The sequence below is a fragment of the Ruegeria sp. BHSB056 genome, assembly GCF_059613305.1.
The window spans coordinates 1-54,264 of record NZ_JBXWSG010000019.1; the positions used below are offsets into that span (position 1 = coordinate 1).

The following is a 54,264-nucleotide window of genomic DNA, read 5'->3' on the forward strand; positions in this document are numbered from 1 at the left end:
CAGCTCTTCGTCGTCAACCTGGTCAACTTTGTTCATGAACACGACCATCTTCGGGATGCCAACCTGGCGGCCCAGCAGGATGTGCTCGCGGGTTTGCGGCATCGGGCCGTCTGCTGCGTTCACAACCAGGATCGCGCCGTCCATCTGAGCAGCACCGGTGATCATGTTCTTGACGTAGTCGGCGTGGCCGGGGCAGTCGACATGCGCATAGTGGCGCGCGTCGGTCTCGTATTCCACGTGCGCGGTCGAGATGGTGATGCCGCGGGCTTTCTCTTCCGGCGCACCGTCAATCTGGTCATACGCCTTGAAGTCACCGAAATACTTGGTGATCGCTGCGGTCAGCGTCGTCTTGCCGTGGTCAACGTGCCCAATCGTGCCGATGTTGACGTGCGGCTTATTACGCTCAAACTTTTCCTTTGCCATTCCTCAGGCGCCCTTTTGCGATTTGGGGGACCCTTGGTCCCGGGTTACTATCTGCGCGCGCGAGATATTTGGTTCAAAGGGGAAAATCAAGCACATCCTGAGGGAAATGCGCTTATCCCGCCGGATTTTGCGTAACCTCGGTGGAATCGAGGGGCTGGATCAGGTCTGGCCGTTTTTCGAACCAACCATTCTCTTCATGTTCTTCAGCCAGCCATTCTTCGACCCGGTCGGCAACTTTCAATGACAGACCGGCCATCTGTTCCTCTTTGGTACGCTCATGTCCCGACCCTTTCAGCGCACTGCCTCCGGTCGTGTCTTCCAGCACCTGGAATTGCTTTCCCTTGGCCAGGAACTTTTCTTTCTTCACGTCATAGATGTTGACCAACACAATCGCGGTGCTTTTGGGATTGTAGATGATCGGGATTCCCGGAGGCGCCAGCATGTAGCCTTCCAGGCTGATCCCGATGTCATATTCCTGCGTTCCTTCATAACGGCCCAGACGAATATCGACCGCATTCTGGATGGCCTTCGTCCATTCGTCGGGCGTTGCATCGCGCGACACTGGCCCTTGCACGGCCTTGTCTGCGAAGGCGTAGTTGACCCGCAGCTTGAATTCCCCCAACGACTCGGGTGGTTCATAAACCTGTGTCTGAGTGCAAGCGCCCAGCAGGGCCAGTCCGGTGATCAGCGTCACAATGCGCAACATGTCTCGTCTCGATAGGCCTGTTTTTCTTTGGTCTAGCGCACCGATACGGGTTGTGCCAAGCCGTATCGGTGGATTTCTACCGCAACCGGGGCCGGATCACGAAAACTTATAGTCCTTCGGGAAACCATAGGGTGGCTTTTTCCCTACGCTGGCGCGCTTGGACAGCCATTGAGACATATCTGCCTCATGCCGGGTTTTGTCGCCCCCCATGGACCATTTCAGGCCCTCCTCCCAGTTGAAGGTGGTGATGTCTGACAGACCGCCATCCAGCTCCAGCGTCCCCTGCCGCCCGCGAGCCATATTGTATTTTTGCAAACGCACACCCTTGCCGCGGGTCATTTCGGGCAATTCCTCGGTCGGGAAGACAAGGAACTTGCCGTTCTGCGACACGATTGCAACGTGATCGCCCTCGACCGGTTTGCAGATCACTGCTGTTTCGTCGTCCTTGACGTTCAGCACCTGCTTGCCGTTTCGCGTCTGGGCCAGCACGTCATCTTCGGGCACCATGAACCCGTTGCCCGCATCCGAGGCCACCAGCAGCTTGCGCCCTGGTTTGTGAATCAGGATATCGATGATCCGTGCTTCGTTCGGCAGGTCGACCATGAGGCGCAGCGGCTCGCCCATACCCCGCCCGCCGGGCAGGTTGGCCGCGCTGACAGTGTAGAACCGCCCGTTCGAAGCGAAGACCAGCAACCGGTCGGTCGTTTCCGCATGGAAGATAAAGCGCGGCCCGTCGCCATCCTTGAACTTCAATTCACGGGTCAGGTCGATATGACCGGTCATGGCGCGAATCCAGCCCATCTGAGAACAGACGACCGTGATCGGTTCGCGGTCGATCATCGCCTCAAGCGGCACCTCTTCGACCTCGCCCGCTTCGGCGAACCGCGTGCGGCGCGCGCCGCCTTCGTAATCTTTGCCGAAGGTCTTTTTCGTCTCTTTCAACTGCTCGGCAATCCTGGCCCATTGCAGGCCTTCGTCGGCCAGCAGGTCTTCGAGGTTGGCACGTTCCAGCATCAACTCATCGCGTTCGCGGACCAGCTCCATCTCTTCCAGACGACGCAGGCTGCGTAGGCGCATGTTGAGGATCGCGTCAACCTGAACCTCAGACAACTCGCCCTCACCCGGTCTGGGTGAGACATAGTCGGCCTCGCTGGTGGCGCGGATATGGTCAATCCCCCAATCCTCGCGCATCAGCGCGGCTTTGGGGTCGTCGTCATAGCGGATGATGTCGATCACACGGTCGAGGTTCAGGAAGGCAACGATAAAGCCCTCCAACACTTCCAGCCTGTGGTCGATCTTGGCCATGCGGTGGCGCGAGCGGCGGATCAGCACCTCTTGCCGGTGGTCCAGGAACGCGCGCAGCACTTCCTTCATCGAGCAGACCTTGGGCGTCACCCCGTCGATCAGCACGTTCATGTTCAGGCTGAACCGCACCTCGAGGTCCGAGTTGCGATACAGCATGCCCATCAGCACCTCAGGGTCCACATTCTTGGAGCGCGGCTCGAGGATCAGACGGATGTCATCGGCGGATTCGTCGCGCACGTCTGCCAAGATCGGGATTTTCTTGGTCTGGATCAGCTCGGCGATCTTCTCGATCAGCTTGGACTTCTGAACCTGATAGGGAATCTCGGTGACGATGATCTGCCACTGACCGCGCCCCAGATCCTCGACCTCGTACTTGCAGCGCAAACGGAACGAACCGCGTCCGGTGCGATAGGCTTGCGCGATATTCTCGGGCGGCTCGACAATCACGCCACCCGTCGGAAAGTCAGGGCCGGGCACATAGTTCAGCAACGTGTCATCGCGCGCGTCCGGTGTCTTGACCAGGTGCAGACATGCATCGCAGAGTTCCGAGATGTTGTGCGGTGGGATATTCGTCGCCATCCCCACCGCGATACCACTTGCGCCATTGGCCAGCAGATTCGGGAACTGTGCGGGCAGCACGACCGGTTCGGTCAGCGTGCCATCATAGTTGTCGCGGAAATCAACGGCGTCTTCGTTCAACCCTTCCAACAGCGCTTCGGCCACGATGGTCATCCGCGCCTCAGTATAGCGCGAGGCTGCCGGGTTATCGCCGTCGATATTGCCAAAGTTCCCCTGCCCGTCGACCAGCGGATAGCGGACGTTGAAATCCTGCGCCAGACGCGCCATCGCGTCATAGATCGCGGCGTCGCCATGCGGGTGATAGTTACCCATCACATCGCCCGAGATCTTCGCGGACTTCCGGAACCCACCCGTTGCGCTCAGCCGCAGCTCGCGCATCGCATAGAGGATTCGGCGGTGAACCGGCTTCAACCCGTCCCGCGCATCGGGTAGCGCCCGGTGCATGATGGTGGACAGCGCATAGGTCAGATACCGCTCACCAATCGCGCGGCGCAGCGGTTCCGCCACCTCGCCCCCACCTGCAGGGGCCTCCATGTTGGGGTCATCGATCGTATCGTTCATATATGATGTGATACGACGCAAGTGCGCCTTGGTAAAGCGAGCAGCACATAAATTGCTGGGGAAAAGTCGCGCTTTTTGCAACAGGGGGAGACACCATGTTGTTTTCCCCCATTTTTCGACTCGCCCCCCGAAATATGCTAAGCTTTCATCAATTGAGATACTGCCATTTGTTGATGTTACGATTGCCTTGGGGGATGCGCCATGACGCGCCTGATACTTGTTACCTTTGCCGCGCTCGGCTGGACCTTTTACGTGATGAGCGGCGGCCCTGATTTTGAACCGCGCGGCGTGCGCCCTGCCAAACCAGAACGCGTGGCTGTCGTGGCCGAACCGGTTGCCCCGGTCGTTGAACCTGCACCTGTCGAAGATTTGGTCACCCGTGCTGCGGTCAAACCCGCTCTGGTGGCTCCACCTGTTGCCGAGGCGGTAACCCAGTTGGGTAAGACCGAAACAAAGGCCCTCCTCTCGCAGGTCGCGGCTGGCTTGAAGGCCAATCCCTCGCTGTTCCAGGACGAAAGCGTGACCCTGACCCTGGCATCATTGGAACAGGGCGTAAGCGCGCTGGAGCAGGTGGTCACCGACGCCGAGCTGCCCACAGTCGAACTGCCCACGCCTGCCGAGGCCCCGAAGGACATCCGCGAAATCTCGGGCACCCGGGTTAATCTGCGCGATGGGCCCGGTACAATCTATCCCATCATTGGCAAGGCCGCGCTTGGCCAACAGGTCGAGGTCCTGAGCGATTCCGGCACTGGCTGGTTACGCCTGCGCGTGTTGCCCGCGCAACAGGTCGGGTGGATTTCAGCATCACTTGTCCGGAAAACATCAAACTGACGCCCGGACGTCATTGCCCTGCCGCAAACCCCACCCTAGCTTTTGGTGGGGTTCAGCTTCGGAAGGCACATGCAGAAATCGATTCTTATTACGGGATGCTCGTCGGGCATTGGTCTGGACGCAGCACACGGAATGCGTGCGCGAGGCTGGCGTGTGTTTGCATCCTGCCGACAGCAGCGCGACTGTGACCGCCTGCGCGCGCAGGGGTTTGAAAGCCCAAGAATCGACTATACCGACAGCGACAGCATTTCCTCGGGATTGTCATATGTACTTGAGGAAACGGGCGGAACTTTGGACGCGCTGTTCAACAACGGTGCGCACGGGCTGCCCGGTGCGGTTGAAGACGTCCCGACAGACGCTCTGCGTCATATCTTTGAAACCAATGTCTTTGGATGGCACGAGCTGACCAGACAGGTTATTCCCGTCATGCGCGAGCAGGGCCACGGCCGGATCGTGCAATGTTCCTCGGTACTTGGTCTTGTCGCCTTCCCCTGGCGCGGCGCATATGTCGCCACCAAATACGCCATCGAAGGACTGACCGACACCTTGCGGCTGGAGCTGCGGGATACAGACATTCAGGTCGTTTTGATCGAGCCCGGCCCGATCACCTCAAAGCTCAGGGAAAAGGCAATCCCCGTGTTCGAAAAATACATCGACTGGGAAAACTCGGCCCTGCGGGAAAAATACGAAGGTTCGCTGCTGAAGCGGCTATATGAAAACAGCGCGCCCGACCGGTTCGAACTGCCAGCCTCTGCCGTCACCGACAAGCTGGCCCATGCGGTCGAGGCGCGACGCCCAAAACCACGCTACTATGTGACCACCCCGACATATGTCGCTGGGGTTCTGCGCCGAATTCTGCCCACAAAAGCCACGGACCGCATCCTTTCGGATATCTGAGACGTTATTTCCCGTTCGCTTTTCGACGCCTTGACGCTAGATGGTTGATAATCGAAAAAACCGGACGGTGACTTTAAATGGACCCTTTAATGGTCATTCTGCTTCTGGCCATGGCGGCGGTTGTCGTTGTGTTAGCCCTGGGCATCGCGAATTTCGGCAAGAGCGGCATGGAAGCAGCAAAGAAAAGCAACAAGATGATGCGTCTGCGTATCCTCTTTCAGTTCATCGCCGTTATTTTGATCGTGCTATACGTCTATCTACGCGGGCAAGGGGTGCAGTAATGGTTGTCCTGAACAAAATCTACACGCGCACGGGCGACGATGGCAAAACCGCTCTGGGCAATGGCGAGCGTGTGGCAAAGTATTCGGGTCGCGTTGCCGCCTATGGAACAGTGGACGAGCTGAACTCTTTTGTTGGCGTGGCCCGCACCGAGGCTGAAGGCGAAGTCGATGCCGCCTTGTCGCGGATTCAGAACGACCTGTTTGATCTTGGCGCAGATTTCTGCCGCCCTGAAATGGAGAAGGATGCCGAAGCGGACTATCCACCGCTGCGAATCGTATCCGCTCAGATCGACCGGCTGGAAGCCGAAATTGACACCATGAACGAAACACTGGAACCGCTGCGCAGCTTCATCCTGCCGGGCGGTTCGCGGCTGGCCGCGCATTTGCACGTGTGCCGCACTGTATCTCGTCGCGCCGAGCGGTTGGCGGTCGAGTTGACAAATATGGAACCGGTTAACGACGTGGCCGTCAAATACCTCAACCGGCTAAGTGATTGGTTTTTCGTCGCGGCCCGGTGCGCAAATAACGATGGCAAGGACGACGTGCTGTGGGTTCCTGGCGCAAACCGCTGAATTTTTCCCTGAAAACAGGCCCAGTTCGGGCAACAATCTTGCGTGCCTCAAGGTAAAAAACTGCAAAACGCGACGTCCCGACGCGACGACGTGACGATTTTGCTCTGTTTTGCGGGTGCAGCAGACGTTATCAAGTCCGACGAGAGCATTGGTGGAGTCGCCTTCGCGGCTTGCCGTTTTTTGAGGAGAAAGCGCTACAATGAAGGTACTGGTACCTGTCAAACGCGTGATTGACTACAATGTGAAGGTCCGCGTGAAAGCGGACGGTAGCGGTGTTGATCTCGCCAATGTCAAAATGTCGATGAACCCGTTCGACGAGATTGCGGTTGAAGAGGCCATTCGCCTGAAAGAGGCTGGCAAGGCAGACGAAGTTGTTGCCGTTTCAATTGGTGTGAAGCAGGCGCAAGAGACGCTGCGGACCGCTCTGGCCATGGGTGCCGACCGCGCGATTCTGGTTGTTGCGACGGATGATGTGCACACCGATATCGAGCCGCTGGCAGTTGCCAAGATCCTGGCCAAAGTGGTCGAGGAAGAGCAGCCGGGCATCGTTCTGGCGGGCAAGCAGGCGATCGACAACGACATGAACGCCACCGGTCAGATGCTGTCGGCCCTGTTGGGCTGGTCGCAGGGCACCTTTGCCTCGGAACTGGATATCGAAGGCGACAGTGCCAAGATCACCCGCGAGGTGGATGGCGGGTTGCAGACCATCAGCGTCAAGATGCCGACCATCGTGACCGTTGACCTGCGCCTGAACGAGCCGCGCTATGCGTCGCTGCCCAACATCATGAAGGCGAAGAAAAAGCCGCTGGATGAGAAAACCGCCGCCGATTACGGCGTCGACGTCACGCCGCGCCTGGAAATCGTCAAGACAGAAGAACCGCCGGCACGTGCCGCAGGTATCATCGTTGGCTCGGTGGATGAGCTGGTCGAGAAACTCAAAGAAGTGGGGGCTGTGTAATGGCTGTACTTCTGCTTGCCGAAGTCAACAATGGCGAACTGGCGCTGGACGCCACTGCCAAGGCAGTAAACGCTGCCAAGGTGCTGGGTGACGTGACCGTTCTGGCCGCAGGTGGCTCGGCCGCCGCTGCCGGCGAGGCTGCCGCCAAGATCGACGGCGTGTCCAAGGTGCTGGTTGCCGAAGACGCATCGCTGGGTCATCGCCTGGCGGAATCGACCGCCGCGCTGATCGTGGGTCTGGCCGATGGGTACGAGCATATCGTGGCCCCCGCGACCACCGACGCCAAGAACGTGATGCCGCGCGTCGCAGCCCTGCTGGACGTGATGGTGATCTCGGATGCCTCGGGCGTGGTCGATGGCTCGACGTTTGAGCGCCCGATCTATGCGGGCAACGCGATCCAGACCGTGAAGTCGAACGACGCCAAGAAGGTCGTCACCATCCGCACAGCGTCCTTCGACGCGGCGGGGACCGGCGGCTCGGCTGCGGTCGAGACCGTCTCGGTCGGCGACAATCCCGGCCTTTCGTCGTGGGTCGAAGACAAGGTGGCCGCAAGTGACCGTCCGGAACTGACCTCGGCTGGCGTTGTTGTCTCGGGCGGCCGTGGTGTCGGCTCGGAAGAAGACTTCAAGCTGATTGAAGCTCTGGCTGACAAGCTGGGTGCTGCGGTTGGCGCGTCGCGCGCCGCTGTGGACTCGGGCTATGCCCCGAACGACTGGCAAGTGGGTCAGACCGGCAAGGTTGTTGCCCCCGATCTTTATGTCGCCGTCGGCATCTCGGGCGCGATCCAGCACCTTGCGGGCATGAAGGACTCAAAGGTCATCGTTGCGATCAACAAGGACGAAGAAGCACCGATCTTCCAGGTCGCCGACTTCGGACTGGTCGCCGACCTGTTCCAGGCGGTCCCGGAACTGACCGAAAAGCTCGGCTGAACGCAGCCCGGGGCCTTAGCCCCACAATCACCAAAGGCTCGCCAACCGGCGGGCCTTTTTAATTCAATTCTCTCAAAGCCGCCTCAAGCTTCAAAGCAATCTCCCTGTGCGCGGAGGGGCCGAGCATATGCTCGGCCACAGGCTGTTGCAGCGTCCCGAACAACACGTCCTCGATCTCGTCTGACAAGGAGGACACACTGACCGTGCATTCCACTACATCGGCACACAACGGTCGAACCTGTTCGATCATGTCAGCATCGGGCAGGACAAGGTCGCGATGCCGGTCCTCCTGTCGCTGTATGTGCAACCAGAGAAGAACAACCCGTGGCTTGATCCGTCGCACCAGCTCGGATGTGTTGCGCAACCAAGTCACTCGCAACTCCTGCGCCACAACCTCAAAACGCGCGTCCTTTATGGCCCGCAACCTCTCCAGTAAATGCCTGACAAAGTGGATTTCCGTGAAATCGACCTCAGGATAAAGGTCCTGCAAGTCGCACGAGGGTTCAAGAAACCGATCATTCCGACGCGAATGCACGCGATAAAACCTGTTCGACTGGTACGGCACGTCCAGCACTTGCAGCACACAAAGGTCTGATCCATTGACATGATTTAAGACCCCCGGATCAGCAAGCAACGCATCAGCCCCACAAAAAAGACTGCCAAAATTGATACAAGGTTGCGGCAATCTTTTGGCAAGCAATGCCGGGTACGGATAATCCACGAATCGGCCAAACGTCTCTTCTCCACCCAGACAGGCCACATAAGGCGTCTCAAGATTTCCGTGCGGCGCCCGAAACCAAAGGTTTGATCCTGCATATTGGCACGCGGCCTCTGTGCCGTCGCTTACCCGATGAAAGCTCATACCAAGCCCCCCAAATTTTTCACCCAATTGCCAATTTGCGGCCTTAGGTATTGAGATTCTCCTAATGCGCGCATTTGAAGCAAAATTGACCGGTTCGATCCCCTTGCCGCCCGCCCCGGTCTGCCGATACTGTCCCGGTATCCTCCAGGGCAAAGGCAGCTGAACATGGAAGTTAAATCGGTCGGGGTGATTGGTGCGGGTCAGATGGGCAACGGCATTGCTCATGTTCTGGCTTTGGCGGAATACGATGTCTTGCTGAATGATGTCAGTCAGGATGCGTTGAACAGCGCAATGGCCACGATCGAAGGCAACATGGCGCGTCAGGCGTCGCGCGGCAAGATCACTGAAGATGCGATGCAGGCAGCCCTGAAGCGTATTACAACCACCCTTGAATTGCCGCAGCTGGGGCAGACAGATCTGGTGATCGAGGCCGCGACCGAGCGGGAAACGGTCAAACAGGCCATTTTCGAAGATCTGCAACCTCACCTTCTGCCGCATACGATCCTGACGTCGAATACGTCGTCCATTTCCATCACGCGTCTGGCCAGCCGCACGGACCGGCCCGAACGTTTTATGGGTTTCCACTTCATGAACCCGGTTCCAATCATGCAATTGGTGGAACTGATCCGCGGTATCGCAACGGATGAGGAAACCTTCAAAGCCTGTAAGGCAGTAGTGGACCGGTTGGGCAAAACAGCTGCCAGCGCCGAAGATTTCCCGGCTTTCATCGTTAACCGCATCCTGATGCCGATGATCAACGAAGCCGTTTATACGCTGTATGAAGGTGTCGGAAGCGTCCAATCCATTGATCAATCGATGAAGCTGGGCGCGAATCATCCAATGGGGCCGCTGGAATTGGCGGATTTCATCGGGCTGGACACATGTCTTGCCATCATGAACGTCTTGCATGATGGTCTGGCTGATACCAAGTATCGCCCCTGCCCGCTTTTGACCAAATACGTCGAGGCAGGATGGCTGGGGCGCAAGACGCAACGCGGTTTCTATGACTATCGCGGCGAGGTGCCAGTTCCGACCCGCTAACAAAACCGACCTTGCCAAGCACGGTGTCGGTCAGATGAAGACACGGGTCAGGATTGGCCTGACTTGCCCAGCGACATTGTATGGTTTCTGAGCCACGTCATGAAACCACGCGGGTCACGCTCCAACTGTTCCATGTCCTGATCCGAGATCGGATTGCCAATGACCGGCGATTGCGGTTTTTTGCACGAGCGGACGATTTCATGCAGCAACAACCCTTGCCGGAGGATCGGCGACAGCTTGTTTGCAATCTGATACCAGCGCGAGTTGCTGCCGGGAAAGAATATAGGCAGCACGCGCGCACCCGAACGGCGGATCATCTTTGCAGTGAACACATTCCACTCGCGCTCGACCGCGGGGCCGAACCAGTCATCCGAGGACATGACGACGCCGGACGGGAACAGCGCCACGACGCCGCCGTCTTTCAGATGGTCCATCGCCTTGCCACGCATTTCCAGCATCTTGGCCTGCGCCTCGGGGTCATGCGGAAACGGAACCGGGATCATGAAAGACGTCGCTGCCTCATCAAGACCCGTCAGGACCGAGCGGGTCAGAATGCGATAATCACTGCGGACCCGCCCGATCAACTCGGCCAGAATCATACCGTCCACCATCCCGTGAGGGTGGTTGGCAACGACAACCACGGGGCCGGTTTTTGGGATACGGGCGATCTGTTCTTGCGGTGTGGTCAGGTCAATCCCCATCACCTCAAGCGCGCCACCCCAGAACCGCTGCCCCCGGTAAAGTTCGTTCTTTTTCTCGAATTTATTAACCATCCGCAGAATGGTCAGCTTGCCCGTACACCATTCGATTGCGCGAATGGCCGTCGAAGTCCAGGCATCGTCGAAAGAGTTCGCATAGGTCAGAGTTCTACGATCGTAGATCTCGCCCTGATCTGCGGTCCCATCCACCACCGGGCTTGTCTTGGTCTCGTGCGTCGTTTCCGCCAATTCCTGGCCTTCCCGTTCTTTCTGTCCTGGCGAGGGCGGCTTAGAACCCCTCTCCGAACTTGTCGTTCACAAGCGCTTCCAGAGCTTCTGCCAATGCTTCAGCATCCGGTCCGGAGGTCTCGACGTCAATAGTTGTTCCGCGTGATGCTGCCAACATCAAAAGGCCCATAATACTGTCGCCTGACGCAGAAATCCCGTCCTTCGACACCTCGGCATGCGCATCGAAACCTTCCACTACCTCAACCAGCTTCGCCGAAGCGCGGGCATGCAGACCTTTTTCATTTATTATTTTCAGGCTTCGAGTGGTCATATTCATCAATCCGATTTTAGTCCAATGTCACATTTTGCGCATTGATGTATTTCCGTCCAGCTTCCATTGCCTGACGAACAGCATCACCAACGGGTAAGTGGCGGCTTTTGGCCAATTTAATGAGCATTGGCAGGTTTGCCCCATACAATATCCGCCGATCCTGAGGGGCGCAGGCCCGCAGGCTCAGATTTGAAGGGCTGCCGCCGAACAGGTCGGTTACAACAACAACACCGTCGCCCATATCCACTTCGTCAGCCGCACGACAGATTTCCGCCTGTTTTTCATCCCTGTCGTGGTCGGGTTCGATCGCAATGGCCACAAGGCCGGGCTGCGGTCCGACCACATGCTGTGTGGCGGCCAGGTATTCCTGGGCCAAACCGCCATGCGCAACGATCACTATTCCGATCAATCCGACCTCACACTCAACGACCGACGTTCCATCTCGCGATGCCTAATTGCCACCTGCTGCCCGTCCTCTGCAAGGGCCTTTGCAACAGCTTCCGCCATTGCGACGGATCTGTGTTGCCCACCCGTGCATCCGAAAGCTACCGACAGATGTGCTTTTCCTTCGGCCCGAAAGGCCGGCAGCAACAAGGTTAGCAAATCCATCACCCGTCCAAGAAAGGGTTCGTAATTCTTATCCGATTGGACATAGCGCGCAACGTCCGAGTGTCGCCCATCCGCCGCCCGCAACTCGGGGCGCCAATAGGGGTTTGCCAGAAACCGGCAATCAAAGACCATGTCCAACCCGCGGGGAAGGCCCCGCTTGTACGAAAACGACTCGATTGAAACTGCCAGATGTCGCCCCCCTTGAGGCGCAAACCAGTTTTCAACTTCTTCCCGCAGCTGATGCACGTTCAGTTGGCTTGTATCGATCAGGGTATCTGCAATTTCGCGTATGGGGGCCAACAGCTCTTTTTCGCGCTGAACACCGGTCTCAGGGCTGGCATCTTTGGCGACGGGATGCCGCCTGCGGGTTTCCGAGAACCGGCGCACCAATACGTCGTCGCTGCAATCCAGATACAGAACGGTCAAATCCACCCACGCCATGCGGCCCAGGCTTTCGGCCAGTTCGATAAACCCTATTGTCGAGAAATCGCGATTGCGGGCGTCAATGCCCAGTGCCATTGGGCGGTCGCTGTCCGCGCTGTCCAGCAGGCGCAGCAGCAGGCCCATCGGCAGATTGTCGATGGCCTCAAAACCCAAGTCTTCCAGTACATGAATGGCTGTGGATCTTCCGGCCCCTGAAGGGCCTGTTACCAGCACGATCCGCCGTTGCTCTGTCATTTGTTCGGCCATTCCGGGTGTACACGCCCATTCTTCAGAAGCTGCATCAACGCTGCGGCCAAGTTGGGCACGCCCGCCCCACGAAGCAAGGGAACAGTTTGCCCCAGCAACATGATTGTCGCCTCGGCGGGCAATCTCTGTGGTTCATTTTGATCCAGATCCACAACATAGTCCAACGAAACCGGCGCGAATACATCCGCTTTGATCAAACCAATGTGACGGGCCTCAATCAAACCCTGTATCTGCGGCACGGCAGCGGCAATGACCTGATTGTCCCGCCTTGACAGGTCGACCTGATCATCCGCGACCAGACCCGCCCCATAGGCCATCATCTGCAATGCTAGAGCCGATTTTCCCGCGCCCGAAGCACCGACAATCAACAGCCCGCGCCCGGCCACTGTTACGCATGAAGCGTGCACACAAGCGATGTCCCGGTCTTTGGCGTCTGACAGAGAACCTGCTTGCATGAGTTATACAGGTAACCCCACTACAAAGCGTGCCCCTAGCGGGTCTGATGTAATATCCGCTTCGGTCGGGCGGATATTCTCAGCCCAGATTACGCCGCCATGGGCTTCGACAATCTGTTTCGAGATGGCCAGACCAAGCCCCGAATTGTTACCGAAGTGCTCTGCCGGGCGTTGCGAATAGAAACGCTTGAACACTTTGGTCAACGCCTGTTCCGGAATACCCGGCCCGGTGTCTTCGACCACGACAAGAACACGGTTGTCTCGCTGACGTACCCAGACGCGGATGGCATCACTTTCTTCACAGAAGGAAATGGCATTGGTGATCAGATTGACGAACACCTGCGCCAGCCGTGCCTCAAGCCCGTTGATGACAATCGGTTCGGATGGCAGATCGGTGATATAGTCGACCCCCTTGGACCGCGCGTCTTCACCCAGATATTGACCGATATTGCCAATCAGCTTGAGCAGATCAAAGGGTTGTTCTTCTTCCTTAACCAGTTCCGCATCAAGACGTGACGCGTTCGAGATGTCGCTGACCAGCCGATCCAGGCGCCGAACGTCATGTTCGATTACACCCAGCAGCTTGTCGCGCTGATCATCGCGCTTGACCATGCGAAGTGTGCCAACAGCAGATTGCAGGCTGGCCAGGGGGTTCTTGATTTCATGGGCGACATCAGCGGCGAACTGTTCGTTTGCGTCAATCCGATTATACAGAGCAGTCACCATGCCCCGCAGAGCGCGGCTGAGGCGACCGATTTCATCCGGACGGGCGCTAAGATCAGGTATGCGAATGCGCCCCGGATTGACCCCTGTGCCCCGATCCTTACCCATTTCCGCCGCTGCGGCCAGGTCTGCCAACGGGTTGGCGATGGTCGAAGCCAGCACAAGGCTCAGGCCCACCGAAACCAGCAAAGCCACCACGAACATTTGCAGAATGCGCTCCTGCTCGCGGCGGGCCAGTGCGTCGATCTCACCGGCAGGGCCTGTGATGGCAACTGCTCCGGCAGGGGTATCCTGGTAAAGGATCGGCGCAGCCGCAACTATAACGGTCTCACCTGCGGCGTCCTGAACTGCCTGAACCTGCCTACGGCCTGCAAGCGCCTGCGGAATAATTCCCTGTACCCGCTGCGCCAGCGTTGGCGCCTCGACCTCGGTCGACCAGTTGAGCAGGTTCGACACACCGATCCACACCGCGTTCAGCGTGTCGCTGATCACTGTGCTGCCGGTTTGCAGCTCGGAATTGGTTTGCAGAAGAACCGGCATGGCCGATGCCTGGGGGGCGCCGCGTGTCCAGCCAATCAGGGTGCCACTGGCGTCATAAACAAAGACTTCCCCGCCTTCAGGAAGTGTCAATCCAGACAGCGTATCTCTGACGTCGAGGTTACCGGCATCCTGCGCCGTGTGCGCCGCACCCTGCCGCAGTTGGGTTTCAAAGACGTTGCTGACCAGCTGCGCATCGCCAAGCAGATTGCGCGCCGTTTGCTGAACCGTCTCTTTCCGCGAATCGTCCAGATACAGCAACCCCGTAACCAGGATCACCAGTGCGATCAGGTTAAAGGTGATGATCTTGCGCGCCAAAGGCGAGCCTCGCAGAGAAAACAGGTTTCTCTGGGACCGCTTTTCCCTCAGTTCCGCTGACTCGGAATCGTCGGGAATGACCCAGTCATCCCCTAGAACGACGTCACCGTCACGTAGTTCGCTGGCTGCTTCGGTGTCGCGCACGAGAGCCCATTACCCCTTGTTGGCGTCGCGCCTATTCTTCGTTGTACCTATAACCGATACCATAAAGGGTTTCGATCGCCGAAAACTCGGGATCAGCCGCGCGCATCTTCTTGCGCAGACGCTTGATGTGGCTGTCGATCGTCCGGTCATCCACATAAACCTGATCATCATAGGCCACATCCATCAGCTGGTCGCGGCTTTTGACGAAACCCGGACGCTGGGCCAGTGCCTGAAGAAGCAGGAATTCGGTCACGGTCAGGGATACATCATTCCCTTTCCAGCTGACCGCATGGCGCAGCGGGTCCATCCGCAAGTCGCCGCGTTCCATAACCTTTGTGTCGTTGCTATTGGCCGTAATCGCGTCGCCGCTTGTTGCCTCTTGCCGGCGCAGCAGGGCGCGGATGCGCTCAACCAGCAACCGTTGCGAAAAGGGCTTTTTCACATAGTCATCTGCACCCATGCGCAGACCCAGAACCTCGTCTATTTCATCATCTTTCGAGGTCAGAAAGATCACCGGCATCTGCGTTTTCTGACGCAGCCGCTGCAGCAGATCCATGCCATCCATACGCGGCATCTTTATATCGAGCACGGCCATATCCGGCAGCTTTTTGTTGAACGCATCCAACGCGGCCTGGCCATCATTATAAGTTTCAACCTCGAAACCTTCGGCTTCGAGTGTCATGGATACAGACGTCAGAATGTTTCTATCGTCATCCACAAGTGCAATCTTTGACATCGGGCTCACCCCTATTCCTGCTCACTCGCGCAATAATTCGCTTATTTGTAAGGCATTGTTGGCGGTTTTAAGACGCCGAATCAATCCGTAACTGCGAATCGTGCCTTTGTTGCGGCAGGTCTGCGGCAAATTTGCCTTTATGCCCGCAAAAATATGCCCGGTTCTCGGTCATTGAATTTGTGATGGCGCTAAACCCGAACTTGGTTGCGCTAACTGCGTCAAACCCGCCTGTTCATGTCCTGAACGACCGTGGTAAGACGCGCCCAACCGCCGGTTTTCCCGGTACACTGCCCCAAAGGCGCCTCAGGCCCAAAGCCCCGCGCCGCCACAGGAGAAGACACACATGACATCTGGACGGGTTAACCCGCAATTCCGCCTCGAGGATCAGGGCATCGAGGGTCTGGGCAATGTCTATTATAACTTCATGGAACCGGCGCTGATCGAAGAAGCGCTGAAGCGCGGCGAAGGTACACTTGGAAATGGCGGTGCCTTTCTGGTCACCACTGGCAAGTTCACCGGTCGCTCGCCCAAGGACAAGCATGTCGTCAAAACCAGCAGCGTGGCAGACACTATCTGGTGGGAAAACAATGCCGAGATGAGCTCCGAGGGATTTGACGCCCTCTACCAAGACATGCTGGCCCATATGAAAGGCCGCGACTATTTCGTGCAGGACCTCGTCGGTGGTGCCGACCCGACCTACGCGATTAACGTGCGCATGGTGACCGAGCTTGCCTGGCACAGCCTTTTCATCCGTCACCTGCTGCGCCGCCCCGACCGCGAAGATCTGGATGATTTCACGGCTGACTTCACCATCATCAACTGCCCCAGCTTCAAGGCTGACCCGGCCAAGCATAACTGCCGCAGCGAAACAGTGATCGCATTGAACTTCGACCGCAAGCTGATCCTGATCGGCGGCACCGAATATGCGGGCGAGAACAAAAAATCCGTATTCACCCTACTGAACTACATGCTGCCAGAAAAAGGCGTGATGCCGATGCACTGCTCGGCCAATCATGCAGTCGGCAACGCGGTCGACACCGCCGTTTTCTTTGGCTTGTCCGGCACTGGCAAGACAACCCTGTCCGCCGATCCGTCGCGCACGCTGATCGGAGATGACGAGCACGGCTGGTCGGATCGGGGCACCTTCAACTTCGAAGGCGGCTGCTATGCCAAGACCATAAACCTGAACGCCGAGGCCGAGCCGGAGATTTACGCGACCACCTCGAAATTCGGCACCGTGATCGAAAACATGGTCTTTGACCCCGAGACCAAGGAACTGGATTTCGACGACGACTCGCTGACAGCGAACATGCGTTGCGCCTATCCGCTTGAATATATCTCGAACGCCTCGAAAAGCGCGCTGGGTGGGCATCCGAAGAACATCATCATGCTGACCTGCGATGCCTTTGGGGTTCTGCCGCCGATCGCGCGGCTGACGCCTGCACAGGCAATGTATCACTTCCTGTCGGGCTTCACGTCAAAGGTGGCCGGGACCGAGCGTGGCGTAACCGAACCGCAACCCACCTTCTCGACCTGCTTTGGTGCGCCGTTCATGCCGCGTCGCCCGGAAGTCTACGGAAACTTGCTGCGCGACAAGATCGCCCAGCACGGCGCGACCTGCTGGCTGGTCAATACAGGCTGGACCGGTGGCGCCTATGGTGTCGGCAGCCGGATGCCGATCAAGGCCACCCGCGCCTTGCTGACCGCAGCGCTGGATGGTTCGCTGCGCGACGCCGAGTTCCGCAAAGACGCCAATTTCGGCTTTGACGTTCCCGTATCTGTCCCGGGCGTCCCCGAAGTTCTGCTTGACCCGCGTCGGACCTGGGATGATCAGGCCGCATTCGACAAGCAGGCCGAGAAACTGGTGCAGATGTTTGCCGAGAATTTTGAGCAGTATCTGCCGTTCATTGACGACGACATCAAAGCCGTCGCAATCGGATAAACGAAAAAGGGGCCGTCAGGCCCCTTTCTTTTTGCCGATCCGTAGCTTTTTTAGCTGTCCGCCGAATACTCATCTTATAGTTGTATGTCGTTAAAAGCACATACAAGTGCGTTGTTTCAAAGTGCGATCTGCGCTAGGCATATTTACTGTTGAGACGAAAAAGCCCGGCACATTCGCGCCGGGCACTGACTGAAAGGACTTTATGGAAGCTCATATGCGCACACTCACAACGCTGGATTGAGCAACCTAATCAGGCTTCTAGTCTAAGTAAACGGGGATGAGTGTCAACATGGGACTGGCTGGTTGGTATTGCTATCAGTGTGGTTCAAATGGTCGCGGACAGGCGGCGGTTGGCACAGAAAACTACAGGTAACACCATGACGGAAATCTCGAAACTCACCGAACTACGCAAATTGATGCAAAGCATGGAGCGGACGCTTGGGCTGGAAAAACTATCTCCGGTTGAGCGCGACATCTATTACGCTGCGGAAGAGCTTTCAAAATCCACTCAGGAAGTGCGTACGTTCGGTTTGATCGAGCATACTTTGGTCCAAAGCATTTCACGCCCAACTTTTTTCCGCGCGCTGAAATCGCTGGTCGAAAAAGGCTATCTTTCGCAAAGCGGCAGCGCCAACCGCGGGCGGTACATCGTTCATGCCCCCAGATGACGCGCCCCGTGCGCGCACGGTGATGTGATCGCAATGCGCGGCTGGGCGACTGACACCCTTGCGGCTTCACTGGCTTATGTGCTGGCGTCGATACTGACCTTCGCCGTGCTTATGCCAATGCAGAACGTGTTTTTTCCGGAATACCCAAGCCGGGCGAGCCTGCTGTTTTTGCCGCATGGCGTGCGGGTTCTGTCGGCCTGGCTGCTGGGGTGGCGCGCGGTATTTGCGTTGCTGCCGGGTGTGTTCATCGTCTTTGCTTATCTGGCGGGAACGGATGTTTTCCTACCCACCCGCCTGCTGGCAATTGCTGTCGCGGTTCTGACAGTTCCTGCGGTTTTCTATCTGCTCAAGGCTGTCGGATGGGACCTGTTCCCCAACCCGAACCGCAAACCCTGCTGGATTTGCGTTATGGGCGTGGGCATAGCCACATCCATTCTGGTCTCTGGCCTGACCAATCTGGTCTTTGGCAGTGCAACGGTTGAATACATCGCGTTCCTGATCGGCGACATCTCGGGCCTGTTCTTTCTGATGCTGGGTCTCTACTTCGCGTTCCGGTTTGCAGACAGGCGACCGGGCTAGCGCCTTAGCCCAACAGGCCACGCCGCAGCAGGTTCAATCCCGCCACCAGTAAAACGAACAGCGTGGCCTTGCGAAAGCTGGCCTGATCGATGCGATCCTGCGATTTCAAACCAACCCACATACCAAGCATGGCAGGAAAGATCAGTATTACTGAAAACGGAACCGTTTGCACCCGCAGAAAACCGGACCAGACATGCGCGGCCAGTAACATGACCGCCCCCAATCCATAGATGACCCCTTGAATTCGGATCTGCTCGGCCTTCGGGGTATTCAAAGCCGTCAGATAAGCAACTGTGGGGGGACCCCAGATGCCCGACATGCCACCCACGAACCCGGCGACGCCGCCAACAATAGCCTCAACACCGGTTGATGGATGATGTAGCACCAGCCTGACGCCCAGAACCTGCACAAGGGCGAAGAAGGACACGAATGCGCCGATCAGCAGCAGGAAGACCGAGCCGGGCACCAGCGTAACCAGCTGTGCGCTCAGCACCAGAAAAATACCTCCAACGACCAGGAAAACCCGAAACCGGCGAATGGAGCTGAGTGCGGCGCTGGCGCCCCCGCGAAAAGCCTGAACGCCATTGGTGACAAGGGTCGGCAGAATGAGCCCCGCCAGGGTCAGATCCGGCGGCAGAAACGAATTCAGGCCAGATACAAACACCATGGGCATGGCAAATCCAACCATGCCCTTGACCCATCCGGCGGCAAAGGCAACGGCGATGGCAAGTAACAGCTCTTGCGGCGACAGAAGGGAAAACAGGTCCATGCCTTCTAGATATCATCTGGATTTTCTTCTGCATTGCAAAAATGATAAGGTAATTTTTGAACTTTCTAGCAGTAAAATGAGTATTTTTGTTGCGCTGCACGTGCAGCATGATATGACCAGACGACCGAGGAAAGGACGCGATTCATGGCCCATGACGGACAGGATATGACCCAAATGACAACTGATGCAGTTTTGCCCGATCTTCTGGACTTAACGCGGGCCGCCGTGCCTGCTGTGGACGCCGTTTTTGAAAAAGCCCGCGCATCCGTGCGTGGCATGGTGACCGCCGAGGGCCGGGTTTCTGGCGCACTGATCGAAGCAAATCAGACTGCTGCGCATGGTCTGGCCTGGCTGGCGACATATTCTCAGTCGCTGCAACAGATGCAGCGCTGGGCCGAAGCGCTGCAAGCCGAAGGCAAATTTGGCGAGATCGAGCAGTTGCTGCACCAGATCGCGTTCGGCGAATATCTGCACCAGGTCGCGGGCGGTATTCCGATGAACCAGGGCGAGGTGGTGCGTCTTCAGGATATGGGACTTGGCTGGGACGCGCTGTCGGGCTTTCAGTCGACCCAAGTGCAGACCCTGATGGCGCGGGCCAATTCTCAGGCTGCGCGCAGCCGTCTGGTTGCACTGATGCAGGATCAGGCCGGAGCTACGATGTTCGGCGCGTCCGGTCTGGATGAAGAGCTTGAGATGATCCGGGACCAGTTCCGCCGCTACGCGCAGGAAAAGGTCGAACCAAACGCGCATGACTGGCACCTGAAGGATGAACTGATTCCGCTGGAAATCATTGAAGAACTGGCGGAAATGGGCGTTTTCGGCCTGACCATCCCCGAGGAGTTCGGTGGATTCGGCCTATCCAAAGCGTCGATGTGCGTGGTGTCCGAGGAACTGTCGCGCGGCTATATCGGCGTGGGTTCGCTGGGGACCCGATCCGAGATTGCGGCCGAGTTGATCATCGCAGGCGGCACCGACGCGCAAAAGGCACAGTGGTTGCCAAAGATTGCCAGTGCCGAGATCCTGCCGACCGCCGTTTTCACGGAACCCAACACCGGTTCGGACCTTGGCAGCCTGCGCACGCGCGCGGTCAAGGATGAGAATGGCGATTACAAGATTACCGGCAACAAGACCTGGATCACCCACGCCGCGCGAACCCATGTGATGACCCTGCTGGCGCGGACCAACCCCGACAGCACCGACCACCGCGGCCTGTCCATGTTCCTGGCGGAAAAGACACCGGGCACTAACGAGAACCCCTTTCCCACCCCCGGCATGACCGGTGGCGAGATCGAGGTGCTGGGCTATCGCGGCATGAAGGAATACGAGCTGGGTTTTGACGGCTTCCATGTCAAGGGTGAGAACCTGTTGGGCGGCGAAGAAGGTAAAGGTTTCAAGCAGTTGATGGAAACCTTCGAAAGCGCGCGCATCCAGACCGCCGCCCGGGCCATCGGTGTGGCACAGTGTGCGCTGGACATCGCCATGCAATATGCGATCGACCGCAAGCAGTTCGGAAAATCTCTGATCAACTTCCCGCGCGTGTCCGGCAAGCTGGCGATGATGGCGGTCGAGATCATGATCGCGCGTCAGCTGACCTATTTCAGCGCATGGGAAAAAGATCACGGCCAGCGCTGTGACCTTGAGGCCGGTATGGCCAAGCTGCTTGGTGCACGTGTGGCCTGGGCTGCGGCGGATAACGGGTTGCAGATTCATGGCGGCAACGGCTTTGCGCTGGAATACAAGATCAGCCGCGTTCTGTGTGACGCGCGTATCCTTAACATTTTTGAAGGGGCTGCCGAAATTCAGGCACAGGTCATCGCACGACGTCTGCTCGGGTGACCCATTTCCGCAGTCCTGTTTCCCCGACTGGCCCGGCGCTTGCGCCGGGTCTTTTTCCTGTATTGTACAATCTGTAAGCGGTCCGAACCATGCAGAGTACGTTTTGTACAAAACATTCCAATGCCCCTCGTGGCCCGCGTGACGGTCACAAAGGACCCACGTGTTTCAAAACTTCCCCCTTTGATCCCGCCCCTTTCACCGGTAGAGCATCAGCCGGACACGAGACGGAAAAATAACTTTTGGGAAACCGCATGACCCGACCTTTCCTTGCCATGTGGGCCGTTCTTGCGGCTCTTGCTCTGTCGGCTTGCACCACCCCGCAGCCGACGGTGAGCCGGAACGATATTGATGCGCTGGCGCAGTCGATCCAGGCGCTTGGGCCCGATGTTAATCCGGCCGAGGCACAGCAAGCGGCCACGATTGCCTATGCCTATTCGCAGCAGCTGAAGCAGGACTGGAACGTCACCGACCCGGCGATCATCCACAATGCCAAGATCATCAACGGGTTCCGCGAAAAGGGTCTGTGCAATGACTGGGCCGAAGCCATGACCAAACGCCTGCGGCAGGAAAATTTCCGGACGCTGGATTTGCATTGGGCCACGTCGCCGCCGACCCCGCTGCGCATCATCCACCATTCGGCGTCGATCAGCGCCAAGGGGGACACGATGTATGACGGTATCATCCTCGACCCCTGGCGCAACAGCGGTGCCTTGTTCTGGGCGCCGGTGCGCGAGGATACGCGATACAACTGGGCACCCCGGCTGGAAGTGCGCGAGCGGCTTCTGAACGGGTCATTGCCCTACTGACCCGGTTTCGCCGACAGGGCTGATACGCTAGAACCCTGCCATGACACGCCTGATCCTGACCCTGCCTTTGATGGCCCTGTTTCAATGCGACAGGGATGAAACCGTCGCCGCCTATGGCGCGGCAGACCGGACATGGGCGTTGCAGGAGATCGACGGACAGCCCTTTGCCGCCAGCGCCCTGCTGCGGTTCCCCGAAGAGGGCAGGATCGCCGGAAATGCCCCCTGCAACAGCTATGACGGCACGCTGAACGCGCCCTACCCGTGGTTCGAAATTCAGGACCTGAGAGCAACGCGGGCCGCCTGCGCCGGGCTTGAGGCCGAAGGGGTCTATTTCGCCGCCCTTTTGGCCATGACCCAGTCCGAAGTGTCGGGCGATGTGCTCATCCTGCGCAATGAGGACGGGCACGAGATGGTGTTCACAGCCGCCGAGTGACCTGATCCACGAACCGCGCGCGCGCCTCGGGCAGTGGGTTATGCCCCAGCGCGGGGGCGACGCGATGGTTCAGGAAATATCCGGTTGTGCGCAAAGCCTCGGCAATCTCGGCATCCGGCGCGGTGCCTTCACCCCGCAGGCAGGGCGGCAGCGGCAACAGCTTGTCTGCCCATTCCCCCGCCCCTTTGACACTGACGGCGCGCCCGGTCTTGGGCGACACATAGACCAGCCCCTCGGTCGTGCCGGTCGCGGCGCAGGCGGTCAGATCAAGGCCAAAGCCAAGCTCGTCCAGCAGCGCCAGCTCCCATCGCAGGTAGGCCAGCGGCCATATCTCATCCTGTCCCAACAGGTCCATCAACCGCTCGGTCCGGGTATAGAGCGCCGGGTGCGCCTCTCGTTCGGGCAGGCAGAAGGACAAAAGCGACACGACGGCGTTCAGCCCGGACAGGGCCAGCCGCCCGGAAAACGCCGCCGCCGCGCGCGAGCGCAGGGGTTCGACCTGAAAGGTGCCGATATGTTCCTCCAGCCGCGCACGCCACAGCACATCCAGCTGTGCGCCGGGTTGCAGGATCGGTGCGATCTTGCGGCTGGTCCCGCCCCGCACCACACCGGCATGACGCCCGTGGGATTCGGTAAAGACCTCGATAATCGCCGAGGTTTCGCCGTGGCGGCGAGAGGTCAGTAGGATGCCGTGATCGCGCCAGTCCAATTCGGGGTCCTGTCGGTGATTAAGTTGTGGTGTTCCCAGAAAATCGTGAAGGGTTCCGTTCTGCAATGGTTTTGCACATCAAGCGCGGAAAGATACGTGAATCGCTTGGTCCGACGGCAGGGGGCTAGTGATCTAAGTGGGACGAAGTGCCAATTCGCTGCGGATGCGCCGAGGTCTACTATTCCCGCTTAGTCGTCCATACCGAGGGTGAAATCGCAGAATTGCGTATATTGCAGGGTCACGTTGCCGTTCGATATTTCAAGCACTCCGTATTGTGGTGCTTCTTTAGGAGGCTTGAAGCTATCCCAATCCCAAGGAGGACGCGGTGCTGGCGCTTGAAACGACAACGCACCCAATGTCGCGAAAGGGATACCACGAACTGTCCCACAGGTAGGCCTATGAACATGCCCCATGAATAAGTGCTTCACGTTTGTATGGCGGCAAACGACATTCAAAAAAGCTTCTTCGTCCTCAAGTCTGATTTCATCTTGTTTAGGCAATCCAAGCGCGAACGGCGGGTGATGCATGAAGATGTAAGCGGGGCGATCGTCATTCCTGCGCAACAGGCTATCCAACCAGCCTCGCCGCACTTCGCAAAATTGGCCTGCGTGGGAGCCAACCTTATGGGTGTCCAAGCAAACCACTGTACCGACAGCGGTCTCTAGGGCGAATTGGATAAAATCAGGCATCGTGTCTTCGGGCAAAGGAAGATGGGATCTAAATCCACCCCTGTCATCGTTGTTTCCCATCATCGGATAGATATGCAACTTAGACTTGGCGAGGTATCCCGCCAATGCGGTATAGTCACCCTCGATATCATCCCCAACCAAATCTCCGGACAGTATCGCGAAATCAGCGTCAGCGTGATGGGTGTTTGCATGATTGATGGCAGCAGCGAGCCGCGCTCGTGGGTTTAGCCCGTCGATTGTACCTTCATTCTGGAAATGAGGATCGGACATCCAAATGATTTTGGTCATTCTAATCCCTTAAACTTAGATTAAACAATTGTCGCCAGCTTCGGGTACGCTAACTGCAATAGCGAGTAGCTGCCAGTCTTGTATGGAGATTCCAGCCATTCCGCGACGACGGCAGCTTCGCGCGGAACTGGTACAGTTTGCTCTGTATGCAGCATCAGCGACTTGGCCTCAAAGCCGACATGCGTCTGGCCCGCTACTCCAGCCCCTCTTCGCCCAGCAGGTGTCGGCCTTGCCGGTCTTCGACCTCAATCACCCAGAGGTCGGGGTCAAAGCTGCGCTGGCGCTGGATGGCGTGATCCACGTCGCCCTCGGGGCCAGAGGACAGTTCGACCCATGTGCGTTCGCCGCTCATCAGATCAAAGCTGCGTTGAAAGGCGGTGGCCTGCCCGTCGAGCGTGTTGAGCTTGACCAGAACCGCGCCCGCGGTGTCATCGCCATGGGCCACAACAAAGGCGGGGATTTCCTGAAACCGGAGCCGCGCCAGATAGGCGTGCACCCAGAAATCAGCGGTCAGGCGGGTCATGCGTTGCCGTCTTTGAAATCCAGACCCATTTCCGAATAGCGCTCGGATTCCTCAAGCCAGTTGGGCCGGACTTTCACTTGCAGGAACAGGTGGATCTTGCGATCGAGGAACTCTTCCAGTTCCGCCCGCGCGGCCTGACTGACGGCCTTTATCGTCTCGCCCTTCTTGCCCAGAACGATGCCCTTGTGGCCGTCGCGCATGACATAGATGACCTGATCGATTCTGGCCGAGCCGTCCTTGCGTTCTTCCCAGTTTTCGGTCTCGACCGTCAGTTGGTAGGGCAGTTCCTGATGCAGGCGCAGGGTCAGCTTCTCGCGCGTCATTTCCGCCGCGATCATGCGCAGGGGCAGATCGGCGATCTGATCTTCGGGATACAACCACGGGCCTTCGGGCAATTCGCCCGCCAGCCATTTACGCAGGTCATCGACGCCGTGGCCTTTTTCGGCCGAGATCATGAAGGTTTCGGCAAAGGGGTAGCGCGCGTTCAGGTCGCTGGTCAGCGCCAGCAGTTTCTCGGACGGCACCTTGTCGATCTTGTTGATGGCCAGCGCGATGGTGCGGCCCTGCCCGATCTCGGCCAGCCCTTCGAGGATGCGTTCGACCCCTTCGGTGATGCCGCGATGCGCCTCGACCATCAGCACGACGATATCGGCATCGGCGGCCCCGCCCCAGGCGGCAGCGACCATGGCACGGTCCAGACGGCGGCGCGGTTTGAACAGGCCGGGCGTGTCGACAAAGACCAGTTGCGCATCGCCTTCCATCGCGACGCCCCGGATACGCGCACGCGTGGTCTGCACCTTATGGGTCACGATCGAGACTTTGGCCCCGACCATGCGGTTCAGGAGGGTGGATTTGCCTGCGTTGGGCTCTCCGATCAGGGCAATAAATCCGGCGCGTGTGGTCATGTGTCTGGCAATCCTGTCTGCAACTGCGCCCCCCTATAGCAGAAAGGTCCGGCGGGCCAGAGGGATTTGTCGCATTGCGGCCCTGCGTTTGCGGTGGCAGGACAGGCATAGATGCCCAGCCAGTTCCAGCCCGGCAGCAAATTCTTTCAATGAGGTTTTCATGAAACGTCGCGAGTTTCTTCTTGGAAGCGGTGCCGCCGCTGGCGCGTTTGGGTTGGGCGGATGGTCGTTGGCGGCAGGTGATGCGGCGCAGGAGCTGGTGCTGCAACCCGCCAGTTACCGGCTGCGCGAAGGGCTGACCACAGGGATGGTCAGCCTGTCGCCCGATGCGCCGCCGCCGGTTCTGTACGGGCGGCAGGGCGAGCCTATGCGGCTGAGCGTGCGCAACACCTTGCCGGACTATACCTCGATGCACTGGCACGGGCTGCGCATCCGAAACGAGATGGATGGGGTGCCCTATCTGACCCAGATGCCCATCGGCGAGGGCGAAAATTTTACCTATGAATTCACGCCACCGGATGCGGGGACCTACTGGTATCACCCCCATTGCATGACGATGGAGCAGATGGCGCGCGGGCTGACCGGTGTGATGGTGATTGCCGAGCCGGAAGAGCCGGGGTTCGACAGCGAACAGGTGATCAATCTGCGGGATTTCCGTCTGGACGAGAGTGACGCGTTCCTGCCTGCCTATACGGCGCGGGGTGCGGCGCGAGCGGGCACGTTTGGCACGGTGCAGACCGCCAACTGGCAGGGCGCGGCGGTCTATGAGCACACGGCGGGCAGTCTGGTACGGCTGCGGGTGGTCAACACGGACACGACCCGCATCTACAAGCTGCATCCCGAGGGGGCCGAGACCCGGATCATCGCGTGGGACGGGCATCCGGTCGAGATCGATCTGCCGGTGCCAACGGCGGATGAACCGCTGTTGCTGGGCCCCGGTCAACGGGTGGATTTTGCCGTCCGGATGCCCGCGAACGAAGGGCAGTCAGCGGACCTGATGGCCAAGTTTCCCGGCCAGCCGCATCGCGCCATGGCTCGCTTGCGGGCGACTGGCACATCAGCGGCGCGCGATCTGAGAGAGCTGCGCCCGTTGCGTGCAAACCCCGTTGCGCGCCCGGATCCGAACCGTGCGGAATTGCATGAGTTCGTCTTTGGCTGGACACCGGAAGGCGGTGCCCCAAATGACGGGTTCTGCGGCACGCTGGGGTATAGTTTCTGGTCGATCAACCGCAAACCATGGCCGGGTGATGCGGCGCAAGGCACCGGACCGCTGGCGGTTCTGGAACAGGGCAAAAGTTATGTCCTGCGGTTGCGCAACGAGTCGCCCAACCTGCATCCGATCCACCTGCACGGGCTGGCCTTCGTGCCGCTGCGATCCAACCTGCGCACCCTGCCACCGCTGATGACCGACACGATGCTGCTGTTGAAGGATGAGGTGGCGGATATCGCACTGGTGGCCGACAACCCCGGCGACTGGGCCTTTCATTGTCACGTGATCGAACACCAGAAAACCGGGCTGACCGGGTTCATCCGGGTGGAGTGATCTTAACGACGCTCTGGCATATTCAGCGCCAAAACATAGTTGGGATAGGCTTGGTCCCCAATGCGGAAATCTGTGACACCGACTTGTCGGAACCCCTTGGCCAGATAGAAATCGATCGCGGGCTTATTCTCGGAGTTGGTCGTCAGCCAGATCGCGTTCCGGCCTTTGTCCCGGGTATAATCGACCGCAACATCCAATAGTGCTGAACCGATGCCTTTTCCGTGATGGCGAGGCTGGACGTAAAACGTCACAATCTCTAGGTCGGACAGCCCATCAAGAGGTGCAACGCGTTCTTCAGCCAGCCGAATGTAACCGTCGATCCCATCTTCGTTCTCAGAGACCATCAAAAGGTCTTTCCCATCTTCCAGAAGGGATTCGAACCGGGCCGCTGTGAACTCGGACAGGGCAAACTCGGCAAAGAAGGAGTTCACGCCACGCTGCAAATAGGTACCGACCCAGACTTCGATCGAGAGTGCCGCAAGGCTGGCGGCGTCCGACTTTTGTGCCGGTCTGATCTTCATGTGCCGGGATTCGCGCTACAGATCAAACCACTTGCTCCAGCAACGCCTTGGCAGCCGCCTGTTCGGCCTGGCGCTTGGAGCCTGCGGTGGCTTGCGCCTCGGTTCCGTCCTGAAGGCGGGCGGCGATGGTGAAGACGGGGGCGTGGTCGGGGCCGCTGCGTTTGACCTCGACATAGCTGGGCGGTTTCTGGCCGCGCGCCTGTGCCCATTCCTGAAGCGCGGTTTTGGCGTCGCGGGCGTCGGCCTCGACCTTGTGGATGCGGTCGCCCCAGAGGGCGAGGATGACATCGCGGGCGGCTTCGAACCCGGCGTCGCGGTAGATGGCGGCAATCACCGCCTCCATCGCGTCGCCCAGCAGCGCCTGTTTGCGGCGCCCCCCCGAGAGCATCTCGGACCGGCCCAGTTTCAGCACCGCGCCCAGATCGATCTGGCGGGCGACGTCTGCACAGGCCTCTTTCCGGACCAGCGCGTTGAACCGGGGCGCAAGCTGGCCTTCGGAGGCTTTCTTGTCGGCCTCAAGCAGCGCGGTGGCCATGACAAGGCCCAGTACGCGGTCGCCCAGAAACTCCAACCGCTGATTGTCGGGCCGGGTCGACGATGAGACCGAGCCGTGGGTCAGCGCACGCACCAGCAACTCGGGGTTGGCAAACTCATACCCCAAACGTTGCTGAAACGCCTTTATCTCGGCTGAGAGCTTCAATTGACCGCCTTGAAGAAGCGATCCCCGCGCCAGGTCCAGAAGAACAGCATCGACCGGCCAGCGGACGAGAACATGATCCGGTCGGCGCGACCGATCAGGTTTTCGTAGGGCACATAGCCAACCCCGCCAGCGGATTGCGGCAGGCGGCTGTCAGCCGAATTGTCGCGGTTGTCGCCCATGAAGAAATAATGGCCCTCGGGCACGGTATAGATGCCGGTGTTGTCCGAGCCCTGATTGCCGATATTCAGCACGTCATAGGTGACGCCGTTGGGCAGGGTTTCAATCAGGCGCGACTTTTCACAGGCGCCGCCAACGCCAACGGGGCCGTTTTCGCAGCGTGGGCGCAGGCGTTGCGGGCCCTGCGGTTCGGCGATTTCGGTGAATATGCCGTCAGGCTGCTGCGGAACCGGTGTGCCGTTGAGGATGATCTGCCCCTCGCGGACCTGAATGCGGTCGCCCGGCAGGCCGATCAGGCGCTTGATATAATCGCGCCCGCTGACCGGGTGGCGGAAGACGATGACATCGCCGCGCACGGGGTCGCCGCCCCAGATGCGGCTGCCGTCATCACCCTGCATCCAGCCGCAGAGATCTTCGGCGTCGATGTTCAGGCCGACACTGGGGATGATCAGGCTGGGGCATGAGGCGTAGGAATAGCCGTAGGCCATCTTGTTGACGAAGAGGAAATCGCCGATCAGCAGCGTCTGTTTCATCGAACCGGAGGGAATCCAGAACGGTTGAAAGAAGAGGGTCCGGAACACGCCCGCGATCAGCAGGGCATAGACGATGGTCTTGATCGTTTCCCAGACGCCGCTTCCGGTCTTGGCTTCGTCGGCCATACTGCTCTCTCCAGTTCTCTGTGCTTGGCTTCGCTGCTACATGCGGGGGGGATGGGGTCAAGTCAAGGCTGTGTGACGTGATCTTGCAGAGGACGCGCCTCGATCACGACAAAGGCCTGTGCCCAGGGGTGGTCATCGGTCAGCGTGACGTGGATGATCGCCTCGTACCCTGCGGGGGTCAGTTCGTTCAGGCGTTCGGCGGCCCAGCCTGTGACATGCATCACCGGCTGACCGGTGCGCAGGTTGGTGACGGCCATGTCCTTCCACGAAATACCCATGCGCAGGCCGGTGCCGAGTGCCTTGGAGCAGGCCTCTTTCGCGGCCCAGCGTTTGGCATAGGTACCTGCGGTATCCGCGCGGCGTTCGGCCTTGCGCTGTTCGGTGTCAGTAAAGACACGGTTGCGGAACCGGTCGCCGAACCGGTCGAGCGTACCCTGAATGCGGTCTATGTTTGCAAGGTCTGTGCCGATGCCGAGGATCATGTTTTTCGCTCGTTTTTACTTAAGTGCATGCTGAACCCTCTGCCAACACCAAAGACAAATGCGTAACGACACAAAATCCAGGAAACACCCAAACTGACCAAGAGCTCAAGGCACATCAGTGCAGTGTGTTCTGGCCGGTGCCAGTGTCGGGCTGGGTCTGTCAGAACGTCAAGCAAAGCGAAAGTAAGCACAGCAAGAAAAGTGGTCAGAACCATTTTTCGCGCGAGTATCCAACTTTTTACTGACGGGCCGCATTGGAAACCTCTGCGACCGGTATCAAAACCGTACAGCAAAGCGGCCACCACAAGCGAAAGGGTCAGCGGGGAAAACCTTGTCGGCCATTCAAACCAAAGAAATGTCCTTGCCATACTCAGAAAAACATAGGTCATGAGCACAATGCTCAGAAACAAAGGGCGATGCAACCCAACCCTTTTATCTTGTGAAAACAAATAGTTCAACAAACAGGCCTCAGTCTGAATCGCTCACCCCAACCGCACCGTCAGGATCTTGTAACTCGCCACCCCGAAGAACCCGGCAAAGGCGAAATCGAACCAGCGGCGGGCACGGCGGTAGGTTCGGACCATGCGCTCGGATGAAAACAGAAACGCATAGCCGATAAAGATCATCAACGATCCCGCATAGAGCATGGCGAAATAGCTCAGCAGCATCGACAGGCCGGCATCGCTGGGAGCGACGATGGCGTAGATCGAGCCCCAGCTGAGGATCGCCTTGGGGTTCGTCAGGTGGATGGCGGCACCTTTGGCGAAGATCGTCGGCAGTGCGCCCGTGGCCGGTTTGCCCAAAGCAACCTCATCCGCGGTCATCGCGCGGCGCAGGGCCTTGAGGGCCAGCCAACCCAGATAGGCCACGCCGACATAGCGGATCACTTCGAACACCCAGACATTGGCCAGCATGATCGCCGACAGGCCAAGTGCTGCGGCAATGCCCCAGGCGGCGGACCCGGCACAGATGCCCAGTGCAAAGGCCAGCCCAGCGGTGCGGCCTTCGTTCATGGCGGTTCCGGCAATGCCCATCGTCGCTGGCCCCGGAGAGCCGCCCGCCATCAGCCAGGCCAGCCAGATGGCGACAAAGCCGGGCGTGATCACGCGCGCGCCTCGTCCATCAGGCGGCGCATCTCGGCAATGGCCGGGGTGAGGCCCAGAAAAATCGCCTCGCCAATCAGGAAATGACCGATATTCAGCTCTTTCACCTCGGGGAAAGCGGCAACCGGTTTTACGGTGTCGTAGGTCAGGCCATGGCCCGCATGGACCTCGAGCCCCAGCGAATGGGCGAAGGTGGACATCTGGCGCAGCGACTCAAGCTCGCGTTCGGCATCTTCCATGCGACCTTCGGCATGGGCGTCGCAATAGGCGCCGGTGTGCAGCTCGATCACTTCGGCACCGATGCGGTGGGCGGCTTCGATCTGACGCTGATCGGCGGCAATGAAGATCGACACACGGCAGCCAGCCTCACGCAGAGGCGCGATGAAATGCGCCAGCTTATTTTCCTCGCGCGCGACTTCAAGCCCGCCTTCGGTGGTGCGCTCTTCGCGCTTTTCGGGCACGATGCAGACCGCGTGCGGTTTGTGGCGCAGGGCGATTTTCTGCATCTCGGGCGTCGCGGCCATCTCAAAATTCAACGGCACCGACAGAACCTCCATCAGCCCGTCGATATCGGCGTCCGAGATATGGCGGCGGTCTTCGCGCAGATGCGCGGTGATGCCGTCGGCGCCAGCCTCTTCTGCCAGCTTGGCGGCGCGCAGCGGGTCAGGATAGGCCCCGCCGCGCGCGTTGCGCACGGTGGCGACATGATCGATATTCACACCCAGACGCAGACGGCTTTCGGTCATCATTTGGTTCCTTTTGCAGATTTTCGCCCCGACCTTAGCGATCTTGGCGCGGGACCGGCAGTTGTTTCTCCGGCCAGACGTTTGATTTCTTCAAACTTTGCCTTGATCTTGGCGCGGCGGCGCAGCTGGTAGGTCAGGATCAGCGGCAGGCTGAGGTAGTAGCAGATAATGCCCGCCACGATGCCGGGGATGATGCCGCCAATCATGTAGGGATAGAAAACATCATCATAGAACTGCCCCAGCCCGTGCCAGTCGGCCACGCGGTCCGTGAACAGGGCAAGAAGATTGTTCTTGAGGTCACCGATGGCGTCGGCAAATTTGCCCATCAGCCCCTGCGTGTCGCCTTCTTCATATTCAGTGCCCAGCAGGAAATGCCCGGTTTGCAGGCAGATCACCCCAATCGGGACATAGGTCAGGGGGTTGCCGAAGAACGTGCCGCTGAGGGCGGCCAGAATATTTCCCTTGATCAGCCGCGCACCAATTGCCGCAACCAGAAAGTGCAGCCCGTAAAACGGCGTGAAGGATGCGAAAACGCCCGCCCCTATGCCACGGGCGATCCGGTCAGGGGAATCCGGAAGGCGGCGGACACGGTGTTTGACATAGTGGAAGGCGCGGGTCCATCCGCCACGCGGATAGACGAGTTCCGATGCGACCTGAACAGGAGAGCGTCGGTCTCGGCGCTTGAATACCACCCGTGATCACCCCTTCTCAGCCAGCCGCAGTCGCGGTCTTGGTCCGGTCCCGATAACGCTCGACCGCTGCAACGTCGCTTTCAGCCTCAAGCATCAGCATCAGCGAATGCAACTGTTCAAGGTCGCGCAGTTCGACATTGATCAGCAGGCGGTAAAAATCCGGTTTGCGGTCCACAAATTCCAGGTTCGAGATATTGGCCTTTTTCTCGCCGATCAATGTGCAAATGCGCCCCAGAACCCCGGCATCGTTGCCGATGGTCAGATCCAGTGTCGCCCCATAGACGGCTGGGTGCGTGCCCGAATGCCAGTGCAGATCGACCCAGCGTTCCGGTTCGCTTTCATATTGGCTGAGCTTGTCGCAGTCGATGGCGTGCACCACAACGCCCTTGCCCCGGTAGGTAATACCCACGATCCGTTCGCCCGGCAGCGGCTGGCAGCAGGGCGCGCGGTCGAATTTCTGGCCGGGCTCAAGACCGATCACGGCACGCCGCAGCGGGATGGCGTCGCCTTCATCCTTGGCCAGTTCGGGATAGACGGCCTCGACCACCTCATGGGCAGTCAGTTCGGCACTGCCCAGACGGGCTAGCAATTCATGCCGGTCTTTGAGGCGCAGGTGCTTGGCGGCGGTATCAAGCGCCTTGTCGGTGGCTTTGCGCCCCACATGGTCAAAACCCGAGCGCGCCAGTTCCTTGCCCAGCTTGATGAACCGTTCGCGATCCACCTCGCGCAGGGCGCGGCGGATGGCGGTGCGGGCCTTGCCGGTGACGGCGATCTCAAGCCATGTGACCTGCGGTGTCTGCCCGTCAGCGGTGATGATATCCACCGACTGGCCGTTCTTCATCCGCGTCCAGAGCGGCACGCGAATGCCATCGACCTTGGCCCCCACGCAGGCATGGCCGATCCGGGTGTGGATGGCATAGGCGAAATCGATCGGGGTCGCGCCCCGCGGCAGTTTCACCACGTCGCCCTTCGGGGTGAAGCAGAAAACCTGATCCGAATACATCTCGAGCTTGACGGCTTCGAGGAAATCCTCGTGATCATCCTCGTTGTCAAACTGTTCAGTCAGGTTGGATATCCATTTCGCCGGGTCGACGGCAAAGGGGTTTTCCGTGCGCACCCCGTCCCGGTAGGACCAGTGCGCCGCAACGCCGGTTTCGGCCACATCGTGCATCTGGCGGGTGCGGATCTGAACCTCGACCCGTTTGCCATCACGGCCTGAAACGGTGGTGTGAATCGAGCGGTAGCCGTTCGATTTCGGCTGGCTGATATAGTCCTTGAACCGCCCCGGCACCGCGCGCCAGCGTTGATGGATGGCCCCAAGCGTGCGATAGCAGTCTTCTTCCGTCTGGGTAATGATGCGGAACCCGTAGATATCGGACAGGCGCGAAAAGCCCTGATCCTTTTCCTGCATCTTGCGCCAGATCGAATAGGGTTTCTTGGCGCGGCCAAAGACTTCGGCTTCGATGCCCGCCTTTTCCAGCTCGTGGCGCATGTCGCCGGTGATGCGGTGGATCACATCGCCGGTTTCACGTTGCAGCGTGATAAAGCGACGGATGATCGACTGGCGGCCTTCGGGGTTCAGGACGCGGAACGCGAGGTCTTCGAGCTCCTCGCGCATCCATTGCATCCCCATGCGGCCCGCAAGCGGCGCGTAGATATCCATCGTCTCGCGCGCTTTCTGAACTTGCTTTTCGGGCCGCATCGCCTTGATGGTGCGCATGTTGTGCAGACGGTCGGCCAGCTTGACCAGAATGACCCGCAGGTCCTTGGACATGGCCATGAACAGCTTGCGGAAATTCTCGGCCTGTTTGGTTTCGCGGCTGGACAGTTGCAGGTTGGTCAGCTTGGTGACGCCATCGACCAGTTTGGCGACCTCATCCCCGAACAGATCGGACACCTTGCCGTAATTGGCCTTGGTGTCTTCGATCGTGTCGTGCAGCAAAGCCGTAATGATCGTCGCATCATCCAGACGCTGTTCGGTCAGGATGGCGGCAACGGCAACGGGGTGGGTAAAATAGGGCTCGCCAGAGTGGCGGAATTGCCCTTCGTGCATCTTCTGGCCAAACTCATAGGCCAGCGCGATACGTTCAGCATTCGTCTTGGGATTGTAGTTGCGGACCAGCGCAATCAGATCGTCAGCAGAAATCATCCGGTCCGCACCTTCGTCTTTGGAGCTTACCCCTGCCCTTGAGCCTCCATCAGAGCGCGCAGGAGTTTTTCTTCGGACATGTCGTCCATCGCAGGCTTGTCCGTCTCGGCACCCATCAGCAGCGCCATCTGATCTTCTTCCGGCTCATCAACCTCGATCTGGGTCTGGTTGGCCTCGATCAGGCGTTCGCGCAGGGCGTCCGCGCCTTGGGTTTCGTCGGCGATTTCACGCAGGGACACGACAGGGTTCTTGTCGTTGTCGCGGTCAACGGTAATCGCGGCACCGGCAGAAATCTCGCGCGCCCGATGGGCGGCCAGCATCACCAGTTCGAACCGGTTTGGAACCTTGTCTACGCAATCTTCTACCGTCACGCGGGCCATTGGGCGCTCTCCGTTTCTGAGTCCATGTCAGGAAGGGGTTTATCTAAGCGCGATTCCGCGCCTTGACAAGCAGGAAATGCTGCATTTGCAGGGATCACAGCGGCGTAACCGCCGCAACCTCGGGCGGGGGCAGGTCGGCAACCATCTGGGAAACCGTGCGATCAAGCACGGGGTGACGCCAGTCGGGCACAATATCCGCCATCGGCACAAGCACAAAAGCGCGGTCCTGAAGGCGCGGATGCGGCAGGATCAGCTGATCCGGTGCCTCTTGCCGTTGCGCCTCGGGCGGCAGGGTCAGCCAGCGGTCGAACAGGGCGCGGTCGGGCAGAATCTGATCGCCATAGCACACAAGATCCAGATCCAGCGTCCGCATTCCCCAGCGCTGCACCCGTTCACGGCCGAACTGGTTTTCAACCTCGTGCAGCGCGCGCAAAAGCTCGGACGGGGATTTGTCGGTTTCGATCAGCGCTGCCGCATTCACGTAATCCGGGCCAGCGCCAGCGGGGAAGCAGGGTGTCGCAAAAAACCGGCTTACAGAGCGAATCACTACGCCCTGCTGCGAAAGTGCGTCAATTGCGCGCTGTAGCGTTACAGCGGGCCCATTTCCTCTCAGATCGAGATTTGCGCCCAATGCCACAACCGCATTTGGCAAAGAATTGTACATATGCTACCCTATATTCGACACATTGCATACTTGCGATAAGCGACAAAAGTTCTAATTATAAGCCCACCAGAGTGCGCCATATTATAACTCACACACCACTCACTCACGTAACGCGGCGTAGTCTGGATTGTACCGGAAGGACCTATTTATGTTTTATAAGGACGAACGGCTAGCGCTGTTCATCGACGGCTCGAATCTTTATGCCGCGGCAAAAGCACTCGGTTTCGACATAGACTACAAACTTCTGCGGCAGGAATTCATGCGCCGTGGCAAGTTGCTTCGGGCTTTCTACTATACAGCGCTGCTTGAAAACGACGAGTATTCACCGATCCGCCCATTGGTTGACTGGCTGCATTACAATGGCTTCACCATGGTCACCAAACCGGCCAAGGAATACACCGACAGCATGGGGCGTCGGAAAGTCAAAGGGAACATGGATATCGAGCTGACGGTCGATGCCATGGAACTGGCACCGCGTGTGGATCATATCGTGCTGTTCTCGGGCGACGGGGATTTCCGCCCGCTGATCGCCAGCCTGCAACGTCAGGGCGTTCGCGTGTCGGTCGTGTCAACGATCCGCAGCCAGCCGCCGATGATTTCGGACGAGCTGCGCCGTCAGGCCGACAACTTCATCGAGTTGGAGGATCTGCGCGACGTGATCGGTCGCCCGCCGCGTGAAATGCCGGCAGAGCATCGCAGCGTCGCGGTTGCAGGCGGCAGCTGATCCGGCACCACTGCCTGTTGATGGGAAAATTCGCGCGGTCAGGACCGGAGTCCTGGCCGCGCTTCTTTAACTAAGGATTGGTGCTGAAACATCCTCTGACTAACAACGATTCGTGTCAGATGAATGACAATGTCCTGTCTGGACCAAGGCCGGGAAAAGACTTACCTGTGCCCTAAGGAGACAGCCGAATGACCAAGCCGCCACTGACACTTTATCTGGCCGCCCCCCGCGGGTTCTGCGCCGGTGTGGACCGCGCCATCAAGATCGTTGAAATGGCCCTGCAAAAATGGGGGCCGCCGGTCTATGTGCGCCACGAGATCGTGCATAACAAATTCGTGGTCGACGGGTTGCGGGCCAAAGGGGCTGTGTTTGTCGAAGAACTGCATGAATGCCCCGATGACCGCCCGGTGATCTTTTCCGCCCATGGTGTGCCGAAATCGGTACCCGCCGAAGCCGCGCAGCGTGAGATGATCTATGTGGATGCCACCTGTCCGCTGGTGTCGAAGGTTCATGTCGAGGCACAGCGCCATGCGGATGCGGGATTGCAGATGATCATGATCGGCCACAAGGGCCACCCCGAAACCGTTGGTACGATGGGACAGCTGCCAAAAGGTGATGTGCTGCTGGTCGAAACGGTCGATGATGTGGCCACCGTGCAGGTGCGCGACCCCGACAAGCTGGCCTTTGTCACCCAGACCACCCTGTCGGTGGATGATACCAAGGACATCATCGCAGCCCTTCAGGCCCGGTTCCCGGCCATTGTCGGGCCGCATAAGGAAGACATCTGTTATGCGACCACCAACCGGCAGGAGGCCGTGAAGGCCGTGGCGCCCAAGGCCGATGCGCTGCTGGTTGTGGGGGCTCCGAACTCGTCAAACTCCCGCCGTCTGGTCGAGGTCGCATCACGCGAGGGGTGCAAATATGCACAGCTGGTCCAGCGTGCGACCGAGATCGACTGGCGCGCTTTGCAGGGCATCAAAAGCGTTGCGGTGACCGCAGGCGCGTCGGCCCCGGAATTGCTGGTGAACGAGGTGATCGACGCCTTCCGCGATCATTACGATGTCACTGTCGAGCCGGTCGAGACCGCAACTGAAAACGTCGAATTCAAAGTGCCGCGCGTGTTGAGGCAACCGGCGTGACCGGCGTGCCGAAGGCGCCGCTTTATCTGGGGCTGGCGGGACTGGTCCCGTTTGTCTGGGGCGCGCTGACCTATCTGAACGGTGATCTGAACGACTGGGGTTCGCATACATTTGGCCCGCGCTTTGTTGGCCCTTATGTGCAGCTGTTCTATGGCTCGGTCATCCTGAGCTTTATGTCAGGTGTACTGTGGGGGTTTGCCACCAAGACCTCGGGCAGCAAGGCGGCGCTGTGTTATGGGCTGTCGGTCCTGCCTGCGCTGTGGGCCTTTGCCATTACAGGCGGCGGGCCGGTCACTGCAGGCACCAATCTGATCTACGGGTTCACCGGCTTGCTGCTGCTGGACGCCCTGTTTTCATACTGGCGGCTGACGCCGGTCTGGTGGATGCAGCTGCGTATCCTGCTGACCGCGGTCGTTCTGGCCAGCCTAGCCGTAGGAGTGTACCTGTGAGCGACAAACGCACGATTGATGCCTATACGAACAGAGTAAACGAATATCTGGCCATTCCTCTGCCAGCCGAACAGCTCAAGACCCGTCAGGATTTTGCCGATGCGGTCGGTGCGGGCGGCTATGTGCTGGATCTGGGGTCAGGCCCCGGATCGGACAGCGGTTTCCTGATGCGTCAGGGGCTGAAGGTGCGGGCGCTGGATGCCACGCCCGCCTTTGTCGAACATGCCCGCCAGAACGGGGTGGATGCGCATCTGGGCACGTTCGACGATGTTACCGAAACCGCCGAGTATGACGGTGTCTACGCCAGTTTTTCCCTGCTGCACGCGCCGCGAGCGGATTTTCCGCGTCACCTGAAGGCGATCCACGCGGCCCTGAAGCCCGGAGGCCAGCTGTTTCTGGGCATGAAGCTGGGCACTGGCGAGCATCGTGACGATCTGGACCGCTATTACACCTACTACTCGGAAGCCGAGATCCGAGAGGCGCTGACCCAGGCCGGGTTCACGATTGACCGCACGGTCGAAGGGGTGGGCAAGGGTCTGGCCGGGTCGTACGACGGGTTTATTCTGGTGTTCGCCCATGCCTGAGTTGTTTGCCTATACAGATGGCGCCTGTTCCGGCAATCCCGGCCCCGGAGGCTGGGGCGTGCTGCTGCGCGCGATGAACGGCGACAGCGTTCTGAAAGAGCGGGAACTGAACGGGGGCGAGGCCGAGACGACCAACAACCGAATGGAGTTGCTGGCTGCCATCAGCGCGCTTGAGACGCTGGAGCGCCCGTCGAAGATCACCATTGTCACCGACAGCGCCTATGTGAAGAACGGCGTCACCGGCTGGATATTCGGCTGGAAGCGGAACGGCTGGAAAACCTCGAACAAGAAGCCGGTCAAGAATGTCGATCTGTGGCAGCGACTGGACGAGGCGCAGGATCGCCACGACGTGACATGGGAATGGGTCAAGGGCCATGCGGGCCATCCAGAAAACGAAAAGGCCGATGAACTGGCCCGCGCAGGCATGGCGCCGTTCAAGCCGAAAAAGGCGCAGGCGTGAGCGCGCTGACGCTGCTGGATTATGCCTCGGTTCTGATCTTTGCGCTGACCGGGGCGCTGGTGGCCAGCCGGGCACAGCTGGATCTGGTGGGCTTTGCCTTCATGGCCTGCCTGACCGCAGTTGGCGGCGGCACGGTACGCGACCTGTTGCTGGACCGGCACCCGATCTTCTGGGTCGGCCAGCCGGATTACATCCTGATTGCCGTCGCGGCGGCGGTGTTTGTGTTCTTTACCGCGCATCTGGTGGAAAGCCGCTATAACTGGCTGGTCTGGCTGGACAGTTTCGCACTGTCGGTCGCCGTTGCTGCCGGAACCGGTGCCGCGCTGTCACTGGATCAGCCCGGTATCATCGTCGTGCTGATGGGTGTGACGACCGGGTGTCTGGGCGGGCTGATGCGCGACGTGGTCTGCAACGAGGTGCCGCTGGTCCTGAAACAGGGCGAGCTCTACGTCTCGTGCGCGTTTTTGGGGGCGTTGACGGCGGTACTTGCGGTCAGGCTGGGGCTGGAGCCCGCCTTTGTGCTGGGCCTGTGCGCCCTTGTGTGCTGGGCCTTGCGGGCCGGGTCGCTGGTGTTTGGCTGGCAATTGCCCGTCTACAAAAGCCGCCCGCCCCGCAACTGAACCTGTCGGTGGACGCGACCGGGGCGGGCTGATAGCTGTTTGGAACGCGCAGCCCGGAGGCCAAATGCCGTTCAGACTTACATCGATTGCGGTCTCACTGGCTTTGCTGGCCTCCTGCGGCGCATATTATGCGCCTGTCCACTTTGTTGCCGAGGGTGACCGGATCATCGCCTCGGGCACGATTGACGAAACGACGCTGTCCGCTTTTGAAGACGTCACCGCCGAAAATCCCGAAGCGCGCACGCTGGTGCTGCAATATATCGAGGGGTCGGTGGATGACGACGCCAATGTCATCTTCAGCCGCGAGGTGCGCAAGGCCGGGTTCGATACCGTTGTGCCCTCGGACGGTCTGGTTGCCAGCGGCGGCACCGATCTGTTTCTGGCCGGACACCGACGTGTTTTGCAACCGGGGGCCTGCGTGGGCGTGCACAGTTGGGCCGGATCGGGGCTGGTGGCCACGGAGTTGCCCAAGGATGACCCGGAACATGACCGCTATCTGGATTATTTCAGAGACATCGGCGTGGATGAGGCGTTTTACTGGTACACGCTGTATGCGGCCCCGGCCGACAGCATCCACTGGATGACCGCCGCCGAGGCGAACCGGTTCGATATGACGACGAAAGCCGCCCCGGCGCTTGGTTCAGCGCTGGAGTGCGACGAGCGCTGATCTGCTGCACTATCTTGTCGAGTGAAGGTTTCCGGGACGGAATGCGGGGCCAAGGAATATGCTAGCGGCGCAGGTAGGTCTGCCAGATCCAGATCACCAGCAATGCGCCCAGAACCGCGCCCGCAAAGCCCGACATCCAGCCAGCGTCGGGTATCAGAGACCACAGAAGGGGCCCACCGATCATAGCCCCAACAATGCCGATCAGCATCGTCGCCGGGAGCAACCTGGCGAGCAAAACTTCAAGCGCAGCTTGGATGATGATCAGAGCGACGATGGGCATGTCATTTTCGCCAATGGGTCGGCACGATGATCAGCGCGCCGATAGACGAGATCACCGCATCCAGACCGGGAGGGCCAAAGCTGATCCCGAACATGATGCGGATGAAGTAGAACAGGAACGCCCCGCCCACGCAGATGATGATCGACTGAAGATAGCCGTTATGGGTGAACCCGGTCTGTTCGGACAGATATCCGACGATCCCAGCAATCACGACGGTCCCCATCATCACCATGAACATCGGGCTTCTCCTAGGTCAGGCGGGTGCCGGTGGGAATGGGCCAGCCCCGCAGGAAGGTTTCCCTATCCTGCGCGCCTTTGCCCGCCCGTTGCAAGCGCAGCAGTTCGACCGCGCCCTGACCGCAGGCCACGTGCAGGTCGTTGTTCAGAACCTCACCCGCTGCGCCCTGCCCGTCTGCCAGCCGCGATGCCAGCAGCTTGATGCGTTCGCCATTCATTTCGGTCCATGCGCCGGGAAAGGGTGACAGCCCGCGGATTTGCCTGTCGACCTCGACCGCCGGGCGTGCCCAGTCGATGCGGGCCTCGGACTTGTCGATCTTGGCGGCATAGGTCACGCCATCCTCGGGCTGCGGTTCGGGTATCAGGTCCGGCAGTTTGGCCAGCGCCTCGACGATCAGCGCGGCCCCCATGGCCGAGAGCCGGTCATGCAGATGCGCGGTGGTTTCTTCAGCCTCAATCGCGGTTGCCTGTCGCAGCAGGACCGGGCCGGTGTCCAGACCGGCCTCCATCTGCATGATACAGATCCCGGTTTCGGCATCGCCGGACATGATCGCCCGGTGGATCGGGGCGGCACCGCGCCAGCGCGGCAGCAGGCTGGCGTGGATGTTCAGGCAACCGTGTCGCGGCGCGTCCAGAATGGGTTGCGGCAGGATCAGGCCATAAGCGACGACGACGACGATATCGGCGTTCAGCGCGGCAAATGCGGTTTGTTCGTCAGCAGATTTCAGAGAGGTTGGGTGGCGAACGGGCAGGCCCAGCGCCTCGGCCCGGGCATGAACCGGTGTCGGGCGGTCTTTCTTGCCGCGTCCGGCGGGGCGCGGAGGCTGACAGTAAACGGCGGCGATGTCGTGCCCGGCCTTGACGAGTGCGTCCAGCACCGGGACCGAAAAATCGGGGGTTCCCATGAAGATGATGCGCATCGTTGGCTCCGGCAGTTGGGACGGGTGCCGGGCTGAAGCCCGGCCTACGGACGTCAGGTTTGTTTGCGCGCCTTGCGCAGCAGCATGTCACGTTTGACCTTGCTGAGCCGGTCGAAATACATCCGCCCGTTCAGGTGGTCGATCTGATGCTGTACGCTGGTCGCGTCGATCCCGACAAAATCGCGGCGATCCAGCATGCCATGTTCGTTCAGGAACTTCACGGTCACCGCGCGCGGGCGTTTGATTGTGGCCGAGACGCCGGGCAGGTTCGGGCTGGCCTCTTCATGTTCGCGCAGCTCGATCGAACTGTGCAGGATTTCCGGGTTTGCCAGACGCACGGCCCGGCCCCGTTCGGCAGAGCCGTCAACAACGGCCAGCCGCAGCATCACCCCGATCTGTGGCGCGGCAAGACCGACGCCGGGCATCGCCTCCATCGTGTCGATCATGTCGTCCCAGATGGCGCGGATCTCATCGGTGATCTCGGGCACCTCATCCGCCTTGGTGCGCAGGCGTTTGTCAGGCCATGGCAGGCAGGCACGAACGGTCATGCACGGGCCCGTTCGCGTTTGAGCTTTTGCATCTTGCGGGTGATCATCTGCCGTTTCAGCGGCTTGAGATAGTCGATGAACAGCTTGCCGTCCAAATGATCGATCTCGTGCTGAACGCAGGTGGCCCAGAGCCCGTCAAAGGTTTCCTGTTGCAGGTTTCCGTCGCGGTCCATCCATGTCACATCGACCACTTTGGGGCGCGTCACCTCGGCGTATTGATCGGGGATCGACAGGCAGCCTTCCTCGTAGACATTGGTTTCTTCCGAGGACGCGATGACCTGCGGGTTGAACATGATCAGGGGGCGCGGTGCCTCGCCTTCTTCCTTGACACAATCCAGCACGATCAAGCGATCCAGCACGCCGATCTGTGGCGCGGCAAGGCCAACACCGGGGGCGTCATACATCGTTTCCAGCATGTCATCGGCCAGCGCGCGCAGGTCGTCCGTGAGGTCGGCCACGGGGGCGCAGACCTTCTTGAGACGGGGGTCGGGATAGATCAGGATGTTACGTTTCATGAGGCTGATTTAGGGCATCGTGCCCCGCGCCGCAACGCCCCCCTTGCACCTGCCCGATTTGCGGTTAGCTTTCGGTCGAGAAAATGGAGCAGACATGACTTTCAACGACCAGATCGACCGCCGGGGCACCAACAGTACCAAATGGGACAAGATGGAGATGCTGTACGGTGTCTCGCCCGAGGACGGGCTGGCCATGTGGACAGCCGATTCCGATTACCCGACGGCCCCCTGCGTGATCGACGCGTTGCGCAAGGCCGCAGATCACGGCGTGTTCGGCTATTCCTGGGCGCACCCGGAGTATCTGGCCTCGGTCCAGTGGTGGATGAAAACCCGCCACGACTGGGAGATTGACACGGACTGGGTTCTGACGACCCAAGGTCTTGGCAATGCAATCGCCCTGTCGCTGGATGTCTGGACCGATCCCGGTGATGGCATCGTGATCTTTACCCCCGTTTACCATGAGTTTGCCCACAAGGTGAACAAATCGGGCCGCCGGGTCGTGGAATGCCCTTTGGTGCGGGACGGGGAAAGTTATGGCCTTGACCTGGAAGATGCGCAGTCGCGGCTGGACGGGTCCGAGAAGATGTTGCTGTGGTGTTCGCCGCAGAACCCGTCGGGCCGGGTCTGGACACCGGAGGAACTGCGCGCCGTGGCTGCATTTGCCGAGCGCAACGGGCTGATCCTTGTGTCAGACGAGATTCACCACGATCTGGTCTATCCCGGTGCCAAATTTGTGCCGATGGATGTGGCAGCCCCGGATGCACGCCCGTGGACAGTGACGCTGACTGCGGCATCGAAGACCTTCAACATCGCCGGGCAGCGGACCGGCAACATGATCATTCCCGACCCCAAACTGCGCGAGGCGATGAAGCATCGGCTGGCAACGCTGGATTATGGCCCCAGCGCGTTGGGTGTGGCGATGATCACCGCCGCCTACAGCCCGGCCGGCGCGGAATGGGCAGATGCCCAGATCGCGCATCTGGACGGAAACAGGCGTCTGTTCGACCAGACCATCGCCGAGATTCCGGGCCTGTGGTCGATGCCCTTGCAGGCGACCTACCTGGCCTGGGTCGATTTTTCCGGCACCGGCATGGATCACGCTGAATTTGTCCGCCGATTGCGCGAGGACGCGCGGATTGCAACCTCGTCCGGGCCGGGCTTTGGCACTGGCGGAGAGACCTTCGAACGGTTCAACCTGGCCACGCAACGGGCGCGGGTCGAGGACGCCTGCGCGCGACTGAAAGGGGCCTTTGGTGACCTGCAATAATCCAAGCGGTGGCTGGGGTGGCTGACCTCACAATGGACCGCGCCTGTTGGCCGGGCGCGGACCCCACATGGCGAAATCCATAGCGATAGCCAGTCCTACGGCATGGTGGGCGTCACCCTGACCGAATCCGGCACGATGAAAATCCGAGCCTAGTCTTCGTATCCCAGCAGTGCGATGGGCGCATCCGGGGCGCGATAGAAATCCAGCGGTGCCTTGTCATGGGCGGCTGTGCTGCGCTTGAATTCATATCGCATCTCGCCGCCTTCATCCTGATCGGCAATGATCAGGCATTGATACAGAAGATTGGCCCCGTCATAGATATCGACCAACCCGCGCAGGCGCGGTGTTGTTTCCGCCTCAACCGTGAAACCATCTTTCCACAATTTGAGAATTTTGTAGGTATTGTCGCCCATCTGGACACGAAGGCGACTGGCCTTTTTCAATGTGGCGATTCGGGCCGCGTCCAACTCGGCGCGTATTTCCTTTGAAACATAAGTACTCATAAAATCACTCCCCCGCTAATGACCTCTATTGTGCGGGAACTGTTGTAAAAATCCAGTGAACGCGTTCACGCAACGGGCTGTGCCTGCGGTTTGTTGCACAGAAATCCCAGCATTGCCTGTGCGCGCATGCAGGTCATGTGCGCGGGTAAACGCATAGGAACAGGCGGGGCTTGGACCTATCTTTGGCCAAACGCCTATGCGGAGGATAAGATATGGGCCTGCTGGTCGATGGGAAATGGCAAGACACCTGGTATGACACCAAATCCACCGGTGGCGCATTCAAGCGCAGCGCGGCGCAGTTTCGCAACTGGCTGACCGCCGATGGCCGCGCGGGGCCGTCGGGCAAAAGCGGGTTCCGGGCCGAAGCCGGGCGGTATCACCTGTATGTCAGCTATGCCTGCCCCTGGGCGCATCGCACCCTGATTTTTCGCACGTTGAAAGGGCTGAATGATCTGATCCCGGTCTCGGTCGTGCATCCGGACATGCTGGATCAGGGTTGGACGTTTGAGGCGGATGATCACGGTGCCACGGGCGACGGTCTTTACGAGCTGAGCCATGCGCATCAGATCTATACCAAGGCGGATCCGTCCTATTCCGGTCGCGTCACGGTTCCGATTCTGTGGGACAAGGCGCAAGAGACCATCGTTTCGAACGAAAGTTCGGAAATCATCCGCATGTTCAATTCGGCCTTCAACGGGATCACCGGCAATACCGATGATTACTGGCCCGAAGCGATGCGCGATGAAATCGAAGAGGTCAACGCGCGCATCTATTCAGACGTCAACAACGGCGTCTACAAGTCCGGCTTTGCCACCTCGCAAGCAGCCTACGACGCCGCCGTGGGCCCGTTGTTCGACACGCTGGACTGGCTGGAAGGGCGTTTGGCGCGGAACCGGTATCTGATGGGGGACCGGATCACCGAGGCCGATTGGCGGTTGTTTACAACCCTGATCCGCTTCGACCCGGTCTATCATCTGCATTTCAAGTGCAACAGGCGGCGCCTGATCGATTATCCGAACCTATGGGCCTATACGCGGGAGCTGTATCAATGGCCCGGTGTCGCCGAGACCGTGAACATGGATCACATCGTGCGCCACTATCATTACAGCCATGACAGCATCAATCCGCACCGGATCATTCCGGTGAACCCGGTGCTGGATTACAGGGAGCCGCATGGACGCGATCAGCGCCCGGCAGCGTAATGTTCGACCATCGCCGCCAGATCCTCTGGCGGCGTTTCGCTTTGAACATAGGCACAGGCATTGGGACTGTGCGCAAATATCGACCCGTCGGAAAAGAAGGTGGTGTTGGTGACAAAAATCACCCGCGCCTCGGGGCGGCGATAGCTGGCAAAATCGGCCACAGCCAATGCGCTTCCGGTTTCCAGAACCAGATCCAGCACGATGATATCAAAATCCGTGCCATAGAGCGCCAGAATGGCGGCCTCCTGAGCGTCAACCAGCGTGACTTCGGCGTCTTGCCGCTCCAGATGTCTTTTCCAGACCCGACCAAGGTCGGGGTTACTCTCAACAATCAGAACTTTCATTTGCAACAACCTCGGCACTTGGTATGGTGAGTGGTGCCGACCCCCGTGATCCGTGATCTCGTTATTTCCTTAACAAAGTGTTAACAGCAGCCGCACGCTCACGTGTTCGGGCGGATTTGCTTGTGTAAATGGCAAAAATCCGCTTGAAGCACCCCGAAACCGGTCAATCCCCGCAGAGAGAGCAGATGAGTAAACGTGATCACGGCTTGGACCCCCGCGCAGTTCGCGACCACGGCGGGGGGCTGGACAGGGCGATTGTCAGGTATGGCGGAGCGCGCGCAGATTGGATCGATCTGTCGACCGGAATCAATCCGCATCCTTATGCAGTCGCGGGCTTGACCGCCGGAGATTGGGCCGAGTTGCCGGATCACGGTGCTTTTGAACGGCTGAGCGATGCAGCCCGCAGGTTCTGGAACGTGCCGCAGGGGGCTGCGATCCTGCCGGCACCCGGTGCATCGGCTGTCATCTCTCGCATTCCGGCGCTGGCCGCGTCAGGACGTGTCCAGATCACACCGCCCACCTATAACGAACACGCCGCCGCCTTTTCGGCGCAGGGGTGGCGTGTTCAGCCTGAGGGCGCGGCTGACGCCCGCGTGATCGTGCATCCCAACAACCCGGACGGGCGTATCTGGCAGGAAAGCGACGTCTCGGCCCCGCTGACCGTGATCGACGAGAGCTTTTGCGATGTCATGCCAGAGGTATCGTTGATCCATCTGGCGGAACGTCCCGGCGTGATCGTGCTGAAGAGCTTTGGCAAGTTCTGGGGGCTGGCCGGGATGCGGCTTGGGTTTGCCATCGGGCGGCCTGAACTGATCAACCGCCTGAACGACCTGACCGGACCCTGGTCGGTGTCCGGCCCGGCCCTGCGGGTTGGGACACAGGCCCTGTCGGACGATGACTGGGCTGATGCCACACGCGCGCGACTGGCGGATGAGGCGGCCCGGCTGGATGCGCTGATGCTGACCAGGGGCGCGGATATTGTCGGTGGCACCAGCCTGTTTCGTCTTTATCGGGTCGATGACGCCTCGGGGTGGCAGGACCGGCTGGCCCGCGCCCATATCTGGAGCCGTATCTTTCCCTATTCGGAAAGTTTTCTGCGTCTGGGTCTGCCACCAGAAAGGGGATGGGACAGGCTGGAGGCCGCACTGTGAGCCCTGCCCTGATGCTGGTCTGCGCCCTGTGTCTGGACGCCACTCTGGGAGAGCCCGACTGGCTCTGGTCCCGCGTCAAACACCCGGCGGTGATGATCGGCAACCTGATCGGCTGGCTGGACAAGCGCCTGAACCACGGGCGCGGTCGGCGACTGAAAGGGGTGGCGGTGCTTGCCCTTCTGATCTGCGGGGCATGGGGTCTTGGATGGGGTCTGTCGCAGCTGGGGCCGGTGGTTGAAATCCTCGGCTGTGCGATCCTGCTGGCGCAGAAGTCGCTGGTTGCCCATGTCCGCGCGGTTGGTGACGGGTTGCAAACCTCGCTGGAAGACGGGCGGGCGCAGGTGGCTATGATCGTCTCGCGCGACACGCAGGACATGGCCGGGGCACAGGTGGCGCGTTCAGCCATCGAAAGCGCGGCAGAGAACCTGAGTGACGGGGTCATTGCCCCTGCCTTCTGGTTTCTGGTCGCGGGGCTTCCGGGGTTGCTGGTGTACAAGGCGGTGAACACCGCCGACAGCATGATCGGCTATCGCACCGAAACGTACCGCGATTTTGGCTGGGCTGCGGCCCGGTTCGACGACCTGCTGAACCTGATCCCCGCCCGCCTGACCTGCGTGATGATCGTGGCGCTGTCCGGCCAATGGTTACGCTGGCGCGAGATTGCGGGGGATGCCCGGCGGCATATCTCGCCCAACGCCGGCTGGCCCGAGGCCGCCATGGCCCGCGCCCTGAATGTCGCGCTGGCGGGGCCGCGCAGCTATGATGGGCAGGTGCGCGACCTGGCCTGGGTCAATGGTGACGCCCCGCGCGAGATCGGCGCATCAGAAGTTTTTCGCGCATGTGACATGCTCTGGCGGGTTTGGGGGCTTGCGCTTGGGCTCGTGTCAGTGTGGGTTGGGGCCGAACTGATATTCTGACGGACCTTTTCATGCGTATACTCTCTGGCCTGATCGCCGCTGCCCTGTTCACCTCACCTGCGCTGGCGCAATGTGGCGGTGGTTTTAATTCCTTTGTCAAAGGGCTGAAGGCCGAAGCCGTGCAGCAGGGTTTGGACAAATCAGCAGTGAACGGGTTTTTTGACGGGGTGCAGCAAGACAGCGCCGTGCTGAAGGCCGACCGGGCGCAGGGCGTTTTTCAGAAGCCCTTTGTTGAATTTTCCCGTCGCCTGATTTCGCAGAACCGGATCGAGCGCGGGCAAGCGATGTCGCGTAAGTACGATGCGGTCTTTGATCGGATTGAGCGCGAGTATGGCATTTCCCGCGGGGTGCTGCTGGCCTTCTGGGCATTTGAAACCGATTACGGATCGTTTCAGGGCGACTTCAACACCCGCAACGCCTTGGTGACGCTGGCCCATGATTGCCGCCGCCCGGAACTGTTCCGGCCACAGATCTTCGCCGCCATCGAGCTGTATCAGAACGGTGATTTCGACCCGGCCCGCACCACCGGCGCATGGGCCGGAGAGATCGGCATGGTGCAGATGCTGCCGCGTGACATACTGGAAAACGGCGTCGATGGTGACGGTGACGGGCATGTCCGCCTGAAAAGCTCGGCCCCTGATGCGCTGATGTCGGGGGCCAGAATGCTGTCTCATCTGGGATGGCGCGCGGGTGAGCCGTGGTTGCAGGAGGTCACCGTGCCCGCGCAGATGGACTGGTCCCTGTCCGGCCCCGGTAAGCCGCGTTCGGTGGCGGAATGGCAGGCGATGGGCGTTCAGGCGCGCAGCGGGTCCTTGGCCAACCTGCCCGCCTCGCTGATCCTGCCACAGGGGCGCAACGGGCCTGCCTTTCTGGCCTACCCGAATTTCGATGTCTATTTCGAATGGAACCAGAGCTTTGTCTATGTTCTGACCGCCGCTTATTTCGGAACACGGCTTGAGGGCGGCCAGATCTATGACGCGGGCAATCCCGCGCAGGGCCTGAATGGCGCACAGATGAAACAGTTGCAGACTAAGCTTCAGGCCAAAGGATATGATGTGGGCAAGATCGACGGGATCCTGGGGTCAGGGACGCGAGCTGCGACGCAGGCGGAGCAGAAACGTCTGGGCCTGCCTGCGGACGCATGGCCAACGATGGAGTTGCTGGGAAAACTCTGATCCAGCGGCCCGCACTGCTGTGTTATGACGCAAAACCCGAAGATTATTCGACGATATCAGCGCCGTCACCGCTGATTATTTGACCGGATATTTTTCAGGGTCAATTCCATGTCTGTGACAGACAATATCGATGTAACTTCCCTTTGGAGGAATACCGCCGAACTTACTGCGAATACCACTGCGGGTTTCGCCCTGGAAGTGGTGAAACCGGGCCCAATCGGGTTCGTAGTCTTCAATGTTCTCGACCGGGTCCAGAAACCCGCGACGCGGCCAATATAAATGCCAATGCTGGCCTCGGTCGATTTCACCAGTGACCCCCAGCGCCCAGCGGGTCACGCTTGGGCCGGTTGTCGTCCACGGAAGGTCGTAGAGCGTGAGTGTCTCGCCCGCCTCATAGCGTTTGACCAGTTTTTCAATGTGATCACTGCCCAACCAAAACGGGATCGGGACTTCTGACTCAAGGAAATTCAGGATCAGCTTCAAGGCCAGAGATGTCTTGGGAAGGCGCAAGACGCAATTGTTCATCGCCTTGTTGCGCCAGACGACACCAAACAGATAGTCCGGTGGAACATCCAGCGGCCGGATGCAGTAGATATCCAGATCAACCCACACATAGTCGGTTTTTTGCAGCATGTGGATCCGGAAGATGTCTGAATAGACCGCCATCCGTCTCCGGCCACCGGTCAGGTTTTCGGTGGTTTCATCTGTATAGATTTCGCGGGCATCATGAACAACGACGCCGTCGGGAACATCTATGTTCAGATCCAGCACGTACAGGTGGAAGACATAGCCATGATCCAGAAAGGACTGAATGCATACTCTTTCAACGCAAGATAACGGCGAGCCAAACCAGAAACTTGCAACTTGAAAATCCAAAACAGCACCTCTTGCCCAAAGCCGAAACGGGATCGCTGCTGCACTAACGAAGCGGTGCGTGGCTCGTCAACCGCAGCGGAGGTTTTGGCGCGACTTACCCTGCTTTGCGCCAGTGCGTTGTGTCGGGGTGCCCACAGTTTGGTTCTGGCCCCTCATTGGGCGCGCATTTTTGGGCTGGTGTTCCCAACATAGCCGTTGACGTCTGCCGCGGGTTCAGATTGCTGCGCGGGTTGGCCCGTTGCCAACATGGCCGGCCCAAATTGTGACTTCTTTATTTGGGCCGCACCGGGTACCTATCCCCTTTCTGATCGATCAGGATCAGCCGCTCGCCACTGTGGACATACAGGTCGCAGCGGCTGAACCCGTTGCGATACGCGATGCAGACGGAACCGTCATCGGCGATGGAGTAGGTTCCGAATGCAGACCCCCCGCCTGCGTAGGTATAGGAATAAGCACCCCCCGCCGAAAACTTGGCCTGACCATCATCGTAGAAGGTCAGCGTCTGGCCCGCGAGGGCGTCAAGCTCGGCCACTGTCAGCGGGACATCGCCGGATTTGACGGGCCATTCAGCGGCGACAACCGAAGTGGCGGCGAGGAGGGCGGGGATCAGGAAACGCGTCATGAGGCCAAGGTAGCGCGTTATGCCTGCAATCATCATAACGTTACGGTGAGCGATCAGGCCACCATCTGCTCGGCCTTTTTCAGGTCGACCGAAACCAGCTGGCTGACGCCCTGTTCCTGCATGGTGACGCCGAACAGACGATCCATGCGTGCCATGGTCACCGCGTGGTGGGTGATGATCAGGAAACGGGTGTCGGTCTGGCGGCACATCTCGTCCAGCAGGTCACAAAAACGGGTGACATTGGCATCGTCCAGCGGTGCGTCAACCTCGTCCAGCACACAAATCGGGGCCGGGTTGGCCAGGAAAACGCCAAAGATCAGCGCGGTCGCTGTCAGGGTCTGTTCGCCGCCCGACAGCAGGCTGAGGGTCGACAGTTTCTTGCCCGGCGGCTGGCACATGATTTCCAGCCCCGCATCCAGCGGGTCGTCGCTTTCGACCATGACCAGATTGGCCTCACCGCCGCCGAACAGATGCTTGAACAACATCGCGAAGTTCGAGTTTACCTGTTCAAAAGCGGTCAGCAGACGTTCGCGCCCTTCGCGGTTGAGGCTGGAGATGCCGCTACGCAGGGCTTTGATCGCCTCTTCCAGATCGGCCTTTTCACTGCTGAGCGTGTCGAATTCTTCCTGAACGTCCTTGCTGTCTTCCTCGGCTCGCAGGTTCACTGCGCCCATGGCGTCACGCTGGCGTTTGTGACGGTTCACTTCGGCCTCCAGAGCATCCGCAGCGGGCATCTGGTCGGGGTTTACGTCCAGCTGGTTCAGCAACTGGTTCGGGGTCAGTTGCTGGTCTTCGGCAATTCGTTCTGCTGCCGCAAGCACGCTTTCCTTTGCCGCGTCACAGCGCGCCTCGGCTGCGGCGCGGTTTTCGCGGGCTTCCGAGGCCAGGCGTTCCGCCTCACGCTCGGCCATCACCACGTCGCGCAACTGTGTTTCTGCTTCAGCCAGCTTGTCGGCGGCATCGGCCCGCCGGGCTTCGGCGGCTTCGATCAACTCGTTGAGCTCTTCCCGTGCCTCGGCGATCTCACCGGGGGCGGCCATGGCCTCGGTCAGTTCCTCTTCCGAGCTTTCCTTGCGCTCGGCCAGTTCCGATATCCGCTTCTCAGCCGTTTCCAGACGGTGCCGCCAGCCGCTGAGATCCTTGGTGACCTCCTGCGTGCGGCGGGTGCGGGCGTCGCCTTCACGGCGCAGCTCATCATGGGTCGAACGGTGGGTCAGCATGGTGATCCGCGCCGCCTCGACTGTCTGTTTGATGTCCTCAACCTCAGCGCGGGCGCTGTCGAGGTCACCCAGATCGTTCAGCGCCGCCTCGGCCTCGCGCAGCTGCACGCGGGCGGACATGGCGTCTTCCTTGTGACGGTCCACGGCAAGGGTCAGTGTTTCCAGCTTGCCCTGCGCGAGGTTGCGATCCGCCTCGGCGCGGCTGAGCTGGCGTGCGGTTTCGGCCATGCGCTGATCAGCGGCGCGGCGGGCTTCGCGCGCGCGGCGGTCGGCCTCGGTCACGTCCGCCAGTTGCCGCGACAGGGTTTCATGCGCGGCGCGGGCGCCATCGGCCTGCGCCTCGGTGCGGGCCAGTTCCTGTTTCAGCGCCTCAAGTTTATTGAGCTGCTCCAGCCGCAGCGCCGCCGCACTTGGCGCATCCTCGGCCCAGGCGCGGAACCCGTCCCAGCGCCACAGATCGCCCGAGCGGGACACAAGACGCTGGCCCGGCTTCAACGACGCCTGCAGCCGCGCGCCCTGATCCGCATCGACCAGCCCGATCTGCGCGATGCGACGGCTGAGCCTGTCCGGCCCCGACACGTGCAGCGCCAGCGGGTCGACCCCATCGGGCAAGGGCTGATCGCTGTCATAACCTGCCACCTGAACCCAGCCGGACGGGCCGTCACCTTCGACCAGCGGCGCACGGAGGTCATCGGCAAGCGCAGCACCCAGCGCCTTCTCAAAACCCGGTTCCACGCGCAGCAGGTCCATCACCTGCCCGCCTTCGGCCGTGTCGCGGTCCACCAGCTTGGCAAGCGCGGTGGTTTCGGCGCGGATTGCACCCAATTCACCTTCGGCCTCGGACCGTTGCGCGCGTGCCTCGGCTTCGCGGGCCTGCGTTTCATTGCGCAGCTCATCCGCGGCGGCCAGCGCTTCTTCGGCAGCCTCGGCAGCTTCGCGGGCTTCTTCCTCGCTTTCCTGCGCGGTTTCGAACGCCTCGCTGGCACGGGTCAGGGCTGTTTTGGCCTCGTCCACGGCCAGCCGGGCTTTTTCCTCTTCCCCCTCAGAGCGGGCCAGCGTCTTGCGGCTGTCTTCGACCAGACGCTGCGCCGACTGGTGACGGGCGACAAGACGCGCCATATCCTCGGTCTGCTGCGACAGGTGGTCTTCGCGGTCCTGAAGGATCGAAGCCGCTTCGCGGGCAATTTCTGCGGCTTCCGCCACCTTCGCGTCATGCCCTTCGGCGGCCTTGGCCAGTTCGCGGGCTTCCCATTCCAGCCGTTCGATCATCTGGCCCGCATCGCGGTTCAGGCCAGTTTCCCGTTCGATATCCTTGCCGAGCTGATGGATGCGGCTGGTCAGCGTTTCAATGGTCTGGCGCGCGCGGGTTTCCTGATCGGTCAGTTGATCGCGCTGCACCTGCTGGCGTTGCAGGACAGCGGCGGCGATGGCCTCTTCCTCGCGCAGGGGCGGCAGGGTTTCTTCGATCCCGGCTCTTTTTGCGGCGGCGGCGCGGGCTTCGGCCTCGGCGCGGGAAGCCTCGGAAAGCCGGTCCCTCAGCTTGTCTTCGGCCTGCTGGCGGGCCATGTCGGCCTCTTTCCAGCGGCGATAGAGCAGCATCCCCTCGGCCTGACGCAGCTGTTCGCCGATTTCGCGATAGCGTGCGGCCTGACGGGCCTGACGGGCCAGTTGCGCAAGCTGCCCGCCCAACTGCTCGAGCACGTCATCGACGCGGGTCAGGTTGGCCTCGGTCGCTTTCAGCTTCAGCTCGGCCTCATGCCGGCGTTGATACAGTCCCGAGATCCCGGCGGCCTCTTCCAGAATGCGACGGCGGGCGCGGGGTTTGGCGCTGATCAGCTCGGCGATGCGGTTCTGCCCTACAAGCGCGGGGGAATGGGCACCGGTCGAGGCATCCGCAAACAGCATCTGCACATCGCGTGCGCGCACATCCTTGCCGTTGGTCTTGTAGGCGCTGCCGACATCGCGGGTGATACGGCGCACGATTTCAAGCTGATCGGTGTCGTTGAACCCCGCAGGCGCCAGACGTTCGGAATTGTCCATGGTCAGGACAACTTCGGCGAAATTGCGGGCGGGCCGTGTGGCGGCACCGGCAAAGATCACATCCTCCATCGCGCCGCCGCGCATGGATTTGGGGCGGTTTTCACCCATCACCCAGCGCAAGGCTTCCAGAAGGTTGGACTTGCCACAGCCATTCGGACCCACCACACCGGTCAACCCGTCCGCGATGATCAGATCGGTCGGATCAACAAAGCTTTTGAAGCCGGTCAGTTTGAGCTTGCTGAAACGCAATGGCCGCGTGTCCCGTGATTCCTATGAATTGAAAGTCTGCGCAAGGGATGGGGTCCGAGTCAACGCAGTTGCGCAGGATATGGGATATCAGTGCGAGTTATCCACAACATCTTGCCGAAATGCGCAGGAACACGCGTATGTCAGTATGGGCTGCATTCAAAGACCTGATACCCGGTAC

Annotated in this window: 62 protein-coding genes; 26 read left to right on the top strand and 36 right to left on the bottom strand. The window is 59.8% G+C overall.

The window, feature by feature from the left end; genetic code table 11:
- The 3 genes from AC2FND_RS07060 to AC2FND_RS07070 all read right to left on the bottom strand — a co-directional run.
- On the bottom strand, positions 1 to 423 hold a 423-nt coding region (locus AC2FND_RS07060), incomplete at its 3' end, for a GTP-binding protein (protein ID WP_496768781.1).
- Between the two features lie 112 nt (positions 424 to 535).
- Positions 536 to 1,129: a hypothetical protein gene (locus AC2FND_RS07065; protein WP_496768783.1), complete on the bottom strand. Its 594-nt coding sequence runs from the start codon at positions 1,127 to 1,129 to the stop codon at positions 536 to 538.
- A 96-nt stretch (positions 1,130 to 1,225) separates the two neighbouring features.
- Positions 1,226 to 3,574, bottom strand: a complete 2,349-nt coding sequence (locus tag AC2FND_RS07070) for a DNA topoisomerase IV subunit A (RefSeq protein ID WP_496768785.1) — start codon at positions 3,572 to 3,574, stop codon at positions 1,226 to 1,228.
- 201 nt (positions 3,575 to 3,775) lie between these two features.
- Here AC2FND_RS07070 and AC2FND_RS07075 point away from each other — a divergent pair, with 201 nt between their 5' ends.
- The 6 genes from AC2FND_RS07075 to AC2FND_RS07100 all read left to right on the top strand — a co-directional run bounded on the left by AC2FND_RS07075 (position 3,776) and on the right by AC2FND_RS07100 (position 8,042).
- Positions 3,776 to 4,405 (top strand): SH3 domain-containing protein, encoded by a 630-nt coding sequence (locus tag AC2FND_RS07075; RefSeq protein WP_496768787.1) that lies wholly within the window; start codon positions 3,776 to 3,778, stop codon positions 4,403 to 4,405.
- Positions 4,406 to 4,474: 69 nt separating this feature from the next.
- Positions 4,475 to 5,302 carry an SDR family NAD(P)-dependent oxidoreductase gene (locus AC2FND_RS07080; RefSeq protein WP_496768788.1) on the top strand — a complete coding sequence of 276 codons (828 nt, stop codon included), beginning with the start codon at positions 4,475 to 4,477 and terminating at the stop codon, positions 5,300 to 5,302.
- A gap of 77 nt (positions 5,303 to 5,379) precedes the next feature.
- Entirely contained in the window at positions 5,380 to 5,583 is a 204-nt protein-coding gene (locus AC2FND_RS07085; protein WP_209506337.1) for a twin transmembrane helix small protein, read from the top strand.
- Positions 5,583 to 6,155 carry a cob(I)yrinic acid a,c-diamide adenosyltransferase gene (locus AC2FND_RS07090; protein ID WP_209506334.1) on the top strand — a complete coding sequence of 191 codons (573 nt, stop codon included), beginning with the start codon at positions 5,583 to 5,585 and terminating at the stop codon, positions 6,153 to 6,155. The genes AC2FND_RS07085 and AC2FND_RS07090 overlap by 1 nt, the downstream gene beginning before the upstream one ends.
- Positions 6,156 to 6,354: 199 nt before the next feature.
- The gene (locus AC2FND_RS07095) at positions 6,355 to 7,113 is read left to right on the top strand and encodes an electron transfer flavoprotein subunit beta/FixA family protein (protein ID WP_496768790.1); all 759 of its coding nucleotides are present in this window, start codon (positions 6,355 to 6,357) and stop codon (positions 7,111 to 7,113) included.
- Positions 7,113 to 8,042: an electron transfer flavoprotein subunit alpha/FixB family protein gene (locus AC2FND_RS07100; protein ID WP_480494607.1), complete on the top strand. Its 930-nt coding sequence runs from the start codon at positions 7,113 to 7,115 to the stop codon at positions 8,040 to 8,042. Before AC2FND_RS07095 ends, AC2FND_RS07100 begins: the two co-directional genes overlap by 1 nt.
- Before the next feature lie 58 nt (positions 8,043 to 8,100).
- Here AC2FND_RS07100 and AC2FND_RS07105 read toward each other — a convergent pair whose 3' ends face one another.
- On the bottom strand, positions 8,101 to 8,904 hold the full coding sequence (locus tag AC2FND_RS07105) for a DUF6473 family protein (protein ID WP_496768804.1): 804 nt from the start codon (positions 8,902 to 8,904) through the stop codon (positions 8,101 to 8,103).
- A 165-nt stretch (positions 8,905 to 9,069) separates the two neighbouring features.
- Between AC2FND_RS07105 and AC2FND_RS07110 the strand changes: the two genes are divergently transcribed.
- Positions 9,070 to 9,945: a 3-hydroxybutyryl-CoA dehydrogenase gene (locus AC2FND_RS07110; RefSeq protein ID WP_496768806.1), complete on the top strand. Its 876-nt coding sequence runs from the start codon at positions 9,070 to 9,072 to the stop codon at positions 9,943 to 9,945.
- 47 nt (positions 9,946 to 9,992) lie between these two features.
- Here AC2FND_RS07110 and AC2FND_RS07115 read toward each other — a convergent pair whose 3' ends face one another.
- Genes AC2FND_RS07115 through AC2FND_RS07145 form a run of 7 tightly spaced genes read right to left on the bottom strand, consistent with a single transcriptional unit; the run spans position 9,993 to position 15,414 of the window.
- Positions 9,993 to 10,892, bottom strand: a complete 900-nt coding sequence (locus tag AC2FND_RS07115; RefSeq protein ID WP_209506326.1) for a lysophospholipid acyltransferase family protein — start codon at positions 10,890 to 10,892, stop codon at positions 9,993 to 9,995.
- Between the two features lie 40 nt (positions 10,893 to 10,932).
- Positions 10,933 to 11,202: an HPr family phosphocarrier protein gene (locus AC2FND_RS07120; protein ID WP_209506323.1), complete on the bottom strand. Its 270-nt coding sequence runs from the start codon at positions 11,200 to 11,202 to the stop codon at positions 10,933 to 10,935.
- Positions 11,203 to 11,218: 16 nt separating this feature from the next.
- Positions 11,219 to 11,611 carry a PTS sugar transporter subunit IIA gene (locus AC2FND_RS07125; RefSeq protein WP_209506320.1) on the bottom strand — a complete coding sequence of 131 codons (393 nt, stop codon included), beginning with the start codon at positions 11,609 to 11,611 and terminating at the stop codon, positions 11,219 to 11,221.
- A complete protein-coding gene (rapZ, locus tag AC2FND_RS07130; RefSeq protein ID WP_496768809.1) occupies positions 11,608 to 12,489 on the bottom strand; it encodes an RNase adapter RapZ in 882 nt (293 codons plus the stop codon). Before rapZ ends, AC2FND_RS07125 begins: the two co-directional genes overlap by 4 nt.
- A complete protein-coding gene (locus tag AC2FND_RS07135; RefSeq protein ID WP_496768811.1) occupies positions 12,486 to 12,956 on the bottom strand; it encodes an HPr kinase/phosphorylase in 471 nt (156 codons plus the stop codon). Before AC2FND_RS07135 ends, rapZ begins: the two co-directional genes overlap by 4 nt.
- Positions 12,957 to 12,959: 3 nt before the next feature.
- Entirely contained in the window at positions 12,960 to 14,678 is a 1,719-nt protein-coding gene (locus AC2FND_RS07140) for an ATP-binding protein (protein WP_496768813.1), read from the bottom strand.
- A gap of 31 nt (positions 14,679 to 14,709) precedes the next feature.
- Entirely contained in the window at positions 14,710 to 15,414 is a 705-nt protein-coding gene (locus tag AC2FND_RS07145; RefSeq protein ID WP_209506312.1) for a response regulator transcription factor, read from the bottom strand.
- Positions 15,415 to 15,757: 343 nt separating this feature from the next.
- On the opposite strand from AC2FND_RS07145, the gene AC2FND_RS07150 reads away from it, so the two are divergent.
- From AC2FND_RS07150 to AC2FND_RS07160, 3 genes are all read left to right on the top strand, one after another.
- The gene (locus AC2FND_RS07150; protein WP_496768815.1) at positions 15,758 to 17,356 is read left to right on the top strand and encodes a phosphoenolpyruvate carboxykinase; all 1,599 of its coding nucleotides are present in this window, start codon (positions 15,758 to 15,760) and stop codon (positions 17,354 to 17,356) included.
- A gap of 281 nt (positions 17,357 to 17,637) precedes the next feature.
- Positions 17,638 to 18,024: a hypothetical protein gene (locus AC2FND_RS07155; protein WP_480473858.1), complete on the top strand. Its 387-nt coding sequence runs from the start codon at positions 17,638 to 17,640 to the stop codon at positions 18,022 to 18,024.
- 33 nt (positions 18,025 to 18,057) lie between these two features.
- Positions 18,058 to 18,603: a hypothetical protein gene (locus AC2FND_RS07160; RefSeq protein WP_267364195.1), complete on the top strand. Its 546-nt coding sequence runs from the start codon at positions 18,058 to 18,060 to the stop codon at positions 18,601 to 18,603.
- Between the two features lie 4 nt (positions 18,604 to 18,607).
- On the opposite strand, the gene AC2FND_RS07165 is transcribed toward AC2FND_RS07160, so the two are convergent.
- Positions 18,608 to 19,372: a sulfite exporter TauE/SafE family protein gene (locus AC2FND_RS07165; protein WP_496768817.1), complete on the bottom strand. Its 765-nt coding sequence runs from the start codon at positions 19,370 to 19,372 to the stop codon at positions 18,608 to 18,610.
- 144 nt (positions 19,373 to 19,516) lie between these two features.
- On the opposite strand from AC2FND_RS07165, the gene AC2FND_RS07170 reads away from it, so the two are divergent.
- The 3 genes from AC2FND_RS07170 (at position 19,517) to AC2FND_RS07180 (ending at position 22,447) form a co-directional block, all read left to right on the top strand.
- Positions 19,517 to 21,208 carry an acyl-CoA dehydrogenase family protein gene (locus tag AC2FND_RS07170; RefSeq protein ID WP_496768819.1) on the top strand — a complete coding sequence of 564 codons (1,692 nt, stop codon included), beginning with the start codon at positions 19,517 to 19,519 and terminating at the stop codon, positions 21,206 to 21,208.
- A gap of 251 nt (positions 21,209 to 21,459) precedes the next feature.
- Entirely contained in the window at positions 21,460 to 22,014 is a 555-nt protein-coding gene (locus AC2FND_RS07175; protein WP_480538680.1) for a hypothetical protein, read from the top strand.
- Positions 22,015 to 22,054: 40 nt separating this feature from the next.
- Entirely contained in the window at positions 22,055 to 22,447 is a 393-nt protein-coding gene (locus tag AC2FND_RS07180; protein WP_496715516.1) for an META domain-containing protein, read from the top strand.
- On the opposite strand, the gene recO is transcribed toward AC2FND_RS07180, so the two are convergent.
- From recO to era, 4 genes are all read right to left on the bottom strand, one after another.
- On the bottom strand, positions 22,431 to 23,156 hold the full coding sequence (recO, locus tag AC2FND_RS07185; RefSeq protein ID WP_267366372.1) for a DNA repair protein RecO: 726 nt from the start codon (positions 23,154 to 23,156) through the stop codon (positions 22,431 to 22,433). The genes AC2FND_RS07180 and recO overlap by 17 nt on opposite strands.
- 188 nt (positions 23,157 to 23,344) lie before the next feature.
- Entirely contained in the window at positions 23,345 to 24,133 is a 789-nt protein-coding gene (locus AC2FND_RS07190; RefSeq protein WP_496768822.1) for a metallophosphoesterase, read from the bottom strand.
- 193 nt (positions 24,134 to 24,326) lie between these two features.
- Positions 24,327 to 24,656 carry a DUF1491 family protein gene (locus tag AC2FND_RS07195; protein WP_209598772.1) on the bottom strand — a complete coding sequence of 110 codons (330 nt, stop codon included), beginning with the start codon at positions 24,654 to 24,656 and terminating at the stop codon, positions 24,327 to 24,329.
- Complete coding sequence (gene era, locus AC2FND_RS07200; RefSeq protein ID WP_480473866.1) at positions 24,653 to 25,561, bottom strand: GTPase Era; 909 nt, start codon at positions 25,559 to 25,561, stop codon at positions 24,653 to 24,655. Before era ends, AC2FND_RS07195 begins: the two co-directional genes overlap by 4 nt.
- A 160-nt stretch (positions 25,562 to 25,721) precedes the next feature.
- Here era and AC2FND_RS07205 point away from each other — a divergent pair, with 160 nt between their 5' ends.
- The gene (locus tag AC2FND_RS07205) at positions 25,722 to 27,104 is read left to right on the top strand and encodes a multicopper oxidase family protein (RefSeq protein ID WP_496768824.1); all 1,383 of its coding nucleotides are present in this window, start codon (positions 25,722 to 25,724) and stop codon (positions 27,102 to 27,104) included.
- Between the two features lie 2 nt (positions 27,105 to 27,106).
- Here AC2FND_RS07205 and AC2FND_RS07210 read toward each other — a convergent pair whose 3' ends face one another.
- The 10 genes from AC2FND_RS07210 to folK all read right to left on the bottom strand — a co-directional run bounded on the left by AC2FND_RS07210 (position 27,107) and on the right by folK (position 35,377).
- A complete protein-coding gene (locus AC2FND_RS07210; protein WP_496768826.1) occupies positions 27,107 to 27,625 on the bottom strand; it encodes a GNAT family N-acetyltransferase in 519 nt (172 codons plus the stop codon).
- Between the two features lie 22 nt (positions 27,626 to 27,647).
- Entirely contained in the window at positions 27,648 to 28,325 is a 678-nt protein-coding gene (rnc, locus tag AC2FND_RS07215; RefSeq protein ID WP_496768828.1) for a ribonuclease III, read from the bottom strand.
- The gene (lepB, locus tag AC2FND_RS07220; protein WP_267366112.1) at positions 28,322 to 29,161 is read right to left on the bottom strand and encodes a signal peptidase I; all 840 of its coding nucleotides are present in this window, start codon (positions 29,159 to 29,161) and stop codon (positions 28,322 to 28,324) included. The genes rnc and lepB overlap by 4 nt, the downstream gene beginning before the upstream one ends.
- Before the next feature lie 62 nt (positions 29,162 to 29,223).
- On the bottom strand, positions 29,224 to 29,643 hold the full coding sequence (gene acpS, locus AC2FND_RS07225; RefSeq protein ID WP_496768831.1) for a holo-ACP synthase: 420 nt from the start codon (positions 29,641 to 29,643) through the stop codon (positions 29,224 to 29,226).
- A 482-nt stretch (positions 29,644 to 30,125) separates the two neighbouring features.
- On the bottom strand, positions 30,126 to 30,749 hold the full coding sequence (locus AC2FND_RS07230) for a LysE family translocator (protein ID WP_496768833.1): 624 nt from the start codon (positions 30,747 to 30,749) through the stop codon (positions 30,126 to 30,128).
- The gene (locus AC2FND_RS07235) at positions 30,746 to 31,492 is read right to left on the bottom strand and encodes a pyridoxine 5'-phosphate synthase (RefSeq protein ID WP_496768835.1); all 747 of its coding nucleotides are present in this window, start codon (positions 31,490 to 31,492) and stop codon (positions 30,746 to 30,748) included. The genes AC2FND_RS07230 and AC2FND_RS07235 overlap by 4 nt, the downstream gene beginning before the upstream one ends.
- Positions 31,492 to 32,184, bottom strand: a complete 693-nt coding sequence (locus tag AC2FND_RS07240; RefSeq protein ID WP_209506219.1) for a DUF2062 domain-containing protein — start codon at positions 32,182 to 32,184, stop codon at positions 31,492 to 31,494. Before AC2FND_RS07240 ends, AC2FND_RS07235 begins: the two co-directional genes overlap by 1 nt.
- A gap of 16 nt (positions 32,185 to 32,200) precedes the next feature.
- Entirely contained in the window at positions 32,201 to 34,333 is a 2,133-nt protein-coding gene (locus tag AC2FND_RS07245; RefSeq protein ID WP_209506217.1) for a RelA/SpoT family protein, read from the bottom strand.
- Between the two features lie 26 nt (positions 34,334 to 34,359).
- Complete coding sequence (gene rpoZ / locus AC2FND_RS07250; RefSeq protein WP_480507393.1) at positions 34,360 to 34,713, bottom strand: DNA-directed RNA polymerase subunit omega; 354 nt, start codon at positions 34,711 to 34,713, stop codon at positions 34,360 to 34,362.
- A 94-nt stretch (positions 34,714 to 34,807) separates the two neighbouring features.
- Positions 34,808 to 35,377, bottom strand: coding sequence for a 2-amino-4-hydroxy-6-hydroxymethyldihydropteridine diphosphokinase (gene folK / locus AC2FND_RS07255; RefSeq protein WP_209506213.1), 570 nt, complete (start codon positions 35,375 to 35,377; stop codon positions 34,808 to 34,810).
- Between the two features lie 148 nt (positions 35,378 to 35,525).
- On the opposite strand from folK, the gene AC2FND_RS07260 reads away from it, so the two are divergent.
- The 7 genes from AC2FND_RS07260 (at position 35,526) to AC2FND_RS07290 (ending at position 40,020) form a co-directional block, all read left to right on the top strand.
- The gene (locus AC2FND_RS07260) at positions 35,526 to 36,101 is read left to right on the top strand and encodes a LabA-like NYN domain-containing protein (protein WP_209506211.1); all 576 of its coding nucleotides are present in this window, start codon (positions 35,526 to 35,528) and stop codon (positions 36,099 to 36,101) included.
- 188 nt (positions 36,102 to 36,289) lie between these two features.
- A complete protein-coding gene (ispH, locus tag AC2FND_RS07265) occupies positions 36,290 to 37,240 on the top strand; it encodes a 4-hydroxy-3-methylbut-2-enyl diphosphate reductase (protein WP_209598781.1) in 951 nt (316 codons plus the stop codon).
- The gene (locus AC2FND_RS07270; RefSeq protein ID WP_496768839.1) at positions 37,237 to 37,689 is read left to right on the top strand and encodes a DUF3429 domain-containing protein; all 453 of its coding nucleotides are present in this window, start codon (positions 37,237 to 37,239) and stop codon (positions 37,687 to 37,689) included. Before ispH ends, AC2FND_RS07270 begins: the two co-directional genes overlap by 4 nt.
- Complete coding sequence (locus tag AC2FND_RS07275; protein WP_496768841.1) at positions 37,686 to 38,273, top strand: class I SAM-dependent methyltransferase; 588 nt, start codon at positions 37,686 to 37,688, stop codon at positions 38,271 to 38,273. The genes AC2FND_RS07270 and AC2FND_RS07275 overlap by 4 nt, the downstream gene beginning before the upstream one ends.
- The gene (gene rnhA / locus AC2FND_RS07280; protein WP_480559673.1) at positions 38,266 to 38,733 is read left to right on the top strand and encodes a ribonuclease HI; all 468 of its coding nucleotides are present in this window, start codon (positions 38,266 to 38,268) and stop codon (positions 38,731 to 38,733) included. Before AC2FND_RS07275 ends, rnhA begins: the two co-directional genes overlap by 8 nt.
- Positions 38,730 to 39,353 (top strand): trimeric intracellular cation channel family protein, encoded by a 624-nt coding sequence (locus AC2FND_RS07285; RefSeq protein ID WP_209506199.1) that lies wholly within the window; start codon positions 38,730 to 38,732, stop codon positions 39,351 to 39,353. The genes rnhA and AC2FND_RS07285 overlap by 4 nt, the downstream gene beginning before the upstream one ends.
- Before the next feature lie 64 nt (positions 39,354 to 39,417).
- Positions 39,418 to 40,020 carry a COG3904 family protein gene (locus AC2FND_RS07290; protein WP_496768843.1) on the top strand — a complete coding sequence of 201 codons (603 nt, stop codon included), beginning with the start codon at positions 39,418 to 39,420 and terminating at the stop codon, positions 40,018 to 40,020.
- Positions 40,021 to 40,081: 61 nt separating this feature from the next.
- Here AC2FND_RS07290 and AC2FND_RS07295 read toward each other — a convergent pair whose 3' ends face one another.
- Genes AC2FND_RS07295 through def (AC2FND_RS07315) form a run of 5 tightly spaced genes read right to left on the bottom strand, consistent with a single transcriptional unit; the run spans position 40,082 to position 42,520 of the window.
- Positions 40,082 to 40,300 carry a GlsB/YeaQ/YmgE family stress response membrane protein gene (locus AC2FND_RS07295; protein ID WP_480538706.1) on the bottom strand — a complete coding sequence of 73 codons (219 nt, stop codon included), beginning with the start codon at positions 40,298 to 40,300 and terminating at the stop codon, positions 40,082 to 40,084.
- Position 40,301: 1 nt separating this feature from the next.
- Positions 40,302 to 40,538, bottom strand: a complete 237-nt coding sequence (locus AC2FND_RS07300; protein WP_267364066.1) for a hypothetical protein — start codon at positions 40,536 to 40,538, stop codon at positions 40,302 to 40,304.
- A gap of 10 nt (positions 40,539 to 40,548) precedes the next feature.
- The gene (gene fmt / locus AC2FND_RS07305; protein WP_496768845.1) at positions 40,549 to 41,457 is read right to left on the bottom strand and encodes a methionyl-tRNA formyltransferase; all 909 of its coding nucleotides are present in this window, start codon (positions 41,455 to 41,457) and stop codon (positions 40,549 to 40,551) included.
- A 53-nt stretch (positions 41,458 to 41,510) separates the two neighbouring features.
- Positions 41,511 to 42,005, bottom strand: a complete 495-nt coding sequence (gene def, locus AC2FND_RS07310; RefSeq protein WP_496768847.1) for a peptide deformylase — start codon at positions 42,003 to 42,005, stop codon at positions 41,511 to 41,513.
- Positions 42,002 to 42,520, bottom strand: coding sequence for a peptide deformylase (gene def / locus AC2FND_RS07315; RefSeq protein WP_267364061.1), 519 nt, complete (start codon positions 42,518 to 42,520; stop codon positions 42,002 to 42,004). The genes def (AC2FND_RS07310) and def (AC2FND_RS07315) overlap by 4 nt, the downstream gene beginning before the upstream one ends.
- Before the next feature lie 94 nt (positions 42,521 to 42,614).
- On the opposite strand from def (AC2FND_RS07315), the gene AC2FND_RS07320 reads away from it, so the two are divergent.
- The gene (locus AC2FND_RS07320; protein WP_496768849.1) at positions 42,615 to 43,787 is read left to right on the top strand and encodes a MalY/PatB family protein; all 1,173 of its coding nucleotides are present in this window, start codon (positions 42,615 to 42,617) and stop codon (positions 43,785 to 43,787) included.
- A 149-nt stretch (positions 43,788 to 43,936) separates the two neighbouring features.
- Here the strand turns inward: AC2FND_RS07320 and AC2FND_RS07325 are convergent, their stop codons facing one another.
- Positions 43,937 to 44,290 carry a hypothetical protein gene (locus AC2FND_RS07325; RefSeq protein ID WP_209506181.1) on the bottom strand — a complete coding sequence of 118 codons (354 nt, stop codon included), beginning with the start codon at positions 44,288 to 44,290 and terminating at the stop codon, positions 43,937 to 43,939.
- A gap of 212 nt (positions 44,291 to 44,502) precedes the next feature.
- Here AC2FND_RS07325 and AC2FND_RS07330 point away from each other — a divergent pair, with 212 nt between their 5' ends.
- Positions 44,503 to 45,492, top strand: coding sequence for a glutathione S-transferase family protein (locus tag AC2FND_RS07330; RefSeq protein ID WP_496768850.1), 990 nt, complete (start codon positions 44,503 to 44,505; stop codon positions 45,490 to 45,492).
- On the opposite strand, the gene AC2FND_RS07335 is transcribed toward AC2FND_RS07330, so the two are convergent.
- On the bottom strand, positions 45,474 to 45,836 hold the full coding sequence (locus AC2FND_RS07335) for a response regulator transcription factor (RefSeq protein WP_209506176.1): 363 nt from the start codon (positions 45,834 to 45,836) through the stop codon (positions 45,474 to 45,476). The genes AC2FND_RS07330 and AC2FND_RS07335 overlap by 19 nt on opposite strands.
- A 185-nt stretch (positions 45,837 to 46,021) precedes the next feature.
- Here AC2FND_RS07335 and cobD point away from each other — a divergent pair, with 185 nt between their 5' ends.
- The 3 genes from cobD to AC2FND_RS07350 are packed head-to-tail and all read left to right on the top strand — an operon-like array spanning position 46,022 to position 49,079.
- Entirely contained in the window at positions 46,022 to 46,987 is a 966-nt protein-coding gene (gene cobD / locus AC2FND_RS07340) for a threonine-phosphate decarboxylase CobD (protein WP_209599677.1), read from the top strand.
- Positions 46,984 to 47,904, top strand: coding sequence for an adenosylcobinamide-phosphate synthase CbiB (gene cbiB, locus AC2FND_RS07345; RefSeq protein WP_496768852.1), 921 nt, complete (start codon positions 46,984 to 46,986; stop codon positions 47,902 to 47,904). Before cobD ends, cbiB begins: the two co-directional genes overlap by 4 nt.
- 11 nt (positions 47,905 to 47,915) lie before the next feature.
- The gene (locus tag AC2FND_RS07350; RefSeq protein ID WP_496768854.1) at positions 47,916 to 49,079 is read left to right on the top strand and encodes a lytic murein transglycosylase; all 1,164 of its coding nucleotides are present in this window, start codon (positions 47,916 to 47,918) and stop codon (positions 49,077 to 49,079) included.
- A gap of 75 nt (positions 49,080 to 49,154) precedes the next feature.
- Here AC2FND_RS07350 and AC2FND_RS07355 read toward each other — a convergent pair whose 3' ends face one another.
- From AC2FND_RS07355 to AC2FND_RS07365, 3 genes are all read right to left on the bottom strand, one after another.
- Positions 49,155 to 49,955 carry a hypothetical protein gene (locus AC2FND_RS07355; protein ID WP_496768856.1) on the bottom strand — a complete coding sequence of 267 codons (801 nt, stop codon included), beginning with the start codon at positions 49,953 to 49,955 and terminating at the stop codon, positions 49,155 to 49,157.
- 271 nt (positions 49,956 to 50,226) lie between these two features.
- Positions 50,227 to 50,577: a hypothetical protein gene (locus AC2FND_RS07360; RefSeq protein WP_496768858.1), complete on the bottom strand. Its 351-nt coding sequence runs from the start codon at positions 50,575 to 50,577 to the stop codon at positions 50,227 to 50,229.
- A gap of 53 nt (positions 50,578 to 50,630) precedes the next feature.
- On the bottom strand, positions 50,631 to 54,086 hold the full coding sequence (locus AC2FND_RS07365; RefSeq protein WP_496768860.1) for a chromosome segregation SMC family protein: 3,456 nt from the start codon (positions 54,084 to 54,086) through the stop codon (positions 50,631 to 50,633).
- Between the last annotated feature and the right edge of the window lie 178 nt (positions 54,087 to 54,264).

What these genes read in the sequence shown, in the direction of transcription:
- AC2FND_RS07065 (WP_496768783.1), bottom strand. Translation starts at nt 1,129, where the DNA reads ATGTTGCGCATTGTGACGCTGATCACCGGACTGGCCCTGCTGGGCGCT.
- AC2FND_RS07070 (WP_496768785.1), bottom strand. Translation starts at nt 3,574, where the DNA reads ATGAACGATACGATCGATGACCCCAACATGGAGGCCCCTGCAGGTGGG.
- AC2FND_RS07075 (WP_496768787.1), top strand. Translation starts at nt 3,776, where the DNA reads ATGACGCGCCTGATACTTGTTACCTTTGCCGCGCTCGGCTGGACCTTT.
- AC2FND_RS07080 (WP_496768788.1), top strand. Translation starts at nt 4,475, where the DNA reads ATGCAGAAATCGATTCTTATTACGGGATGCTCGTCGGGCATTGGTCTG.
- AC2FND_RS07085 (WP_209506337.1), top strand. Translation starts at nt 5,380, where the DNA reads ATGGACCCTTTAATGGTCATTCTGCTTCTGGCCATGGCGGCGGTTGTC.
- AC2FND_RS07090 (WP_209506334.1), top strand. Translation starts at nt 5,583, where the DNA reads ATGGTTGTCCTGAACAAAATCTACACGCGCACGGGCGACGATGGCAAA.
- AC2FND_RS07095 (WP_496768790.1), top strand. Translation starts at nt 6,355, where the DNA reads ATGAAGGTACTGGTACCTGTCAAACGCGTGATTGACTACAATGTGAAG.
- AC2FND_RS07100 (WP_480494607.1), top strand. Translation starts at nt 7,113, where the DNA reads ATGGCTGTACTTCTGCTTGCCGAAGTCAACAATGGCGAACTGGCGCTG.
- AC2FND_RS07105 (WP_496768804.1), bottom strand. Translation starts at nt 8,904, where the DNA reads ATGAGCTTTCATCGGGTAAGCGACGGCACAGAGGCCGCGTGCCAATAT.
- AC2FND_RS07110 (WP_496768806.1), top strand. Translation starts at nt 9,070, where the DNA reads ATGGAAGTTAAATCGGTCGGGGTGATTGGTGCGGGTCAGATGGGCAAC.
- AC2FND_RS07120 (WP_209506323.1), bottom strand. Translation starts at nt 11,202, where the DNA reads ATGACCACTCGAAGCCTGAAAATAATAAATGAAAAAGGTCTGCATGCC.
- rapZ (WP_496768809.1), bottom strand. Translation starts at nt 12,489, where the DNA reads ATGACAGAGCAACGGCGGATCGTGCTGGTAACAGGCCCTTCAGGGGCC.
- AC2FND_RS07135 (WP_496768811.1), bottom strand. Translation starts at nt 12,956, where the DNA reads ATGCAAGCAGGTTCTCTGTCAGACGCCAAAGACCGGGACATCGCTTGT.
- AC2FND_RS07145 (WP_209506312.1), bottom strand. Translation starts at nt 15,414, where the DNA reads ATGTCAAAGATTGCACTTGTGGATGACGATAGAAACATTCTGACGTCT.
- AC2FND_RS07150 (WP_496768815.1), top strand. Translation starts at nt 15,758, where the DNA reads ATGACATCTGGACGGGTTAACCCGCAATTCCGCCTCGAGGATCAGGGC.
- AC2FND_RS07160 (WP_267364195.1), top strand. Translation starts at nt 18,058, where the DNA reads ATGCGCGGCTGGGCGACTGACACCCTTGCGGCTTCACTGGCTTATGTG.
- AC2FND_RS07165 (WP_496768817.1), bottom strand. Translation starts at nt 19,372, where the DNA reads ATGGACCTGTTTTCCCTTCTGTCGCCGCAAGAGCTGTTACTTGCCATC.
- AC2FND_RS07170 (WP_496768819.1), top strand. Translation starts at nt 19,517, where the DNA reads ATGGCCCATGACGGACAGGATATGACCCAAATGACAACTGATGCAGTT.
- AC2FND_RS07175 (WP_480538680.1), top strand. Translation starts at nt 21,460, where the DNA reads ATGACCCGACCTTTCCTTGCCATGTGGGCCGTTCTTGCGGCTCTTGCT.
- AC2FND_RS07180 (WP_496715516.1), top strand. Translation starts at nt 22,055, where the DNA reads ATGACACGCCTGATCCTGACCCTGCCTTTGATGGCCCTGTTTCAATGC.
- AC2FND_RS07190 (WP_496768822.1), bottom strand. Translation starts at nt 24,133, where the DNA reads ATGACCAAAATCATTTGGATGTCCGATCCTCATTTCCAGAATGAAGGT.
- AC2FND_RS07195 (WP_209598772.1), bottom strand. Translation starts at nt 24,656, where the DNA reads ATGACCCGCCTGACCGCTGATTTCTGGGTGCACGCCTATCTGGCGCGG.
- era (WP_480473866.1), bottom strand. Translation starts at nt 25,561, where the DNA reads ATGACCACACGCGCCGGATTTATTGCCCTGATCGGAGAGCCCAACGCA.
- AC2FND_RS07205 (WP_496768824.1), top strand. Translation starts at nt 25,722, where the DNA reads ATGAAACGTCGCGAGTTTCTTCTTGGAAGCGGTGCCGCCGCTGGCGCG.
- AC2FND_RS07210 (WP_496768826.1), bottom strand. Translation starts at nt 27,625, where the DNA reads ATGAAGATCAGACCGGCACAAAAGTCGGACGCCGCCAGCCTTGCGGCA.
- lepB (WP_267366112.1), bottom strand. Translation starts at nt 29,161, where the DNA reads ATGGCCGACGAAGCCAAGACCGGAAGCGGCGTCTGGGAAACGATCAAG.
- acpS (WP_496768831.1), bottom strand. Translation starts at nt 29,643, where the DNA reads ATGATCCTCGGCATCGGCACAGACCTTGCAAACATAGACCGCATTCAG.
- AC2FND_RS07235 (WP_496768835.1), bottom strand. Translation starts at nt 31,492, where the DNA reads ATGACCGAAAGCCGTCTGCGTCTGGGTGTGAATATCGATCATGTCGCC.
- AC2FND_RS07245 (WP_209506217.1), bottom strand. Translation starts at nt 34,333, where the DNA reads ATGATTTCTGCTGACGATCTGATTGCGCTGGTCCGCAACTACAATCCC.
- rpoZ (WP_480507393.1), bottom strand. Translation starts at nt 34,713, where the DNA reads ATGGCCCGCGTGACGGTAGAAGATTGCGTAGACAAGGTTCCAAACCGG.
- folK (WP_209506213.1), bottom strand. Translation starts at nt 35,377, where the DNA reads ATGTACAATTCTTTGCCAAATGCGGTTGTGGCATTGGGCGCAAATCTC.
- AC2FND_RS07260 (WP_209506211.1), top strand. Translation starts at nt 35,526, where the DNA reads ATGTTTTATAAGGACGAACGGCTAGCGCTGTTCATCGACGGCTCGAAT.
- ispH (WP_209598781.1), top strand. Translation starts at nt 36,290, where the DNA reads ATGACCAAGCCGCCACTGACACTTTATCTGGCCGCCCCCCGCGGGTTC.
- rnhA (WP_480559673.1), top strand. Translation starts at nt 38,266, where the DNA reads ATGCCTGAGTTGTTTGCCTATACAGATGGCGCCTGTTCCGGCAATCCC.
- AC2FND_RS07290 (WP_496768843.1), top strand. Translation starts at nt 39,418, where the DNA reads ATGCCGTTCAGACTTACATCGATTGCGGTCTCACTGGCTTTGCTGGCC.
- AC2FND_RS07295 (WP_480538706.1), bottom strand. Translation starts at nt 40,300, where the DNA reads ATGCCCATCGTCGCTCTGATCATCATCCAAGCTGCGCTTGAAGTTTTG.
- AC2FND_RS07300 (WP_267364066.1), bottom strand. Translation starts at nt 40,538, where the DNA reads ATGTTCATGGTGATGATGGGGACCGTCGTGATTGCTGGGATCGTCGGA.
- fmt (WP_496768845.1), bottom strand. Translation starts at nt 41,457, where the DNA reads ATGCGCATCATCTTCATGGGAACCCCCGATTTTTCGGTCCCGGTGCTG.
- def (WP_496768847.1), bottom strand. Translation starts at nt 42,005, where the DNA reads ATGACCGTTCGTGCCTGCCTGCCATGGCCTGACAAACGCCTGCGCACC.
- def (WP_267364061.1), bottom strand. Translation starts at nt 42,520, where the DNA reads ATGAAACGTAACATCCTGATCTATCCCGACCCCCGTCTCAAGAAGGTC.
- AC2FND_RS07320 (WP_496768849.1), top strand. Translation starts at nt 42,615, where the DNA reads ATGACTTTCAACGACCAGATCGACCGCCGGGGCACCAACAGTACCAAA.
- AC2FND_RS07325 (WP_209506181.1), bottom strand. Translation starts at nt 44,290, where the DNA reads ATGAGTACTTATGTTTCAAAGGAAATACGCGCCGAGTTGGACGCGGCC.
- AC2FND_RS07330 (WP_496768850.1), top strand. Translation starts at nt 44,503, where the DNA reads ATGGGCCTGCTGGTCGATGGGAAATGGCAAGACACCTGGTATGACACC.
- AC2FND_RS07335 (WP_209506176.1), bottom strand. Translation starts at nt 45,836, where the DNA reads ATGAAAGTTCTGATTGTTGAGAGTAACCCCGACCTTGGTCGGGTCTGG.
- cobD (WP_209599677.1), top strand. Translation starts at nt 46,022, where the DNA reads ATGAGTAAACGTGATCACGGCTTGGACCCCCGCGCAGTTCGCGACCAC.
- AC2FND_RS07350 (WP_496768854.1), top strand. Translation starts at nt 47,916, where the DNA reads ATGCGTATACTCTCTGGCCTGATCGCCGCTGCCCTGTTCACCTCACCT.
- AC2FND_RS07360 (WP_496768858.1), bottom strand. Translation starts at nt 50,577, where the DNA reads ATGACGCGTTTCCTGATCCCCGCCCTCCTCGCCGCCACTTCGGTTGTC.